Source organism: Pantoea sp. IMH (genome assembly GCF_000599885.1).
GTDB lineage: Bacteria > Pseudomonadota > Gammaproteobacteria > Enterobacterales > Enterobacteriaceae > Erwinia.
On sequence record NZ_JFGT01000005.1, the window covers coordinates 1,201,566 to 1,252,620 of the forward strand.

Below are 51,055 nucleotides of genomic sequence, written 5' to 3' on the forward strand. Positions count from 1 at the left end.
TCCTCACCCGAAGGCTTCCTTGAGGCCGCTGCCGTTATGGACAGCTTCATCGTCAAATTCATCGTCTGGGGCATCATGGCCGCGCTGGCATATCACATTGTTGGTGGCGTTCGTCATATGCTGATGGATTTCGGCTACCTCGGTGAAACGATGGAAATTGGCAAGCGCTCGGCGCACATTGCGTTTGGTATCACTGTCGTGCTTTCAATTCTGGCTGGAGTCCTCGTATGGTAAGCAACGCTTCTTCACTGGGCCGTAACGGCGTCCATGACTGGCTGCTGCTCCGCGCGTCCGCCATCGTTATCACGCTCTACGTGCTTTACATTCTCGGTTTCGTAATGATGGCAGATAGCCTGACCTACGAAATCTGGCGCGGATTCTTTGCCTCCTCCATGACTAAGGTGTTCACCCTTCTGACGCTGCTCTGCATTCTTGTGCACGGCTGGATTGGGATGTGGCAGGTACTGACGGACTACGTCAAATCGCTGGCGCTGCGGTTAACGTTGCAGCTGGTGGTGGTGACGGCGCTGTTAGTGTATGCGATTTATGGAACTGTTGTTGTGTGGGGTGCGTAATGAAGTTGCCAGTCAGAGAATTTGACGCCGTTGTGATCGGCGCAGGTGGTGCAGGCATGCGTGCCGCGCTGCAGATTTCCCAATCGGGCCAGACTTGTGCCCTGTTATCAAAAGTTTTTCCAACCCGTTCCCATACCGTGTCTGCGCAGGGCGGTATTACCGTTGCGCTGGGTAACACCCACGATGACAACTGGGAATGGCATATGTACGACACGGTTAAAGGCTCCGACTATATCGGTGACCAGGACGCGATCGAATATATGTGCAAAACCGGTCCGGAAGCGATTCTGGAACTGGAACATATGGGTCTGCCGTTTTCCCGTCTTGACGATGGCCGCATTTACCAGCGTCCTTTCGGCGGCCAGTCCAAGAACTTTGGTGGCGAGCAGGCTGCGCGTACCGCTGCTGCAGCTGACCGTACCGGTCACGCGCTGCTGCACACGCTCTACCAGCAGAACCTGAAGAACAAAACGACCATCTTCTCTGAATGGTATGCCCTGGACCTCGTGAAAAACAGCGATGGGGCTATTGTCGGCTGTACCGCAATTAATATCGAAGATGGTGAAGTGGTTTACTTTAAAGCCCGTGCAACGGTGCTGGCCACCGGCGGTGCAGGTCGCATCTATCAGTCCACCACCAATGCCCATATCAATACGGGCGACGGCGTCGGTATGGCGCTCCGCGCAGGCGTGCCGGTGCAGGATATGGAGATGTGGCAGTTTCACCCCACCGGCATTGCCGGCGCGGGCGTGCTGGTAACGGAAGGCTGCCGTGGTGAAGGTGGCTATCTGCTGAATAAGCATGGCGAGCGCTTTATGGAACGCTATGCACCTAACGCGAAAGATCTGGCCGGTCGCGATGTTGTCGCCCGCTCCATGATGATTGAAATCCGTGAAGGACGCGGCTGTGAAGGCCCATGGGGCCCGCATATCAAGCTGAAGCTTGATCATCTTGGCAGTGAAGTCCTTGAAGCGCGTCTGCCGGGGATTCTTGAGCTTTCCCGTACGTTCGCCCATATCGATCCGGTAAAAGAGCCTATCCCGGTTATTCCTACCTGCCACTATATGATGGGCGGCATTCCTACCCGTGTGACGGGCCAGGCGCTGACGGTTAATGAGCAGGGTGAAGATGCCGTTGTACCAGGGCTGTTTGCCGTGGGTGAAATCGCCTGCGTGTCGGTGCACGGTTCTAACCGTCTCGGCGGCAACTCGCTGCTCGACCTGGTGGTCTTTGGTCGTGCGGCGGGTCTGCATTTACAGGAGTCTATTCAGGAGCAGGGCGAACTGCGTGACGCGACCGATGAAGAGATCGATGCCTCGCTGGCTCGTCTGAATCGCTGGAACAACAATACGACCGGCGAAGATCCTGTCGAGCTGCGTAAAGCGCTGCAGACCTGTATGCAGAATAACTTCTCCGTGTTCCGTGAAGGGGAGGCGATGGCGAAAGGGCTGGCAGAACTGAAGCTGCTGCGTGAGCGTCTGAAAAATGCGCGCCTGGACGATCGTTCCAGCGATTTCAATACCCAGCGTATTGAATGTCTGGAGCTGGATAACCTGATGGAAACGGCTTACGCCACCGCGGTCGCTGCCAACTTCCGTACCGAAAGCCGGGGCGCGCACAGCCGCTTCGACTATCCTGAGCGTGACGATGCTAACTGGTTGTGTCACAGCGTGTACCTGCCGCAGAGCGAAAGCATGACTCGCCGTGAGGTGAACATGTCGCCAAAACTGCGCGCGGCCTTCCCGCCGAAAGCACGTACTTACTAGTTTGCGGAGATAAAACGATGAGACTCGAATTTTCAATTTATCGTTACAACCCGGACGTTGACGATGCGCCACGGATGCAGGATTACAGCCTGGAGTCGGAAGAAGGGCGCGATATGATGCTGCTGGATGCGCTTATCCGTATTAAGGAAAAGGATCCAACGCTGGGTTTCCGCCGCTCCTGCCGCGAAGGGGTTTGTGGCTCCGATGGCCTTAATATGAACGGTAAAAACGGACTGGCATGCATCACGCCAGTGTCGGCACTGGGCGGCGGCAAGAAGAAAATTGTCATCCGACCTCTGCCGGGGCTGCCGGTGATCCGGGATCTGGTAGTGGACATGGGCCAGTTCTACACTCAATATGAAAAGATTAAACCTTACTTATTGAATAATGGCGAAAATCCACCTGCGCGTGAACATCTCCAGGCACCGGAGCAGCGGGAAAAACTGGATGGTCTGTACGAATGTATCCTTTGTGCATGCTGTTCCACCTCCTGCCCTTCTTTCTGGTGGAACCCGGAGAAATTTATCGGGCCGGCAGGTTTGTTAGCCGCTTACCGTTTCCTGATCGACAGCCGCGATACGGAAACCAATGCGCGACTGGACAACCTCAACGATGCTTTCAGCGTATTCCGCTGTCATAGCATTATGAACTGTGTGAGCGTATGTCCTAAAGGGCTTAACCCTACGCGAGCCATTGGCCATATCAAGTCAATGCTGCTTCAGCGAAGCGCGTAAGCCTCGTCTGGCCGGGAACTTCAGGTTCCCGGTTGTTTTATCAGGAGGCCTTCCAGAGCAGTTACTGACGGTTCTGGAAGGTTCCCTTACGGGCCGGGCGCCAGCCGTTGCGCACAGCGCTCGTATCGATGAACTTTCTGGCCGCGTCCCGCGCTATCTGGCGGAAGGCGGCCCGGGGCAAGCCGCTTATGCGGCGGGGACTTGCAAAGGTTCCATTACATAATCACGGCGAAAAAAAGCACACAATGCTTAAGGGATCACAATGCAGAACAGCGCGATGAAACCCTGGCTAGACTCTTCCTGGCTGGCCGGCGCGAACCAGACCTACATAGAACAGCTCTATGAGGACTATTTAACCGATCCTGACTCTGTTGATATTGCCTGGAAATCGCTGTTTCAGCAGCTTCCCGGAAATGGGGTTAGACCTGAACAATTCCATTCAACCACCCGCGAGTACTTTAAGCGTCTGGCGAAAGATGCCACTCGCTATACCTCTTCCGTCAGCGATCCCGATACCAACGCTAAGCAGGTTAAGGTATTGCAGCTGATTAACGCCTTTCGTTTTCGGGGTCACCAGCTGGCGAACCTCGATCCGCTTGGGCTGTGGAAGCAGGAGGCGGTACCGGATCTCGATCCAGCCTATCACGATCTGACCGAAGCCGATTTCCAGGAAACCTTCAATGTGGGATCTTTTGCCTTTGGCAAAGACACCATGAAGCTGGGCGATCTTTTCGCGCTATTGAAGCAGACCTACTGCGGTTCGATCGGTGCAGAATATATGCACATGACCAATACCGAAGAGAAACGCTGGATTCAGCAGCGTATTGAATCGGTGGCAGGCCAGGCCTCTTTCTCGGCCGAAGAGAAAAAAGGCTTCCTGAAACAGCTGACGGCAGCGGAAGGTCTGGAACGTTATCTGGGCGCGAAATTCCCGGGTGCGAAGCGTTTCTCGCTGGAAGGCGGCGATGCGCTGGTGCCAATGCTGAATGAAATGATTCATCATGCGGGCAAAAACGGCACGCGTGAAGTGGTGCTGGGCATGGCTCACCGTGGCCGCCTCAACGTGCTGATTAACGTGCTGGGTAAAAAGCCGCAGGATCTGTTTGATGAGTTCGCCGGCAAGCACAAAGAGCATCTGGGCACGGGTGATGTGAAGTACCATATGGGCTTCTCTTCTGACGTGGAGACCAAAGGCGGCATGGTCCATCTGGCGCTGGCGTTTAACCCGTCCCACCTTGAGATTGTCAGCCCGGTTGTGATGGGATCCGTGCGAGCCCGTCTTGATCGCCTGGATGAGCCAAGCAGCAACAAAGTTCTGCCAATCACTATCCATGGTGATGCCGCCGTGACGGGCCAGGGCGTGGTTCAGGAAACGCTGAACATGTCGCAAGCGCGGGGTTATGAAGTGGGCGGTACCGTACGTATCGTCATTAATAACCAGATTGGCTTCACTACCTCCAATCCGAAAGATGCCCGCTCCACGCAATACTGTACCGATATTGGTAAGATGGTGCTGGCGCCGATTTTCCACGTCAATGCGGACGATCCGGAAGCCGTTGCTTTCGTGACCCGTCTGGCGTTGGATTTCCGTAACACCTTCAAGCGCGACGTCTTTATCGATCTGGTCTGCTATCGCCGCCACGGCCATAACGAAGCCGATGAGCCGAGTGCCACTCAGCCGGTGATGTACCAGAAAATCAAGAAACACCCCACGCCGCGTAAGATTTATGCTGACAGACTGGAAGCTGAACAGGTGACCAGCCTGGAAGATGCCACGGAAATGGTCAACCTGTATCGTGACGCGCTGGACGCGGGCGAATGCGTGGTGCCGGAATGGCGTCCGATGAGCCTGCACTCGTTCACCTGGTCGCCTTACCTTAATCATGACTGGGACGAGTCCTATCCCTCAAGCTTGGATCCTAAACGCTTACAGGATCTGGCAAAACGCATCAGCAGCGTACCTGAATCGATCGAGATGCAGTCCCGCGTAGCGAAGATCTACAATGATCGTGCGGAAATGGCTGCAGGCAATAAGCTGTTTGACTGGGGCGCGGCAGAAAACCTCGCCTATGCCACGCTGGTTGATGAAGGCATTCCCTGCCGTCTCTCCGGTGAGGATATGGGGCGCGGAACCTTCTTCCACCGTCATGCTGTCATTCACAATCAGGCGAACGGCTCGACCTATACGCCGTTGCAGCATATTCATAACGGCCAGGGAACCTTTAAGGTCTGGGATTCCGTTCTTTCCGAAGAAGCGGTACTGGCTTTTGAATATGGTTACGCCACTGCGGAACCTCGTACCCTGACTATCTGGGAAGCGCAGTTTGGTGACTTCGCCAACGGTGCCCAGGTGGTTATCGATCAGTTCATCAGCTCCGGCGAACAGAAATGGGGCCGGATGTGCGGCCTGGTGATGCTGCTGCCGCATGGTTATGAAGGGCAGGGGCCGGAGCACTCTTCCGCCCGCCTTGAACGCTATCTGCAACTCTGCGCCGAGCAGAACATGCAGGTCTGCGTGCCTTCAACGCCGGCGCAGGTTTATCACATGCTTCGTCGCCAGGCGCTGCGCGGTATGCGCCGTCCGCTGGTGGTGATGTCACCGAAATCCCTGCTGCGCCATCCGCTGGCTGTCTCTTCACTGGAAGAGCTGGCAACCGGCGGCTTTAAGCCAGCCATCGGCGAGATTGACGAACTGGATCCTCAGGGCGTTAAGCGCGTCGTGCTCTGCTCTGGCAAGGTCTATTACGATCTGCTGGATAAACGCCGCAAAAACGAACAGACCGACGTGGCGATTGTGCGTATTGAACAGCTCTATCCTTTCCCGCACAAAGCGGTGCAGGATGTGCTGCAGCAGTATTCACACGTGCATGATTTTGTCTGGTGCCAGGAAGAACCGCTCAATCAGGGCGCCTGGTATTGCAGTCAGCATCACTTCCGCGAAGTCGTGCCATTTGGGGCTTCATTACGTTATGCCGGCCGGCCTGCTTCGGCCTCTCCGGCGGTTGGCTATATGTCCGTTCACCAGCAGCAGCAGCAAGATCTGGTAAATGACGCGCTGAACGTTAATTAATTTAAAGGAAAAATAATGAGTAGCGTAGATATCATCGTCCCTGACCTGCCTGAATCCGTTGCCGATGCGACCGTGGCGACCTGGCACAAAAAACCTGGCGACACCGTTCAGCGCGACGAAGTGCTGGTAGAGATTGAAACCGATAAAGTGGTGCTGGAAGTGCCGGCCTCGGCGGATGGCGTTCTGGAAGCCATTCTGGAAGATGAAGGCGCGACCGTGACATCACGTCAGGCGCTGGGTCGTCTTAAAGAAGGTAACAGCGGCGGCAAAGAGAGTTCAGCCAAACCGGAAGCCAATGAGTCCACGCCGTCACAGCGGCAGAATGCTTCTCTGGAAGAAGAGAGCAGCGACGCCCTCAGCCCGGCGATTCGTCGTCTGATTGCTGAGCATGGTCTGGATGCAGCGGCCATCAAAGGCACCGGCGTGGGTGGCCGACTGACGCGTGAGGATGTTGAAAAGCACCTGGCGAGTAAGCCGGACGCGAAAGCGAATGAAACGAAAGCCCCGGCGGCATCTTCTTCACCGGCACCTGCGCTTGCTGGCCGCAGCGAGAAGCGCGTACCTATGACCCGACTGCGTAAGCGCGTGGCCGAGCGTCTGCTGGAAGCGAAAAACAGCACCGCTATGCTGACGACCTTCAATGAAGTCAACATGCAGCCGATCATGAACCTGCGCAAGCAGTACGGCGAAGCCTTTGAAAAACGCCACGGTGTGCGTCTGGGCTTCATGTCTTTCTATCTGAAAGCGGTCGTTGAAGCACTGAAGCGCTTCCCGGAAGTGAACGCCTCGATTGACGGGGAAGATGTGGTTTACCACAACTACTTCGACGTCAGCATCGCCGTTTCCACGCCTCGCGGTCTGGTCACGCCGGTGCTGAAAGATGTCGATGCGCTGGGTATGGCGGATATTGAGAAAAAAATCAAAGAGCTGGCGATCAAAGGACGTGACGGCAAACTGACCGTTGATGAACTGACCGGCGGTAACTTCACCATCACCAACGGCGGCGTCTTCGGATCGCTGATGTCCACACCGATCATCAACCCACCGCAGAGTGCGATCCTCGGTATGCATGCGATTAAAGATCGCCCAATGGCCGTCAACGGCCAGGTGGTGATCCAACCGATGATGTATCTCGCGCTCTCCTACGATCACCGCCTGATCGATGGTAAAGAGTCGGTGAGCTACCTGGTGGCGATCAAAGAGCTGCTGGAAGATCCTTCTCGTCTGCTGCTGGACGTGTAATCCCTGTCGGGCACGGTTATACCGTCGTGCCCAGCCCTATGTGTGGCCGACACTCAGGTAACATGCCTGGTTCGGCCAAGTCTTTTCCGACCTGAATGGATAGAACATCATGAACTTACACGAATATCAGGCAAAACAGTTGTTTGCTCGGTACGGTCTGCCGGCACCAACCGGTTATGCCTGCACCACACCACGTGAAGCTGAAGAAGCCGCCTCAAAGATTGGCGCCGGTCCGTGGGTGGTGAAATGTCAGGTTCATGCCGGTGGCCGCGGTAAAGCGGGCGGCGTGAAGGTAGTTAAAAGCAAAGAAGAGATCCGTGCTTTTGCTGAACACTGGCTGGGCAAACGTCTGGTAACGTATCAGACGGACGCGGGCGGTCAGCCTGTTAACCAGATCCTGGTTGAAGCGGCGACGGATATTGACCAGGAGCTTTATCTGGGTGCGGTTGTCGACCGTGGCACCCGTCGCGTGGTCTTTATGGCTTCGACCGAAGGCGGCGTGGAAATCGAAAAAGTGGCGGAAGAAACCCCGCACCTGATCCATAAAATGGCGCTTGATCCGTTAACGGGCCCACAGCCTTATCAGGGCCGTGAGCTGGCATTCAAGCTGGGTCTGACCGGCAAGCAGATTAGCCAGTTCACCAAAATCTTTATGGGTCTGGCCAACATGTTTCTTGAGCGCGATCTGGCGCTGGTTGAGATCAACCCACTGGTTATCACCACTCAGGGCGATTTGATCTGCCTGGATGGCAAACTTGGCGCGGACGGCAATGCGCTGTTCCGTCAGCCTGAGCTGCGTGAAATGCGCGACCCGAGCCAGGAAGATTCCCGTGAAGCCCATGCGGCGCAGTGGGAGCTGAACTACGTGGCGCTGGAAGGCAACATTGGCTGCATGGTCAACGGCGCAGGTCTGGCGATGGGGACCATGGACATCGTGAAGCTGAGCGGCGGCCAGCCAGCCAACTTCCTCGACGTGGGCGGCGGCGCGACCAAAGAGCGCGTGACCGAAGCGTTTAAAATTATCCTCTCTGATGATGCGGTGAAGGCCGTGTTCGTTAACATCTTCGGCGGCATCGTTCGCTGCGACCTGATTGCTGATGGCATCATTGGCGCGGTGGAAGAAGTGGGCGTGAACGTCCCTGTAGTTGTCCGCCTTGAGGGGAACAATGCCGAGCTGGGCGCCCAGAAACTGGCCGACAGCGGTTTGAATATTATTGCAGCAACCAGCCTGAGCGACGCTGCGCAGCGCGTTGTGGCCGCAGCGGAGGGAAAATAATGTCCATTTTGATCGATAAAAACACCAAGGTTATCTGCCAGGGCTTCACCGGCGGGCAGGGTACGTTTCACTCCGAGCAGGCGCTGGCGTATGGTACCCAGCTGGTTGGCGGCGTAACGCCAGGCAAGGGCGGTACCGAGCATCTCGGCCTGCCGGTGTTTAACACCGTTCGTGAAGCCGTAGAAGCAACGGGCGCAACGGCATCCGTTATCTACGTACCGGCACCTTTCTGCAAAGACGGTATTCTGGAAGCGATTGACGCGGGCATTAAGCTTATTATCACCATCACCGAAGGTATTCCAACGCTGGATATGCTGACGGTTAAAGTGAAGCTGGACGAAGCTGGCGTGCGCATGATTGGACCAAACTGCCCGGGCGTCATTACCCCGGGCGAATGCAAAATCGGCATCATGCCAGGTCACATTCACCAGCCGGGCCGGATTGGTATCGTTTCCCGTTCAGGGACGCTGACCTATGAAGCGGTTAAGCAGACCACCGACATCGGCTATGGCCAGTCAACCTGCGTCGGTATCGGCGGCGATCCGATCCCGGGATCAAACTTCATCGATATCCTGAAACTGTTCCAGGACGATCCGCAGACGGAAGCGATCGTGATGATTGGTGAGATCGGCGGTAGCGCAGAAGAAGAAGCGGCTGCCTTTATTAAAGAGCACGTCACCAAACCTGTTGTAGGTTACATCGCAGGCGTGACCGCGCCGAAAGGTAAGCGTATGGGCCATGCGGGCGCTATCATCGCCGGCGGTAAAGGCACTGCGGATGAGAAGTTCGCTGCGCTGGAAGCGGCGGGTGTGAAAACCGTTCGCAGCCTGGCGGATATCGGTGATGCGGTAAAAGCGGTACTGCCTCAGTAAATCCTCATTGCTGAGGCTTTACTGAAAGCATTTACTGCAATGAACCCCGAAAGTTGGACAGCCAACGAGTAGGGTTTTTTTTGTACCTGGACCTGATTGCGCCCGCTATTTACGGGCTTTTATTCGCTGCTATAACCACGAAATAGTGAATAGCTGATTATTCTCCGGATAACTTGCTCAAGCCTGAGGCTTTAATCAACCAGACACATTCATATGATCGTAAACTGCCCGTAGACAACTGCTGGACGGAATCAGCGTAGTTCGCACAGACAAGCTCCCATCCCACTTCCGGATCACTATGTTCACCGGGGATCTTTATCGGCTCCGGCCCGAGATTAGCGATAACCAACAGAGTCGTGTCGCCGTCGCAGCGCTGGTAACACCAACACTCTTCGGAGTCAGGCTCAAGATCAACGTAATTTCCCCTGGTCAGTATGGGCATGGATTTTCGTAGCGCGATAAGGTGCCGGTATGTATGTAATACTGAATCAACATTCTCTTTTTCTTGCGCGACGTTGATGTAGCGGTAATTACCGGCAATATCCATCCAGCTTTTCCCGCAGGTAAAACCCGCATTTTCGCTGTCATCCCACTGTACCGGCGTTCTGCCGTTATCGCGTGATTTAGCCGCCAGCACCGCCAGCACTGCCTCATCTTCCTGATGAGTCCGCAAAATTTTGTACATGTTCAGGCTTTCAACATCGCGATACTGCTTAATATTGCTAAAGTGAGGGTTCGTCATCCCGATTTCTTCACCCTGATAGATGTACGGCGTGCCCTGCATACCATGCAGGACCATCGCCAGCATTTTGGCCGACACCGTGCGTAAAGGACCTTCATCACCCAGACGAGATACGATGCGGGGCTGATCGTGATTGCACCAGAACAGCGCGTTCCACGCCAGGCCGTGCATACCGCGCTGCCACTCAGAGAAGATCCGCTTTAGCGCCACTCTGTCAGCGGGTGCCACGACCCATTTATTACCGGCAGGATAATCTATTTTGAGATGATGGAAATTAAAGGTCATTGACAGCTCTTTGCCATCCAGACGGGCATAGCGCTGACAGTGCTCAAGCTGAGTGGACGACATTTCACCCACCGTCATCAATCCACGCGGCTGGAACACATCCCGGCTCATCTCTTCCAGAAAATCGTGTATAGAGGGGCCGTCAGTGTAAAAACGACGACCGTCACCCTCATGGTCATCCGGCAAGTCGGGATGTTTAGAGACCAGGTTGATAACATCCAGCCGTAACCCATCAACGCCTTTGTCTGCCCAGAAATGGCAGATAGCTTTCAGAGCATCACGGACTTGTGGATTCTCCCAGTTGAGATCGGCCTGGTGAGCAGAAAAAGAGTGGAGATAAAATTGCTGACTCTCTTCATGCCAGTGCCAGGCACTCCCGCCAAATTTGGAATGCCAGTTATTGGGCAACCGGCCTTCTTTACCCTCACGCCAGATATAATAATTGCGCCATGGACTGTTGCGGTCCTGCGCTGCCGCTTTAAACCACGCATGTTCAGTTGAGGTATGATTAAAAACCATGTCCATAATCACCCTGATCTGACGCTGGTGCGCCGCTTCTGTCAGCGCCTCAAAATCTTCCATGGTGCCAAACAGAGGATCGATGGCGTAATAATCCGAGACATCATAGCCGTTATCAACTTGGGGCGAGCAATAGATTGGCGTCAGCCAGATTGCGCTAACGCCCAGCCATTGCAGATAATCCAGACGTTGTGTAATACCCCGAATATCACCCATACCGTTTCCGCTACTGTCCTGAAAACTGCGCGGGTATATCTGATAGATAACGCCGTTCTGCCACCAGTGAACGTCATTTTTCATGTGGTGATTTCCTTTTCTCAGACGATCAATAACTTACCGGAGGCACGCTTACGTTTATAAATGGCCATGGTGAGCATCAGTGGCACGGCAATCGCGACAATCATCGCAATGCCAAACACCGACCAGTATTGCGTTTTCACCGAGAGAATAGCGGGCAGGCCACCCACGCCAATACCGTTTGCCATGACGCCAGATAGCCCACAGATCAGCCCGGCGCATGCTGAGCCAACCATGCCGCACAGCATCGGAAAACGGTATTTCATATTGATGCCATACATCGCAGGTTCCGTTACCCCAAGATAAGCTGAGATCGCTGCCGGAACGGAAATTTCACGTTCATTCACTTTCTTGCTCATGAAGATGATACCCAGCACCGCCGAACCTTGCGCCATATTAGAGAGCGCGATAATCGGCCAGACGGGCGTCCCACCGAGATTCTGGATCAGCTGTAAATCAACAGCCAGCGTCGTCTGATGCACGCCGGTGATAACCAGTGGCGCATATAAAAAACCAAACAGCGCAGAGCCAACCGGGGCGAATGGTCCGGTCATTAAGTGGCTGACTCCCCAGGCGATACCGTTACCAATAACCCGGCCGAAAGGCCCGATAATGGTATGCGCCAGGAAAACGGCGAGCAGCAGCGAGACGACAGGAACAATCACTAACGTCAGGTAATCTGGTACGATGCGTTTCAGCTTGAGCTCGATCCAGGCCAGCGTAAGGCCAGCCAGAATGGAAGGAATAACCTGAGACTGATAGCCGACTTTGTCGATGGAGAACCAGCCAAAATTCCATGCCTCAGGTAATTGCTGCCCCAGCAGATAGGCGTTCATCAGTTGAGGGGAGACCAGCGTAATACCCAGCACAATCCCCAGAATTGGCGTGCCCCCCATTTTTTTGACCACTGACCAGCAGATGCCAACCGGGATATAAAAGAAGATCGCCTCACCGATTAACCATAAGAAATCATAAATGCTTTGCCAGACGGCTGAGGCTTCAGTCAATGGCGCATCGTTATAAAGCGGCAAATCACCAATCAGATTACGGAAACCTAAAATCAACCCGCCGCTTATAAGCGCGGGCAGCAACGGGAAAAAGATTTCAGCAAAATGGGAGATCAGGCTTTCATGCCATTTCATATTTTGTCTGGCTACGCGCTTCGCGCTTTCTTTATCCGTACCGCTGAGCTGGGTTTGCGCAAGAAGCACCTGATACCAGTCATCCACATCCGTGCCGATGACCACCTGAAATTGACCCGCATTGGTAAAGCAGCCCTTCACCATCGGCAGGGTTTCAATATCCTTGGGCCGGGCTTGAGCGGGATCGTTCAGAACAAACCTTAGTCTGGTAATACAGTGGGTTACGGTGGCAATGTTGCTTTTGCCTCCCACCATCTCAATTAATTTATCAATATCTTGAGCATTACTTTTTCTCGCCATTTTTGTCTTCCGGAAGTGGGGGAGGAGTCGTTACGATTGTTGTTCTTTACGGAATGAAAGTTGTCTCTCAGGACGAGTGAGAACATAGCTGCTTAAAAAAACAACCGATAGTAGGAACGTTCCAATTATTGAAAGCGATCACAATATCGTTTAAAAAAATTTAAGGAAGGTGCCTGAAATGGACCCGGACGTTGATGTTAGAATGACCGTTACAGCATTTAAAAGGCATGGCACGCGATGAATGAGAAAAAGTTGACCTTAAATGATATCGCCAGGCTGAGTGGCGTCGGCAAGTCTACTGTTTCCCTGGTTATCAACAACAGTGACAAGGTCAAAGCGTCAACGCGTCAGCATGTTGAAGCCATCATCAGCCAGTATGGTTACACACCCTCGAAGTCGGCACAGGCACTGCGCTCCCAGCGTGAAAAAATCATTGGGGTTATCGTCACACGCCTCGATTCCGCGTCAGAAAATCAGGTAGTCAGAGCGATGCTACCTGATATTTATGCACAGAAATATGACGCAATCTTGATGGAAAGCTTACTGGATGCACAGTTGTTAGAGGACCATTTGCATGTGCTCGAACAGCGGAATGTTGAAGGCGTCATCCTTTTTGGTTTTTCTGAAATGGAGAGGAAAAGGCTGAAAAACTGGCAGGATAAGATGGTCATTATCGCTTCCTCATTACCGGGTTTCGCTTCTGTTACTTATGATAATGCCGGTGCTATCAACATTCTGATGGCGAAGATGAACAGGCAGGGCCATCAGAAAGTGAATTATATCGGCGTGACGGATAACGACCGCACCACCGGCAGTTTACGTTATCAGACTTACCTGAAGTGCTGTAAAAAATATGGCTATGAACCTGTCGCTGCGCTTGGCGATCTCAGCTATCAAAGTGGTTATGAGCTGGCAAAAAAGAGCGTGACGGCTGAAACCAGCGCGTTAATTTGTGCCACTGACACCATTGCGCTGGGCGCGATTAAATATATCAGAGAGCAAGGCTGGGATATTAAAGTCGGCAGTGTTGGCTGTACGCCGCTGATGACTTTTCTTGAGCCTGATATTATGTCCGTTGAGCTGGGTTATCAGCACGCTGGCCTGAAGTCGTCACAACTGTTGTTCTCCATGCTGAGAGGCGAGAGCGGTCCGCAACGCGCCATTATCCCTTTCCGGCTTTCCTGAATAATTGACACTGTTTGTGACCTGGCCGGTATGAAGCGGCTGGCCTACCGATCCCGCCTTTTTTCAAAGGCGGGATGTCACCCAATTGTAACGTCAGGGATATCCGTTATAGCCGTCCCAGTAGGTTTTGATAGCACTTTCCAGCAGGATGCTGGCCCTTTTTTCCGGTTGTTCAGCTGCATATACTTGCGTAAGAAACAGGCTTTTTTGTGCGCTGGCATCAAAAGGCCCTGCAGGATGTCCAGAAGGAAGCATTTCTGCCTTTGACTGCGCAGCACTGCCAGTGAAGCTCAGGATACGTTGCTGTGCCTGCTCCATGCTGAGACCTGATGCGCGATCCTGTTTACCCAGCACATAAAATTGGTTGAGGAACTTTGCAGTTACACGAATGTTATCGGCAATAAGCGGGCGGGTATTTGGGTCGAAGTGAATATTTGCAAGCTGTAAGGCGGCATGGCGGGCATTTCTGTCCACACTGCTCTGGGAATGTGTACAAGCGCTTAAGAGAAATGCTGACAGCAGTAAAATGATATATAGCGGCTTCAGAGAGTAAGTCATATAAACATCCTTGTGTTAAAACGTGAATCCATTAAATGTCATCCGGCCACATTGATTGTACGGCCTTCAGGGGCATCTTCCCTGCGATGAAGTTGAGGAGCGATATTCCTTAATGCAGGGAATATGTCGGATGATAATCCATGTTATTTGCCAATAAAAGTCTTATATAGTCAGGCTAAATGCAAATATAAAGTGGTCAGGCTGATGCCCGGATTATCAGCGTTTGATGAAAGCGGCAATGAAAGTAAAATATTACGCAAAATCCTGGCGAAACTATCAAACCGGGCGCAATAATAATGATGATAAGCAGTTGCTGTAACCCATTAACGCTTTCTGATTAACAACGTGTTGCAGGCTAATATTTCCCGGGCAGGAGATGTTTTTGCGCGCCGCACAAAAACGCCTGATGATCACCTCTCTCTGAAGATGTTAAAGAGAAGCTGGAGACGCCGCACAAATCATCCCTTTAGCGTCTTAACTGACTGCATAAGGCGCAGTGGCAGCCATTAACGGGTTCTGCACTGCAGCTGCCAGGGGTTAAAGCCACCGTTATCATTTCATGAAAACCTGAGTAGGGCGTTACCGCAGACTGCCTGTCATTTACGTTTTGACTTTCCGTTGAAGAAACCTTCGCCTTAAACGCCAGAGCCTGAGACGACGCCAGGGCGCAACACAAAAAAATCAGTGAATGCCGCATGCTGAAAACTCCACGTCAGTAAGTTAGTTATTGTTACAGAGTAACATAGATTTCGCTTAGTCAACCGATCGCCAGGTGGTAACCCCTTTTTTATCGACATGCATCACCAGTGCGACAGAAAAGTAACAGCACGTCCTGGATAAAATTGTTATCGATCATCAGCATGTCTGGTGAGGCTGGTCAGTTGAGTTAGTAAGTGTTATGTTATAACATAACTAAAGTGATGCAGGCTGAATATCATGTCTGACTTACTCCAGATCGAAGGCGTGTCATTACTTTCACGTCGCAAAGAGTGGCTGCTCGACAACATCTCGTTTTCCCTCAGGGAAGGGGAGCGGATAGCGATCCTCGGTCCGAACGGCAGCGGAAAATCTACGCTGTTACGCGCAATAACAGGTGAATATGCCACGGATAAAGGCGTTATCCGGTTAAGGGGACGTTCTCTATTTGAGATGAAAACCGGACTACGGGCCAGAGAGATCGCTTTTCTGGCTCAGAATGATGAACCGGAGCCGCGCCTGACTCTTGAGGAATATGTGACGCTGGGAAGGCTCCCGCATGCCGGTAACCGCTGCCGGAGAAGGGATCGCTGCATTGTTGAAGAAGCGATAGATGAAACCGGGCTTCAGGCTCAGCGATACCGTACGCTTGGCGAGTTGTCAGGCGGTCAGCGGCAGCGTGCCGCGCTTGCCCGTGCGCTGGCTCAGACCCCATCTCTTCTCCTGCTCGACGAACCGACTAACCATCTTGATCCACCGGGCCGTTCAGCGTTGTTATCGCTGATAAAAAGTAAAGGTATCGCCGTTATTGTGGTGCTACACGATCTGACATTAGCGGAAAATTTCGCCGATCGGATTGTGCTCCTGCGGGAAGGGCGGCAGGTGATCTGCGATGTGCCAGAGAGAGCATTACAAACCCCTGTCATTTTCCCCATTTTTGGACTGGAAAGTTTCTGTGTGTCGCATCCAGCTTCCGGTAAAAACATGCGTATCTACGATCTCCCTCATTCTGTCTGAAAGGATATTTCTCATCAATGCGTCGTCACCTGATGTTTTTATTACTGCTGAGCAGTTTCTCCGCTGGCGCGGCTGCTTTTCCGGTTACCGTTAACAGCTGCGGTAAGCCTGTCACTTTCGACCGGCCACCAGAAAGAGCGATTATTAACGATCTTAATATGGCTGAAATGGCCTTTGCGCTAAATTTGCAGGATCGCATTATCGGGCTGACGGGGATCAGCGGCTGGTACAAAATGACAGAGGATTTCAACCAACGGCGGGGAGAGATCCCTGAACTGGCGCCCAAATATCCCTCGCTGGAAACGCTGCTGGCCGCCAGACCTGATTTCTTTTTCGCCGGCTGGAATTATGGCATGAAGCCAGGAGGCGATGTCACGCCAGAGACGTTACGCCCGTTTGGCATTGCCACTTTTGTGCTGAGTGAAAGCTGCATCTTTACGGATAAGCCGTCAGCGAAAGCCAGCATGGCTTTACTTTATAATGATCAGATAACGCTGGGGAAAATCTTCGGGAAAGAAAAAGAAGCCCGGAGGCTTACAGCGCAATGGAAACAGCGGCTTTCGGCGCTGCCGATGCGACCGGCTGGCGCCAGGCCGGCAAACGTCTTTATTTATGATTCTGGGGAGGAGAAACCTTTCACCAGCGGGCGTTATGCTATGCCCACCGCCATTGTGGAAGCGGCTGGAGGCCATAATGTGATGGACAACCTACAGGCCAGCTGGACCACCACCTCCTGGGAACATGTTGCCACAACGGAACCCGATTTGATTGTTTTGCTGGATTATCAGTCCGGCAGCGGAGCGGATGCGCTGCAACGCTTTCTGGAATCTCACCCTTTAATGAAAAGGACGCCAGCGGTAAAGCAGAAGCGCTACCTTAAATTACGCTATGAAGAGCTGACGCCGGGTCCGGCGAATATTGATGCGGTCGAAAAGCTGGCCCGGTCTTTATACGGTAAAAAGCCGTCGTGAGCAGAGAGGGGAAACGTTTTATGCTGGCCCTGGTTATCGGCATGGTACTGCTGGTGGGGCTGGCGATCTGGAGCCTGTTACAGGGTGCTGTTCCGCTGACCCTAAGCCAGCTGGCGGGTGTCTTTGGCATCCCCAACGCGCCCATTTCGCCCATGATAAGTACGATTGTGCTGGAGCTACGCTTACCCAGGGTGCTGCTTGCCTTATTAACTGGTGCCGGACTTGCCATGACCGGGGTGTTACTTCAGACCACCACGCGCAATGAGCTGGCTGACCCTTTTCTGTTTGGCCTTTCATCGGGCGCTTCGGCGGGCGCAGTACTGGTTATCACCCGATTCGGCGATCGTCTCGGCGGGCTTACGCTGCCGCTTTCCGCTTTTGCAGGCGGCGTATTGTCGGCAATTGCCGTACTGACGCTGTTTCATATCAATAAACATCGTCGCTCAGAGCAGCTTATCGTCAGCGGACTTGCCGTTTCATTCCTGTTCAGCGCCTTTACCAGCTATCAGGTATTTGCTGGCGATCAGCGCGCGGCCAGTTCGGTGATGTTCTGGTCGCTGGGCGGCCTGGGGCTGGCGCGCTGGGATAATCTTGCTATTGCGGTCACCAGTCTTGTTCTGCTGACCGGTTTTGTCGCCCTGCGCCAGCGTTCGCTCGATGGCTTACTGGCTGGCGAACAGACGGCTGCCTCCATGGGCATTAACATTTCTGCCCTGCGCACCGAGACGTTTATCTGCTGCGCGCTGGCCACGTCGCTGCTGGTATCGCTTACCGGCGTCATTGGTTTTGTCGGCCTGATGGTTCCGCATCTGGCAAGACGCATCACCGGCGTAAGGCATGCTTTGCTGCTGCCGCTCTCCGCCGTACTTGGCGCACTGTTACTTTGTGGGGGAGACATGCTCAGCCGGACGCTGATAAAGGATCAGGAATTACCCGTAGGCATCATCACTGCCGGGGTTGGTGGATTTTTCATCATCGTCATGCTGATGAGAAAGGCACCAGGAGCGTTACGTTAGGTCAAAGGCTTCAGGCAAGGCGGATCACTCCTGCGGCTGCCTCTATGCCTGCGTTGTCCGGCCACTATGGCCAGGGCTTAAAGGTCACATGACCCCGTTGGAGAAACCACGATTTCCTCTACCACAGAAGATGTTTTGCAGCAAATAGCCCTCCATCAGCAAACAGGCATAATCTCATCTTCTTTCCGTTTAAGCCTTACAGAAACGCGTGGTTAATTTAAATTTCGATTAATGAAGATAATGTTGATTAAAGGTGCTTTAAATTACATTAAATTAACATTGATTCTTTTTTGGCATAAATTTATTCTTCGCGCTTTGTCCTGTATCAATAAAACGCGATCTAAATCAATTCTTATATCTGGAAAAATTCTGCGTTTTTCTATTAAATTGCTCTGCATCAAATTAGTCGGTTTAGTGTTCTGCGTGCTTATTTGATGCAGTTAACGTTAATAGCCTCGCCAATGTAAATTTCAGTTGTTAGCTACCTATAAAGGCGTAGACTACGCGTGGAAATAGCCAAGCGTTTTTAAAAACGTAAGTCGTAAATTCGGCGTTTGAACTGATACATCTATTTATCATTTCTGCAACGTCATCGGGGAAGTTTATTTAAATTACTGGCACTGACCAGCGGTGGCCCTATATTTAGCGGCTGCCTGTTGTGTCATACCTCAGTGCGAGGAGCAAGGAGTCAAGATGTTTGATATTGTCGAACTGTCGCGCTTACAGTTTGCTTTGACGGCCATGTACCATTTCCTGTTTGTCCCGCTAACGCTCGGCATGGCGTTTTTGCTGGCCATTATGGAAACGGTTTACGTGCTCTCAGGTAAACCTATTTATAAAGATATGACCAAATTCTGGGGCAAGTTGTTTGGCATTAACTTTGCGCTGGGTGTGGCGACCGGTCTGACTATGGAGTTTCAGTTCGGAACCAACTGGTCTTATTATTCACATTACGTCGGTGATATTTTTGGTGCACCGCTGGCGATTGAAGGATTGATGGCCTTTTTCCTTGAATCAACCTTCGTGGGCCTCTTCTTTTTCGGCTGGGACCGGCTTGGCAAAGTCCAGCATATGGCTGTGACATGGTTGGTCGCGTTAGGATCGAATCTCTCCGCACTGTGGATTCTGGTCGCGAATGGCTGGATGCAGAATCCGATCGCCTCAGACTTTAATTTCGAAACCATGCGTATGGAAATGGTCAGTTTCTCCGAACTGATCTTTAACCCGGTGGCGCAGGTTAAATTCGTTCATACCGTCGCGGCGGGCTATACCTGCGGCGCCATGTTTATCATGGGGATCAGCGCCTACTATCTGCTGCGTAACCGTGATATCGCTTTTGCCAAACGCTCATTCGCCATTGCTGCCAGTTTTGGTATGGCGGCGATCCTGTCCGTTATCGTACTGGGTGATGAGTCGGGCTACGAAGTGGGGGATGTGCAGAAAACCAAGCTTGCTGCGATTGAAGCCGAATGGGAAACGCAGCCTGCGCCAGCGGCATTTACCCTGTTCGGTATCCCGGATCAGGAAGCGCAGCGTAATAATTATGCTGTACAGATCCCATGGGCGCTGGGACTTATCGCGACTCGCTCCGTTGACGGACAGGTAACAGGTCTGAAAGAACTGATGGGTCAGCACGAGGTGCGCATTCGTAACGGTATGACGGCTTACCATCTGCTGGAGCAATTGCGTGCGGGCAATAACGATCCGGCCGTCCGTGATGCGTTTAACGATGTGAAGAAAGATCTGGGCTATGGGTTGTTGCTGAAGCGCTACACGCCGAACGTTACCGATGCCAGCGAAGCACAGATCCAGCAGGCAACCAAAGACTCTATTCCACGCGTTGCGCCGCTCTACTTCTCATTCCGTATTATGGTTGGCTGCGGCGTATTGATGCTGCTGATTATCGGCTGCGCCTTCTGGAGTGTAATCCGCAATCGTATTGGCAAAAGCACCTTCCTGCTTAAATGCGCGCTCTACGGTATTCCTCTGCCATGGATCGCCATTGAATCTGGCTGGTTCGTTGCTGAATATGGTCGTCAACCCTGGGCGATTGGGGAAGTGCTGCCTACGGCAGTCGCTAACTCTTCGCTGACGGTGGGCGACCTGCTCTTTTCAATGCTCCTGATTTGCGGTCTCTATACGCTGTTCCTGGTGGTTGAAATGTACCTGATGTTTAAGTTTGCGCGCCTTGGTCCGAGCAGCCTGAAGACGGGACGCTATCACTATGAACACAGTACCGCACCTCAACCGGCACGCTAAGACAGGAGTAATTTAATGATCACTTATGAACTGTTGCGCCTCGTCTGGTGGGTTCTGATCGGCATCCTGCTGATTGGCTTCGCCGTCGCGGACGGGTTTGATATGGGCGTGGGCATGCTCTCACGTATTCTCGGACGCACCGATACCGATCGACGCATTATGATCAACAGCATTGCGCCCCACTGGGACGGTAACCAGGTCTGGTTAATCACTGCAGGCGGCGCGCTGTTCGCTGCCTGGCCCATGGTTTATGCTGCGGCATTTTCGGGATTCTATGTCGCAATGATCCTGGTGCTGGCATCGCTCTTTTTCCGTCCTGTCGGTTTTGATTACCGTTCAAAAATTGAAGACCCGCGCTGGCGTCGCACCTGGGACTGGGGCATTTTTATCGGTAGCTTTGTGCCGCCGCTGGTTATCGGCGTCGCCTTTGGCAACCTGCTTCAGGGGGTGCCATTTACGATGGATGAGTATCTGCGTCTGTTCTATACCGGTACATTCTTCCAGTTGCTCAATCCGTTTGCGCTGCTGGCAGGGATCGTCAGTCTGACCATGATCCTTACCCAGGGCGCCACTTATCTGCAAATGCGTACCCTAGGCGAGCTACATATTCGTTCCAGAGCCGCCGCGCAGATTTCGGCACTGGTGATGATGGTCTGTTTCGTGCTCGCTGGCGTATGGGTGATGTATGGCATTGACGGCTATGTTGTGACGTCGGTACTGGATCATAATGCAGTCTCTAACCCAATGACGAAAGAGGTCGCACGTGAAGCGGGCGCCTGGCTTGTGAACTTCAATAACCAGCCACTCTTGTGGGCGATCCCGGCGCTGGGCGTGGTAGCACCGCTGCTGACCGTGCTCTGCTCGCGCTGTGAGAAAGGGGCATGGGCCTTTTTCTTCTCATCGCTGACGCTGGCTGCGGTGATCCTGACGGCGGGCGTGGCGATGTTCCCGTTCATTATGCCTTCCAGCACAACGCCTAATCTGAGCCTGACCCTGTGGGATGCCACATCAAGCCTGTTGACGCTGAAGATTATGACGATTGCTGCCCTGATTTTCGTACCGGTTATCCTGATATACACAACCTGGTGTTATTACAAAATGTTCGGTCGCATCACCAAAGAGCAGATTGAAACTAACACCCATTCTCTTTACTGATTGAGGAGCTGAACTATGTGGTATTTTGCCTGGATCCTCGGCACGCTGCTGGCCTGCGCTTTCGGCATCATTACGGCGCTGGCGATTGAGCACATTGAAGACAGCGAAGCGAAAGATAACCCCTGATGGCAGAACTCATCATCCGCCTCTACAGCATGATGAATAAGCGCATGCTGAGGGCGCTTTCTCTGCTGATGGCTTTGCTGCTGGCGGGATGCATCTTCTGGGATCCCGCCCGCTTTGCGGCCAGCCGGGGGCATCTGGAAATCTGGCAGGGGTTACTCATGATGTGGGCTGTATGTACTGGCGTGATCCATGGAGTGGGCTTTCATCCCCGCCGGTTACGCTGGCAGGCCTTTTTCTCGCCTTTGCCTGCTTTTGTAATCCTGCTCTGCGGGCTGTTTTTCTTCTTTCATTAAGTCAAACGGAGCGGCATTGTATGCCGCTCCGCTGTAGCGGCCAGTCTGTATCGCATTTGTCTCTTTTTTTCCCTCTACTTATGTCAGCATTTGTCTGACTGTCGGGGCGAAATTTCTCAAGGTGTTTCACCGCAATAATTATTTACGCTCCCCTCTGGCAATCCATTCCAAAGCCGATAGCTCTTGCGTATAGTAGCAACGTTATAAAAGCATGACCGGGATGTAGAGTGAGTACAACACAGTTTCGATGGCCGGTTCGCGTCTATTACGAAGACACGGATGCCGGTGGTGTGGTTTACCATGCCAGCTATGTCGCTTTCTATGAACGGGCACGAACCGAAATGCTGCGCCAGCACCATTTCAATCAACAGACGTTGCTGGAACAGCAGATTGCGTTTGTCGTGCGTCGTCTCACGGTTGACTATCTTGCCGCTGCCCGCCTTGATGATTTACTTGAGGTGCAGAGTGAGGTGGTGAAAATGACCAGAACGACCATGACTTTCGCACAACGTATTGTTAACGCAGAGGGGCGGACGCTGAATGAGGCGGACGTTCTGATTGCCTGTATCAATCCACACCTAATGAAGCCAATTGCGCTTCCCAAGTCTATTGTCGCGGAGTTCAAGCAGTGACTGACATGAACGTTCTTGATTTGTTCCTTAAGGCTAGCCTTTTGGTCAAACTTATCATGTTGATTTTGATTGGCTTTTCCATAGCTTCCTGGGCAATCATTATTCAGCGTACCCGTATCCTGAACGCGGCTGGGCGAGAAGCCGATGCCTTTGAAGATAAATTCTGGTCGGGGATTGAACTCTCCCGCCTCTATCAGGAAAGCCAGGCTCGCCGCGATGAGCTGGCCGGCTCTGAACAGATTTTCTACGCGGGCTTTAAAGAGTTCGCCCGACTGCACCGTGCCAATAACCATGCGCCGGAAGCGGTGGTGGAAGGGGCAACGCGCGCGATGCGGATTTCATTTAATCGCGAACTGGAAACGCTCGAAAACCATATTCCTTTCCTGGGTACCGTGGGTTCGATCAGTCCTTATATCGGTCTGTTCGGTACGGTCTGGGGCATCATGCACGCCTTTATCGCGCTCGGCGCGGTGAAGCAGGCCACTCTCCAGATGGTCGCACCAGGTATTGCTGAAGCGCTGATCGCCACTGCGATCGGGTTGTTCGCCGCTATCCCTGCGGTCATGGCCTATAACCGTCTCAGTCAGCGCGTGAACAAGCTGGAACAGAATTACGATAACTTTATGGAAGAGTTCACGGCTATTCTGCATCGTCAGGCGTTCTCCAGCGACGTCAGCAAGTAAGAGCGGAGGTACGCATGGCCAGAACGCGTGGTCGCGGCCGTCGCCGCGAAGTGAAGTCAGAGATCAATATCGTTCCGCTGCTGGACGTGCTGCTGGTGCTGTTGCTTATTTTTATGGCGACGGCGCCGATTATCACCCAGAGCGTGGAAGTGGACCTGCCCGACGCCACGGATTCAAAAACCGTGGGGGGGGGAGATAATCCACCGGTGATCGTCGAAGTGGCTGGCGTAGGGCAATATACCCTTGTCGTCGATCGCGATCGCCTCGAGCAGCTACCGCCTGAGCAGGTTGTTGCCGAAGCACAGCGCCAGCTTGAGGCCAATCCTAAGGCCGTATTCCTGATTGGCGGGGCAAAAGAGGTCCCTTATGACGAAATCATTAAGGCGCTGAACTTGCTGCATCAGGCGGGCGTGAAGTCTGTAGGCCTGATGACGCAGCCGATTTAATTCATTCGAACCGTTTTTGGGAATCGAGAGTGTCGAAGGCAACCGAGCAAAACGATAAGTTAAAACGAGCCATTATTGTTTCAGTAATCCTGCATATTTTTCTGATTGCATTACTGATCTGGAGCTCGTTTGACGAACACATCGAGGCCAGCAGCGGCGGTGGCGGTAGCGATATAGACGCAGTCATGGTCGATCCTGGCGCGGTGGTGGAACAGTATAATCGTCAGCAGAACCAGCAGAGCGACAGCCAGCGCGCCGAGCAGCAGCGCCAGAAACAGGCAAAGCAGCAGGCAGAGGAGCTTCAGCAAAAACAGGCGGCGGAACAGCAGCGCCTCAAGCAGCTTGAAAAGGAGCGGCTGGAAGCGCAGCAGGCCATGAAGCAGCAGGCAGCGGAAGAGAAAAAGGCGCAGGAAGCGGCTATGCGCGCGCAGGATCAGCAAAAACAGGCCGAAGCGGCAGCCGCAAAGGCGAAAGCTGAAGCGAAAGCGCAGGCTGATGCTCAGGCGAAGGCCGCAGCGGAAGCTCAGGCTAAAGCGGCGGCTGACGCGCAGAAAAAAGCGGAAGCTGAAGCAAAAAAAGCCGCGGCTGATGCGAAAAAGCAGGCAGAGGCGGAAGCTAAGCAGGCCGCTGCCGAGGCAGCGAAGGTAAAAGCCGCGCAGGAAGCGAAAGCCGCCGCCGATGCAAAAGCCAAAGCCGCGAAGCAGCAGGCTGCTGAAGAGGCCAAAGCGAAAGCGGATGCTGCCGCCAAAGCGAAGGCAGACGCAGAAGCGAAAGCCGACGCCGCTGCCAAAGCGAAAGCCGATGCTGCCGCTAAAGCGAAAGCCGATGCTGCCGCCAAAGCCAAAGCAGATGCCGCCGCGAAGAAAAAAGCGGCAGCAGAAGCGGCTAAAGAATCGAGTGAAGTGGACGATCTGTTAGGTGGTCTGGCTTCCGGCAAGAATGCGCCGAAGCAGGGACAATCCGCTGGCGCGGCAGGAGAGGGCACCCAGAAAAAAGCGGGCGCCTCTGGCGCGGCAATTGACAGCTATCTGGGGCAGGTTCAGGGGGCTATCCAGAGCAAGTTCTATGATGCGGATACCTTCAAAGGCAGAACCTGTAACGTGCGCATTAAACTGGCGCCGGATGGATTATTAATCTCCGCAACGGCGGCTGGCGGCGATGCGGCACTGTGCCAGGCGGCCATTAACGCCGCCCGCATGGCGAGGATCCCGAAACCCCCAAGCGCGGATGTTTACCAGGCCGTTAAAGATGCTACGTTAGTATTCAAGCCGCATTAAGTTCGGTGTTCTCCGGCAGGTTGAACTAAGGTCAACCTGCCGGACTCTATAGATGCATTCAGGGTTCGCTGATAAAGGGCGAATTATCGTGAACGTTGCGTTCAGGTAAGGGAGATAAGATGAAGCAGGTATTTCGTGTTGCAGTGAGTTTTTTACTGCTGTTCGTCGCCGTGGCGCATGCAGAAGTTCGAATCGAGATTACGCAGGGCGTAAACACCGCGCGTCCCATCGGCGTTGTGCCGTTTAAATGGGAAGGGCCGGGCGCTGCGCCGGAAGATATCGGTGGCATCGTCTCTGCCGATTTACGTAACAGCGGTAAGTTCAATCCGCTCGATCGCAGCCGCCTGCCTCAGCAGCCTACCTCGGCCGCAGAAGTGCAGCCTGCGGCCTGGACCGCGCTGGGCATCGATGCCGTGGTCGTTGGTCAGGTACAGGGTGGCGCCGACGGCAGCTACCTGGTTTCTTACCAGCTGGTGGATACTTCTGCTAACCCGGGTGCCATCCTGGCGCAAAACCAGTTCAAGGTGACAAAGCAGTGGCTCCGCTACGCGGCGCACACCGCCAGCGATGAAACGTTCGAAAAGCTGACCGGCATTAAGGGCGCATTCCGTACCCGTATCGCTTATGTTGTGCAGACGAATGGCGGACAGTTCCCCTATGAGCTGCGCGTATCTGACTATGATGGCTACAACCAGTTTGTGGTTCACCGTTCACCGCAACCGTTGATGTCGCCTGCCTGGTCTCCAGATGGCAGCAAATTAGCCTATGTGACCTTTGAAAGTGGTAAGTCGGCGCTGGTTATTCAGACGTTATCAAATGGTGCCATCAGGCAGGTTGCTTCCTTCCCACGTCATAACGGCGCGCCGGCATTTTCTCCCGACGGCAGCAAACTGGCATTCACCCTGTCGAAAACCGGCAGTATGAACCTGTATATTATGGATGTGGGTTCCGGACAGATCCGTCAGGTCACCGATGGCCGCTATAACAGCACCGAGCCAACCTGGTTCCCCGACAACCAGACGCTGGCCTATACCTCGGATCAGGCGGGACGTCCGCAAATTTATAAAATCAATGTGAACGGCGGTGCGCCACAGCGCCTGACCTGGGAAGGTGCCCAGAATCAGAACGCCGACGTGAGCACTGACGGTAAATCTCTGGTGATGGTAAGCACCAACGGTGGTGCACAACATATCGCCAGACAGGATCTGGAAACGGGAGCCGTTCAGCAATTAACGGACACGTTCCTGGATGAAACGCCAAGGTTGGCGCCCAACGGCACTATGGTGATCTACAGCTCTACTCAGGGCATGGGGTCCGTATTGCAGCTGGTTTCTACGGATGGGCGGTTCAAAGCGCGTCTTCCGGCAACTGATGGACAGGTAAAATCACCTGCCTGGTCGCCGTATCTGTGATGCATGTGTAAATATGTATGGCAAACAATAATAGGATTGTAGAAATGCAACTGAATAAAGTGCTGAAAGGCTTAATGCTGGCACTGCCAGTGATCGCAGTGGCTGCATGTAGCTCACACAAAAACAACGACAACGACCAGACCAACGGTATGGGCGCTGACGGCAGTATGAACGGCATGAACGGCGGCATGAACAGCGGTAACATGTCTTCTGACGAGCAGGCTCGCCTGCAGATGCAGGAACTGCAGCGAAACAACATCGTTTACTTTGGCCTGGACAAATACGACATCCAGTCTGACTTCGCTCAGATGCTGGATGCGCATGCGACCTTCCTGCGTAACAACCCATCTTACAAAGTGACCATCGAAGGCCACGCGGATGAGCGCGGTACACCAGAGTACAACATCGCCCTGGGCGAACGTCGTGCTTCTTCTGTGAAAATGTACCTGCAGGGCAAAGGCGTTTCTGCCGATCAGATCTCTATCGTTTCTTACGGTAAAGAGAAGCCAGCAGTGCTGGGTCATGACGAGTCGGCCTATGCCAAAAACCGTCGTGCTGTCCTGGTATACTAAGAGAATCATATGATTAGTAACTTCAGACTTCACCTGTTGGGTCTGTCGTTACTGGTTGGCGTAGCGGCCCCCTGGGCCGCTAATGCCCAGGCGTCAATCAGTAACGTTGGCTCAGGCTCGGTCGAAGACCGTGTCACCACACTTGAGCGTATTTCCAACGCTCAGGGACAACTCCTTCAACAGCTTCAGCAGCAACTCTCCGATAACCAGCGCGATATCGACTCTCTCCGTGGACAGATTCAGGAGAATCAATATCAGCTTAATCAGGTGACCGAGCGGCAGAAAAACCTTTACCAGCAAATTGATACACTGAGCAGCGGTGCCAGCAGTGCGGGCACGGCTACTCAGGCTCCTGCTGAAGAAGGTGCAGGCGCCGCTGGCGCAGCGGCCACTGCTGACGCTGCCTCAGCGACGCCAGTACAAAGCGGTGACGCTAAGAGTGATTACAACGCGGCCGTGGCGCTGGTGCTGGAGAAAAAGCAGAACGAGCAGGCTATCGCTGCGTTTCAGGCTTTTATCAAAAAATATCCTGACTCCACCTATCAGCCTAATGCGAATTACTGGCTGGGGCAGCTGAATTACAACAAAGGGAAAAAAGACGACGCGGCCTATTATTTTGCCATCGTGGTTAAAAATTTTCCTAAGTCACCGAAGAGCGCCGATGCACTGTATAAAATTGGGGTGATCATGCAGGAGAAAGGCGACACAGCGAAAGCGAAAGCCGTCTATCAGCAGGTGGTCAAACAGTACCCAAACAGTGACGCGGCTAAAAATGCCCAAAAACGCGCTGCCGCACTGTAAGTTACGTTCTTTGACCTGATATCGGATGATTTATAATCCATCCGTGCGAAAGTCAGGCAGTTGAACGGGTTATCTTAAAATAGTGGTTGCGCTGAATCGGTAAATCAGTAATATATGCCGCCGTTGCCGGGACATATGTTAAAACGTTCAGACAGCGCAAAAGTGGGTCGTTAGCTCAGTTGGTAGAGCAGTTGACTTTTAATCAATTGGTCGCAGGTTCGAATCCTGCACGACCCACCACTAACAAAGTTTAGACAAGTGCTAAGCGTGTAGGATGAGAACCTGTTGCAGGTTCGAGTGGAGCGAAGCGACACAACGTTGCCAGAGGCAACGGGCCGAAGGCCGAAGCGTCAGCTGAGTTATCCTGCACGACCCACCACTAACAAAGTTTAGACAAGTGTTAAGCGTGTAGGATGGGAACCTGTAGCAGGTTCGGGTGAAGCGAAGCGACACAACGTTGCCAGAGGCAACGGGCCGAAGGCCGAAGCGTCAGCTGAGTTATCCTGCACGACCCACCACTAACACAGTTTTACAGCAGTACACCGCATTGCGGGTCGTTAGCTCAGTTGGTAGAGCAGTTGACTTTTAATCAATTGGTCGCAGGTTCGAATCCTGCACGACCCACCATTAATAAAGTTTAGACAAGTGCTAAGCGTGGTAGGATGAGAACCTGTAGCAGGTTCGGGTGAAGCGAAGCGACACAACGTTGCCAGAGGCAACGGGCCGAAGGCCGAAGCGTCAGCTGAGTTATCCTGCACGACCCACCACTAATAAAGTTTTACAGCAGTACACCGCATCAGCGGGTCGTTAGCTCAGTTGGTAGAGCAGTTGACTTTTAATCAATTGGTCGCAGGTTCGAATCCTGCACGACCCACCAATGTAGAAAGGCGCCCTAAAGGCGCCTTTTTGCTATGCGCAATTCGGGCAGGGTTCGAACCTGCAGCAGGTCGAGTCGAACGAAGTGAGACAGCGTTGCCGCAGGCAACGACCCGAAGGGCGAGGCGCAAGCCGAGTTATCCTGCACGACCCACCAATGTAGAAAGGCGCCCTAAAGGCGCCTTTTTGCTATGCGCAATTCGGGCAGGGTGCGAACCTGCAGCAGGTCGAGTCGAACGAAGTGAGACAGCGTTGCCAACGGCAACGACCCGAAGGGCGAGGCGCAAGCCGAGTTATCCTGCACGACCCACCAGTGTAGAAAGGCGCCCTAAAGGCGCCTTTTTGCTATGCACAATCCGGGCAGGGTTCGAACCTGCAGCAGGTCGAGTCGAACGAAGTGAGACAGCGTTGCCGCAGGCAACGACCCGAAGGGCGAGGCGCAAGCCGAGTTATCCTGCACGACCCACCAGTGTAGAAAGGCGCCCTAAAGGCGCCTTTTTGCTGTGCGCAATCCGGGCAGGGTTCGAACCTGCCGCCAGGCTTTTGCTAACCAGGCCGCGCGCTCTTCTCAAAAACGCCAACGTACCTGTTTAAACACAGCAGCCGACGGCCACACCGAAGAAAAAATAGCGCGGTCAGCTTTTGACCTTAACCGGCGTCAGATTTTTCCAGATATGCATCACCGCGTAGCTACGCCAGGGACGCCATGCCTGCGACGCCGCCTCAGCCTCTCTGGCCGTCATGCCGCCCAGGTTATGCCTTACTACCACATCTTCTTTGGGAAACGCATCGGGCCAGCGCAGCGCACGCATGGCGATATAGTGGGCGGTCCAGGGACCGATTCCCGGCTGTTGCACTAACTGCGCTATCGCTGCTTCCGGATGCACAACGGCATCCAGCGTCACCTCACCGCTTTCACAGGCCTCTGCCAGTGCGATCAGCGTACGGGAGCGGGCAGAAACAATGCCCAGCCCAGCGACCTCGTCGGGGGTCGCGATAGCCACTCTGGCGGCGACGGGTGAGAGATGGGTCAATTCAGCTATGGGCGTCTGAATCGGGTCGCCAAAAGCCTGTGCAAAGCGCCCGGCCACGGTTGTCGCCGCTTTTACCGTGATCTGCTGCCCCAGGATGGCTCTCACCACCATTTCATAGCCATCAAAGGCGCCAGGCACCCGCAAACCTGGATTTTTTTGCAGGCTGTGAGTCAGTAAAGGTTCCAGTTGAAGATGCGCGGCAATACGCTCAGGATGCGCGTCCAGATCGAACAAATTCTTCAGTCTCCTCAGCAGCAGTGGCAATACCGGTGTGAGCGAATGGCTGAACTCCACGCTGAGACTGTTTTTAGCCTTCGCCTCGCTGACTCTGATCCACCCCTGATGCATCCCCAGACGCACCGTGCGCGCATAACTCTGCGCATCGACATACTCCACCCCTTTAATGGCTCTCAGCCTGAGAAAGTCCAGCAAAGCCATCCAGTCAAAAGGCGGCCGGTAGCCCAGAAGCAGTCTTGACGTTTCGCTGTTGAACAAGGCGCCCTCATTCGCCTGCTTACGCAGGCGGCTGGGTGGCATGCGGTACTGTTTGCTGAACACTTCATTAAAGCGTCTCAGGCTGGCGAAACCACTGGCGTAAGCGATTTCGGTGATGGGCAGGGCGGTTTCGGTCAGTAGCTGTTTCGCCAGCAGCAGGCGTCGGGTTTGCCGCAGTTCAACCGGTGAAACACCTAACTCTTTCTGCACAATACGGCGAAGCTGGCGCGCGCTGAGATTAAACCGGGCGGCGATAGCGTCCAGCCCCTCAACATTATCGATAGGGTTTTCCTCAATGCGCTGGATCAGCAGATCGGCAATGCGGTGGCTGCTGTCGACGGGCGCATTGCCAGGCGCCAGTTCGGGGCGACAGCGCAGGCAGGGGCGAAACGCGGCCTTTTCGGCGGCTTCGGCACTGTCGAAAAAGAGACAGTTTTCCAGGCGTGGCACCTTGACCGGGCAGACGGGCCGGCAATAAATTCCCGTCGAGGTCACGCCGACAAAGAATACGCCATCAAAACGGACGTCGCGGGAGTTCATCGCCCGCCATGCCACCGTAGTATCAATCATCTCTGTTACCTCATGCGCTGGCTTTTTTACCAGGTTAAGGGCATTTTATGGTCTGCGCTGGCGGTTTCCGGACAGATAACGCAATCAGCCTGATGTCCGGAAACCGCGAGCAGGAAATGTGGTAACACGGATAATCACGCTTATCAATTCGACAAGGTGTGACGCAGGGAGAAATCTCATGAGCTACTTCTTTAAAATTATGCCCTCTCCGGTGGGCAATCTCACGTTGATCGCCAGCGATAACGGGCTGGCTGCCGTCCTCTGGGAAAATGAAAATCCTAAACGTGTCCGGCAGATGGCCCCCACAGAGGATCCAGACCATCCGGTCCTGCTGGAAACGGAACGGCAGCTGAAAGAATATTTCGCCGGGGAACGGACCTGCTTCACCATGATGCTCGATTTTGTCGGTACGCCGTTTCAGAAAAAGGTCTGGCAGGCGCTGGTCGCCATCCCCTTCGGCGAAACCCGCAGTTATTCAGAAATTGCCCGCGCGATCGGTCATCCTGCGGCGGTGCGGGCGGTTGGCGCGGCAAATGGGAAGAACCCCATATCGATTATTGCGCCCTGTCACCGCGTCATTGGTGCCAACGGCAAGCTGACCGGTTTTGCCGGCGGTCTTGAGGCCAAGGCGTTGCTGTTGAAGATTGAAGCGATGAAGCAAAGCCAGCAAGATTTTACGCTGGTATAGCACCCTGATTCGCTTTGGCGCAGGCAGAAAAAGAGAGCGACACCGGAGAACATTTCGGCTATCTTGTTTAGCATATAAAACAATATAAGGCAGTTATCGCGGATCAAAGGCAAGTCTCCGCAGGCTGCGTTAAGTTGAAGAAACGAGAGCCGTGATATGAGCCTGATGTTCGATCCTGAGTCTGCCGTCTATCCTTTCCCGCCAAAACCGCAGCGCCTCTCATCCAATGAGAAAGCATTCTACCGGGATAAAATTAAAACCCTGCTGAAGGCGCGCAACGCCGTGATGGTAGCGCACTACTACACCGATCCGGAAATTCAGGCCCTTGCTGAAGAAACCGGCGGCTGCGTCGCTGACTCGCTGGAAATGGCCCGCTTCGGCAGCCAGCATCCGGCCAGTACGCTGCTTGTTGCCGGGGTACGTTTTATGGGGGAGACCGCCAAAATCCTCAGCCCGGAAAAAACCATCCTGATGCCGACGCTCGCGGCGGAGTGTTCACTCGATCTCGGCTGTCCTGTCGAGGCGTTCTCGCGGTTTTGTGACGCGCATCCGGATCGTACGGTTGTGGTATATGCCAATACCTCAGCCGCGGTGAAAGCGCGGGCAGACTGGGTTGTCACCTCAAGCATCGCGGTCGATCTGATTGAACACCTTGACGGGCTGGGGGAGAAGATTATCTGGGCGCCCGATCGTCACCTCGGCCAGTACGTTACCCGTCAGACCGGCGCGGACATTCTCTGCTGGCAAAGCACTTGTATCGTTCATGATGAGTTTAAAACCCAGGCGCTGCACCGGATGAAAGCCCTCTATCCTGAGGCTGCCGTGCTGGTGCATCCGGAATCCCCTCAGGCCATCGTCGATCTGGCTGATGCTGTCGGCTCGACCAGCCAGCTGATCCAGGCGGCAAAAACCCTACCGCATCCTCAGATGATTGTGGCGACCGATCGCGGCATTTTTTACAAAATGCAGCAGGCCTGCCCGGATAAAGAACTGCTTGAAGCGCCCACGGCGGGCGAAGGCGCCACCTGCCGCACCTGCGCGCACTGTCCGTGGATGGCAATGAACGGCCTGCAGGCTATTGCAGAAGGGCTGGAGCAGGGCGGGAGCCAGCATGAAATTCATGTTGATGCCGCGCTGCGTGAAGCCGCGTTGATTCCCCTTAACCGTATGCTAACCTTTGCAGCAAGCCTGAAAGGGTAACCCCAGCCCCCTCACCGATCGGGAGAGATTGTGAATATGGATTTTTTCAGTACGCAAAACATTTTGGTTCATATCCCGCTGGGGACCGGCGGCTACGATCTCTCCTGGATTGAGGCTATCGGTACCGTGGCGGGCCTGCTCTGCATCTGGCTGGCCAGCCTTGAAAAAATCATTAACTATGCGTTTGGCCTGGTTAACGTCACGCTTTTCGCGGTAATTTTCTTTCAGATCCAGCTTTATGCCAGCCTGCTGCTGCAGGTGTTCTTTTTTGGTGCCAATATCTACGGCTGGTATGCGTGGAGCAGGCAGACCGGAGAAAATCAGCTGGCGCTCAAAATCCGCTGGCTGAGCCTGCCAAAGGCGCTGGGCTGGCTGGCGGTCTGCGTTATCGCGATAGGGCTGATGACACGCTATATTAATCCGGTATTCGCCTGGCTGACCCATATTGCGGTCACCGTCATGCAGGGCATGGGGCTGGCCGTCGCCATGCCTGAGCTTGCACCCGACGCTTTCCCTTTCTGGGACGCCTGCCTGATGGTGCTCTCGGTGGTGGCGATGATTTTAATGACGCGCAAGTATGTGGAAAACTGGCTGCTTTGGGTGATTGTCAACGTCATCAGCGTGATGATCTTTGCCCGGCAGGGCGTCTACGCGATGGCGCTGGAATACGCCATTCTGACGCTGATTGCGCTCAATGGCGCCTGGCTGTGGATCAAAAGCGCCCGGGATCGCGGCTCCAGAGCGCTGTCATAATTTAATGGTGATGATGGTGTGGGGCGTGCTCAGATGCGCCCCATGTCAGCTCGCAATCCTCAGTTTCACAACGCTGAAACTCCATCTGTACCGTAGCATGGGTAATCTGGTAGTGCTCATGCAGCCAGGCGTGGATGCGGTGCAGCAGGGCATCATGATCCCTTGGCGGAATAACCTGCACATGTAGCGTTATCACCGGCCTTTCACCGACCTGCCACAGATGAACATGATGGACATTCCGCACCTCTGGTACGCCTAGCGTCAGCGCTCTTTTCAGCTTATCCACGTCTATCGAGGCGGGCGTCCCTTCAAGCAACTCATGCAGGCTCTCTTTCAGCAATGCCCAGGCGCTGCGAACCACCAGTCCTGAAACAAGAATGGAAAGTATCGGATCGACAGGGGTCCATCCTGTATACATCACGATAAGCGCCGCGATAATGGCACCCACCGAGCCAAGCAGATCTCCCAGCACGTGCAGTGCCGCCGCGCGGACGTTCAGATTTTTCTCTTCGCTGCCGCGATGAAGCAGCCAGAAGGACAATAAATTCGCCAGCAGGCCTGCTACCGCCACGCTCAACATCAGCCCACCGGCCACGGGTTCAGGCTGCATAAAACGGCGGACAGCCTCCCAGACAATCAGCAGCGTGATAACCAGCAGCGCCAGGGCGTTGACGAAGGCCGCCAGCGTAGTCAGCCTCAGCAGGCCGAACGTGCGCCGCGTGTCCGGTTTTCGCCGGGCAAACTTCATTGCCAGCAGGGCCATCAGCAGGGCGGCTGCGTCGGTCAGCATATGTCCGGCATCCGCCAGCAGCGCCAGTGAACCGGAGATCAGCCCGCCAGCAATTTCGATAACCATAAAGCCTGCGGTAACGGCAAACGCCGCCAGCAGGCGATGGTGGTTTCCATCCTTTTCAGTGTGCGCGTGAGCCATATTTTTCCAGTTCAGTCAGTAATTTTTCTGTTAATGATATCAACAAATTCACCTCTTCAGTATGGCGTAACGCCGTACCCGGCCGGTTGATGACAAGCTGGCATAAGGCCGCTTCCTCGTTATAGCCCAGCATCTGCCAGCTGCCCTTCATACGGTGTATTGCCTTTTCAGCCTGCGGCCAGCTCTGGCTGGCAAGTGCAGCCTGAAGATTGTCGAGATCCTCGCGCAAGGTCAGGCGCAGCGTTTCACAAATTTTTACGAGAAAGCGGCTCTCGTGTCCTGCAAGGCTGTCCAGACGATGGGGAAGATCGTCAAAGCTCGTGCCTGGCTCCCGTGGCAGCAGCGCCTCGATCTCGCGCAGGCCGACGGGCTTAAGCAGAACGTTATCGGCAAGCCTTACTATTTCTGGTCGTTTCAGTATTTCTGCATCGGCTGAACAGAGCACGATTTGGGCACGCGAGACACCATGCCGTTCGCGCCGGCGAATGATTTTCGCCAGCGTGACGCCATCCGGATGCGGCATACTGTAATCGATAAACAGCAGATCCCAGACGTGAGTGCCAGCCAGCAGGGCGCGTCCATCAGGATAGCAGTCAGCCTGAATACCAAACCAGGCCAGCTGCTGCTGCATCACCAGCAGATTAGTGGGATGGTCATCGACGATTGCCACGCGAAGCGCAGTAAGCGGACGGGTTGCGGGAGAAGAAGAGGCTGTGGCCTCGCCGGATTCGCTTTCGTCTGCGGGTAACCAGGGTAGCGTCACGGTAACGGTAGTTCCCTTATCCACAACGGATTGCAGGGCGATCTCGCCGCCCATACGGGAGACAATCTCTTTGCAGATGGAAAGGCCAAGGCCGCTGCCCTGTACGGAAAGCTGTCGGCCAGAAGGGGTCTGATACCAGGGTTCGAAAAGCTGAGCCTGCTCCGTTTCCGGGATACCCCTACCGCTGTCGATAACCTGAAGCTGCAGCATCTGGCTCTCGTCTGCGGCGGCAAGCGTCACCCGGATTTCACCCTGGCGGGTAAATTTAATGGCGTTACCGATCAGATTATTGGCGATCTGCTGTAGCCGTTCGCCATCTATCGAGATGATGGCGGGCAGTGGCGTCAGCGCATCAACACGAAACAGGGGGCCATTCTGACGCATCAGCGGATGATAGACATCCGCCAGGCGCGTCAGCCATTTACCAGGATCGAGTGGGTGAGGGGAGAGCGTAAAAGTGTTGCTCTCGACGCGGGCATGATCCTGAAGATCGTTAAGCAGAGTCAGCAACGCGGCGGCGCTGCTGTGGATCACGTCCAGGTTTTGAACGGCGGGCTGGCGGGCAACTTCCAGCTCCAGCAGGCCCAGAATAGCCTGCATCGGCGTGCGCAGTTCGTGGCTGACCGTGGCGAGAAACTGACTCTTCATCCGGTTAGCGCGATCGGCTTCTTCCCGTGCCTGTTCAAGTTGCCGACGCTGAATCCGTTCCCGGCGCTGCTCCAGATAGCGGCGCAGCAGCAGAATCAGCAGAAAAACGATGGCAAACAGGGCGGCGATCAGCACGAAAAGCGAAACGGGACGCATTGTATTGCCATCGCCTTCCGCCAGGACGGAGCTGTTGCTGCTCCAGTTTTCCCGCATGCGCTGCTGAGTATCCGAAGGGATCTGCTGAAGTCCGCTATTCAGCAAGGTAAGCAGCAGAGGATGGTCAGAGGAGACGCCAAGCGTCACCGGCCATGCGGTATCACTGGCGGCGAAGGCCAGACGAATAGCGTCACGATGGCGTGCCTGAATTTGCCAGCGTGCAGAGAGCACGTTATCGGTTAAGGCGTCAATCTGTCCGTTCGCCAGCGCATCATAGAGCGATTTGCTGTCATCAAAAATGACGGCATTCACCTCGTTGGGTAACAATTTGCGGGCAATATCGCCACGGCGCAGGCCGACCCGTTTGCCCTTTAATGCAGCCCAGTGCGTGACGGGCGGTGAAGATTGAGAAACGTAAACGCCCCAGAGCGCACGCCAGATGGGCAGCGTCGTGCTGCGCATCGCATCATCGCCGGTCAGGGGCAGCGTTAGCTGGATCATCACGCGGCCCTGCGCCAGCAGCGTCTCAGCCTGCTCCGCATTGCTGACCCAGCGTGGCTGGAAGCGTAAACCGCTATTCTGACCAATGATATTCAACAGCTCGACGCTGTAGCCGCCAGGCTGTCCGTCAGCGGTACGATAGCTCCAGGGATAGTCGTCGACGATCGCCGCATAGGTGATGACCGGATGCTGCGCTATCCAGTTTCTCTCCATTGGAGAGAGGCGAGCGGTATTGGTGTCCTGATAGCGCGGGAGCGAACTGCTCCAGCGTCCCTGAATCCCGTTCACCACCTCCATCGGCAACTGCCGTATCGCTCTGTCCAGTTGAGCGGTGAGCGCTGGCGAGGCGGTGATCGCCCGCAGCTGCAGCAAACCGGGCGCCAGCGGTGAAGCAAGCTGAAATATCTGCCCCTGCTGAAGCTGACTGAGCAGAAAGCCTGCGCTGGTTTCATCCGCAATCACATAGTCGCTTTCATTATTCAGCAGGGCGTTGAGCGCCTGGAGATCGTTATCAACAACGTGCCAGTGGCGGTTTTTAGCAAAGGCGGGATCGACGAGCGCCAGCGCCGGGCGGCTGATAGCAATTCTGGCATTGCTGGAGTTGAACATCACGGGACGTAAATTATCCCGGCTGCGATAGATGCGTAACGGGCTGGTGAACCAGGGCGCGGTGGCATTCTCTTCGCTGGCATCGCGCTGCGGCACGCCAAATATAATATCCAGCTTCCCTTCTGCTAACGCCAGCTTCAGTTCCTGCCAGTCGCTGTAGCCTGTTACCCTGAAGCGCATCCCCGTACTCTGGCCCAGCGCCACCAGATAATCTGCATTAATGCCGTAAAGATCCTGACCGACCACCATATTCCAGGGCGTACCGTTATCCCGCAGGATACCGACCCGCAGCGTCTGCGCCTGGCCGCTGCCCGGTTCAAGTGGCACCATTTCCTGGGGGATCATCACGCTGCCAACGGGGCGCAGTTCAGCGCTGGCGGAATAACTCAGCAGCAGCAAAAGAAACAGCATTGCCCGCATTATCACTGCTGCGATTTCCATAATTCAGCCAGTTCCACAACTGAAACCGCGCCGGTTTTTGCCATGATATTTTTTTTATGGGTGCTGACCGTTTTGTTACTGATATTGAGCTGTGCGGCAATCTGCAGATTAGAAAGGCCGCGAGCCAGCAGCGGCAGGATCTGCTGCTCTTTGGCGGTCAGTACGTTTTGACTCTGTTCTTCTGCTGACTGGGGAGGAAAGGCACGCTGCCCGCCCAGTACCGCCAGAATTGCCGACAATAACTGTGGCATAGGCTGACGTTTAGCAACGTAGCCTGAGGCGCCAGCGGCATCGGCAAGACGCTGATAAACCCGCTCCTCCTGGGCTGAATAGATGATTACCGGGCAGTGCGGATAGCGGCGTCGCAGCGTTTTCAGCAGTTGAAGACCATCTGTCTCCGGCAGGCCAATATCCAGTACCACCACCTCAACCGGCCCGGCGGCCAACGCCGAAAGTGCGAGCGGCTCGTTTTCAGCCGAAATCAGCTTGACGGGAAAAGGGGCACGGGAGAGAGCCGCTTCAAGTGCGATATGCACCAGCGGATGATCGTCAATCAGCAGCAGCCTAATCATGGCATTGTCCGGAAAAATCAGCAGAGGGAGAGAATAACGTAATCAGGACAGGGATGTAACTTAAGGGGAAATGTAAAAGGAGAGCCGAAGCTCTCCTTATCTTACAGCGAAGCGGAATTAGTGCGTGGTGCCATCGGTAGTGGTGTTCGCATCCGGACCCACTTTTTTGTTCATATCCGGGCACTTGCCATCTTTACACTGCGTATTTTCATGCATCTGATCGGCAGACATGTTGGTTGAGCCGTCAGCCTGCGTATTTGGCGAAGTGGCGTTACCTGTGTTGTTGATATCATTGTTATCAACATTATTAGGCTGCAGATTCTGTTTCGCGCTGCCCGATACTGCGCCTGCATCAGCGGCCTGATTGGCACCGCCGTTGCTGTCCGCTGCCATTGCCGCGCCGCTGCCCAGGGTCATTGCTGCTGTTAAAAAAACGATTGCGAACTTATTCATCATCAGACTCCGTAAATTAGTGAATATTCTCGAACCAAATTCCGCAAGGGCCTTTTAATCGCAGACACCTTTGGAATGGAAATAGATTACGCAGCAGACCCGTCACGCTAAAGTTAGTGATCTGTATGCGTTTTTTTAAGTTTCAACGTTATTAAGTGTAGTAAGGATTGAAAAAACAGCAAACCTGAGCGACGCGAAAAGCTGCAAAGGTGATTTACAGCCCTGTCCCCACGCGATAAATTGAGTTTGATGCGCCTGGTGTGCAGTACGGCTTTTGACATTACTGGAATAACTATGACTTATCAGAATGATGACTTGCGAATCAAAGAGATAAAAGAGCTTTTACCTCCCGTTGCCCTGCTTGAAAAATACCCTGCCACGGAAATGGCGGGCAAAACCGTTTCAGATGCGCGCCAGGCGATACACCATATTCTGCAAAAGAAAGACGATCGTCTGCTGGTGGTGATTGGCCCCTGCTCGATCCATGATACGAAAGCGGCAAAAGAGTACGCGGAACGCCTGCTCAGCCTGCGTCATGAGCTGAGTGATTCGCTGGAAATTGTGATGCGCGTTTACTTTGAAAAACCACGCACCACGGTAGGCTGGAAAGGATTGATCAACGATCCCTATATGGACGGTAGCTTCCAGATCAACGACGGTCTGCGCATCGCCCGTAAGCTGCTGCTCGATATCAATGATATGGGTTTACCGACTGCCGGTGAATTTCTGGATATGATTACGCCGCAGTATCTGGCCGATCTGATGAGCTGGGGCGCGATTGGTGCAAGGACGACTGAATCTCAGGTTCACCGTGAGCTTTCTTCAGGCCTCTCCTGTCCGGTAGGTTTTAAAAACGGCACAGACGGCACCATTAAAGTCGCCATTGACGCCATCGGCGCCGCCAGCGCGCCACACTGCTTCCTCTCGGTCACCAAATATGGGCATTCCGCCATTGTGGAAACCAGCGGCAACGGCGACTGCCATATCATTCTTCGCGGTGGTAAAGAGCCCAACTACAGCGCGCATCACGTTGACGCCGTGAAGATCGGGCTGGAAAAAGCGGGTCTGACGCCACAGGTTATGATCGATTTCAGCCATGCCAACAGCAGTAAGCAGTTCAAAAAGCAGCTTGAGGTTTCTGAGGATGTTGCGGGCCAGATCTCGGCGGGCGAGCATGCCATTGTCGGCGTGATGATTGAAAGCCACCTGGTGGAAGGAAATCAGAATCCTGACAGTGGTGAGGCGCTGGTGTACGGCAAGAGCGTGACCGACGCCTGCATCGGCTGGGAAGATACCGAAAAAGTGCTTCGTCAGTTGTCAGCCGCAGTAAAAGCGCGTCGCGGTTAACTGCAGGGGAGGGATTACTCTTCTCTTTATGCGAGCGGCTTAGCAAAAAAATCCGCCGGAAGGCGGATTTTTATTTATGCGCAAAAATTATTTCGCTTTACCCTGGTTTGCCACGGCCGCCGCTTTCGCTGCGATTTCGTCGGCATTACCCAGATAGTAATGTTTGATTGGTTTGAAGTTTTCATCGAATTCATACACCAGCGGTACGCCGGTCGGAATGTTCAGTTCCAGAATCTCTTCTTCGCTCATATCGTCCAGGTATTTCACCAGCGCGCGCAGGGAGTTACCGTGTGCGGCGATAATGACTTTCTCGCCTTTTTTCATGCGCGGCAGAATGGACTCGTTCCAGTAAGGCAGCACGCGATCGATGGTCAGCGCCAGGCTTTCGGTGGTCGGCAGCTGCTCAGCGCTCAGGCCCGCGTAGCGCGGATCGTGGCCAGGGAAACGTTCATCGGCACGATCCAGTTCTGGTGGCGTAACCGCAAAGCCGCGACGCCACTGCTTAACCTGCTCATCGCCATATTTCTGCGCGGTTTCCGCTTTATCCAGACCCTGCAGCGCACCGTAGTGACGCTCGTTCAGGCGCCAGGATTTTTCAACCGGCAGCCAGGCCTGGTCTACTTCATCAAGGATATTCCACAGGGTGTGGATGGCGCGTTTCAGCACGGAAGTGTAAGCGTAATCGAAGGTAAAACCTTCATTTTTCAGCAGCTGACCCGCTGCTTTAGCTTCGGTACGGCCTTTATCGGACAGATCCACATCGTACCATCCGGTGAAGCGGTTTTCGTTATTCCACTGGCTTTCGCCGTGACGTACCAGAACCAGCTTAGTTACAGCCATAGCTTAACTCCTTAATAATCTGACGTTTCTATGATAATGGTAAACCGCAAATTGCCGTCGCAATTTAATAGTGCCCTACCATAGCGGAATTCTTCGCGGCACGTAAGCCTGAAGCGCTCGCGATGCATGATTTTCATGCGCTTAATCAAACTGCCGTCAGGCGGTAGCGCGTCACACACTGAAACGATTCACCTGGCGTCAGCCAACAATCAGCTTGAGGCCATTCCGGATGATTGGGCGAATCGGGCAGAAATTCACTCTCCAGCGCAATGCCCTGAAAAGCAGTATAGACGCCCTGCTCACGGGCGGGCGTGCCGTCCAGATAATTTCCCGAGTAAAATTGCAACGCTGGCGCGGTGGTAAAGACAGTAAGCTTCAGCTTGCCGTCTGCTGAACAGAGCTCAGCGGCAGGCTGCTCGCCGTCGTTCAGCAGGTAAGCATGATCGTAGCCTTTCACCGCCCGCTGATCGTCATCGCTGAGAAAATCCTGCGCGACGGTTTTTGCCTGACGAAAATCGAAGCTGGTACCCGCCACCGCTTTCAGGTCGGCATTAGGGATCCCTTCATTATCCACCGGCAGATAGCGATCGGCGTTCAGCTGCAAGCTGTGCTGCCGGGCATCGCCATGCACGGCGTCCAGATTGAAATAGGCATGATTGGTCAGATTGACCGGGCAGGCCTCATCGACCGTCGCCTGATAGGCAATAGAAAGCGTATTATCATCTTCCAGACGATAGGTCAGGCTGACCAGCAGGGTGCCGGGATAACCCTGATCGCCTGAGGGTGAAACCAGACGATATTCCACCTCCTGCGCCGCCTGGCGGACGATCTGCCAGCGCCGGCGATCGAAGCCCTCCGGACCGCCGTGCAGTTGATGAGCGCCCTGATTTGCCGCCAGTTGAAAAGTCTTGCCATCACGGCTGATGGCTGACCGTGCGATACGGTTGGCGTAGCGGCCAACAGTAGCGCCCAGATAAGCGGTCTGACTGAGATAATCAGAAGGCGTGGCGCAGCCCAGCAGCGCTTCACGCACGCTGCCGTCGTTCATCGGCACGCGCGCCGAAAGCCAGGTCGCGCCCCAGTCCATAAAAGTGACGACCATGCCGCCCGCGTTGCGCAGCGTGGTGATGCGCCATGGCTGGCCATCGGGAGCGTGAGAGTCAGGGGTCAGCATTGTCCGGCTCCTTCTGAAGCTTTACAGACGTAGAACGTCTCTTTAATGCCGGATTTGGCTTCATACTGTTCCGCCACGGCTGCCCGTACGCTCTCAACCCGATCCAGCGGCATCAGCGCCACGATGCAGCCGCCGAAGCCGCCACCGGTCATGCGCACGCCGCCGCTGTCGCCCAGGCTCTCTTTAACGATATCAACCAGCATATCGATTGGCGGCACGGTAATTTCAAAGTCATCGCGCATCGAGGCGTGGGATTCCGCCATCAGCACGCCCATGCGCGCCAGGTCACCTCTGGCCAGCGCATCCGCCGCTTCCAGCGTACGGGCATTTTCGGTCAGGACATGACGTACGCGTTTGGCTACCAGCGGATCCAGCTCATGTTCTACGGCCTGAAACTGCGACAGTTCAACATCGCGCAGCGACGGCTGGGTAAAGAAGCGCGCGCCAGTTTCGCACTGTTCACGACGGGTATTGTATTCGCTGCCCACCAGGCTGCGGCGGAAGTTGGAGTTAATGATCACCACCGCGATATCTTCAGGCATCGGCACAGGGCGCGTTCCCAGCGTGCGGCAGTCGAGCAGCATGGCATGATCTTTCTTGCCCAGCGCAGAGATCAATTGATCCATAATGCCGCAGTTGCAGCCCACAAACTGGTTCTCTGCTTCCTGTCCGTTCACGGCGATGTCAGCACCTTCCAGCGGCAGATGGTAGAGCTGCTGCAAAACGGTGCCAACGGCGACTTCCAGCGAGGCGGAGGAGCTCAGGCCCGCGCCCTGAGGCACGTTGCCGGAAATGACCATATCCACACCGTTGAAGTCTTTACTCCGCTGCTGCAGATGCTTTACCACGCCCCGAACATAGTTGGACCACATCTGGTCCTTATGCAGCAGAATAGGTTCGTCGAGAGAAAAGCTGTCTTCCTGATTGTCATAATCAGCGGCAATAACACGCACGGTACGATCGTCGCGCTTCGCGCAGGCAATAACGGTCTGATAATCGATGGCGCAGGGCAGCACAAACCCGTCGTTATAATCGGTATGTTCGCCGATCAGGTTAACGCGGCCAGGCGCCTGAATGGTATGGCTGGCGGAGTAGCCGAAGTTGTCGCTGAAAATCTGATGGGTAGAGGTCTTTAAAGTCATTGTTATGCTCCCGTCTCGCGGAAATGGATATCACTGACGGCGCGCAGGCGCTCGGCTGCCTGCTCCGCCGTTAAGTCACGCTGGGTTTCAGCCAGCATTTCATAGCCGACCATAAATTTGCGTACCGTGGCGGAACGCAGCAGCGGCGGGTAAAAATGCGCATGTAGCTGCCAGTGATCGTTCGTGTCGTCGTTATAAGGCGCGCCGTGCCAGCCCATCGAGTAGGGGAAAGAGCACTGAAACAGATTGTCGTAGCGGCTGGTCAGTTTTTTCAGCGCCAGCGCCAGATCCTGCCGCTGCGCCTCTGACAGATCGGGCAGGCGTTTGACTGCCGCCTTGGGCAGCAGCAGCGTTTCAAACGGCCAGGCCGCCCACCAGGGCACCACGGCCAGCCAGTGCTCGGTTTCGACCACGGTACGGCTGCCATCTTTCAGCTCGCGCGCCGTGTAATCTACCAGCATCGGCGAACCGTGACGGGCAAAATAGGCGCGCTGTAGATCATCTTCGCGCTTCGCTTCATTAGGCAGGAAGCTGTTGGCCCAGACCTGGCCGTGCGGGTGCGGGTTAGAGCAGCCCATCGCGGCGCCCTTATTTTCAAACACCTGCACCCAGGGATAGTGCTGTCCCAGATCGGCCGTCTGTTCCTGCCAGGTTTTCACCACATCTTCCAGCGCGGAAAGGGAAAGTTCCGGCAGCGTTTTGCTGTGGTCTGGCGAAAAGCAGATAACCCGGCTGGTGCCCCGCGCGCTTTCACAACGCATCAGGATGTCGTCGCTTTCCGGCGCGTCTGGCGTATCCGTCATCAGCGCGGCAAAGTCGTTCGTGAAGACATAGGTGCTCGCATAATCGGGATTTTTATCGCCAGTCACCCGCGTATTGCCGGGACAGAGAAAACAGTCGGGATCGTGCGCGGGCAGTTTCTCCTGAGAGGCCGTTTCCTGAGCACCCTGCCACGGACGTTTGGCCCGATGGGGTGAAACCAGAATCCACTGATCGGCCAGTGGGTTATAGCGGCGATGGGGGTGATCGACCGGATTAAATTTTTGCATGTTGAGTCCTGGTAACCTTCTTAATGCCTCGATAGCTTTCAAGAAAAATAGCACAGCGTAACGAAATAAAGCGTGATCGAGTCTGTATAAATGGAATCGCTTACACAAGCTGAATATTCTGAAGTTTCAGCGCTAAAGCCAGTTTAGTCCATAAATAGCAGGAATGATTGATGATTTAATGGTAGCGGTTACATGGGCACATTGAGCGAATAATGAATTTGCACTTTTGCTGAACGCGCCCGCATCGTAGCGGCACCGATTCGTCGGGCGCGTCCGGCTCTCATCCTTTCAGGATAAAACGTCCTGCTGGTAGCGGTAGCTATTCCCTTCCGGCACAAAAGTGAGACGATGAGTGATGCATGCTGGTGCATCTTCCGCATGATGGGAAACGAAGAGAAGCTGAGTGTCGCCTTCATCAATCAGCACATCGACAAAACGCCGTACCAGCTGGCGGTTAAGCGGGTCCAGCCCCTGCAGCGGCTCGTCAAGGATGAGCAGGGCAGGATGTTTGACCAGCGCCCGTGCGATCAGCACCAGCCGCTGCTGTCCCCAGGAGAGGCTGTGAAATGGCGTTTCGCCCAGCGCACCGCCCATACCGAGCCGTTCCAGCCACTGGTCGGCCAGAAAATGCTGGCGGTCGGACACCGCCTGATAAAGGCCAATCGAATCGAAAAAGCCGGAAATCACCACGTTACGCACGCTGCTGCTGACGCGGTAGTCCAGATGCAGGCTGCTGCTGACGTAGCCGATATGCTGTTTGATATCCCAGATGGTTTCACCGCTGCCGCGCCGCCGGCCAAACAGGACCAGATCGTTGCTATAGCCCTGAGGATGATCGCCCGTCACCAGGCTGAGCAGGGTAGATTTACCCGCGCCGTTAGGGCCGACAATCTGCCAGTGCTCGCCAGGGCTGACCTGCCAGCTGAGATGATTAAGGATTGGCTTATCGTCGTAGGAGACGACCCCATCACGCAGTACCACCAGCGGCACGCCATCCGGTAGCCTGGCTTTGTCCGCCGCGTCGTCAGCTTCGGGCAGTGACATGCCCTGAAGCCGTTCGCTGTGGGCCAGCTGCGCCACCAGGGCATCTGCCAGGATCGTTTTGCGTGGGCCGGGCGGCATCAGCGTGCATTCTGCCAGTACGCCTACCTGGTCAATGAAGGCAGGAATATCGTCAAAGCGGTTGAGTACCAGTACCAGCGTCAGCCCCTGTTGATGAAGATCGGCCAGTATCGCGGCCAGATTAGCGCGGGAAGCCACGTCAAGACCGTCAAAAGGTTCATCCAGGATCAACAGATCGGGGCTGGCCATCAGCGCCTGGCAGAGCAGGGTCTTGCGGGTTTCGCCGGTAGAAAGGTATTTAAAGCGGCGCTCAAGCAGGGCGGTGATACCGAACAGGGCTGCCAGCGTCCGGCAGCGCGCCGGATCTTTCACCTCATCCTGAATGATTTCTGCCGTAGTGCGTCCGGTATCTTCCTCGCCCGGACTGAGCATATCGGTATTATTACGCTGCCATTCTTCGGCAACCAGCCGTTGTAGCTGTTCCAGCGACAGGCGAACAGGCCGGATGAAGGCAGAGTTTACGGCGCCTCTGGCTGGCGTCAGTTCGCCTGCCAGCGCGCGGGCCAGTGACGATTTTCCGCTGCCGTTCGCGCCGACAAAGGCCCAGCTTTCGCCCGCGCGGAGAGTGAGGTCAGGCAGCGTCAGCGTGCGGGTAGCGCTAAGGTGAAACGTGCCTTGCGAAATTTGCAACGTTAACATTTTTCGTTCCATTATATGCATTGTAACCTGAGTAATAAGCTGCGCTGGCAACAATGTCAAATGGAAGGGGGCGGATTCAGATCAGCGTCGCGATAATCACTTTGTCGGCGTTAAAATGTGCCGTCACCGGCAGGCCGGTTTTCAGCGCCTGCTCTGCGACGCGCGCATTACTCAGGGTGGCGCAGAGCGTCTCGCCGCTGGTGAGCGCGATCAGCACTTCGCTGTGGGTCTCTCCCGGCTCAAGCGTTGCGATGACGCCTTTAAGCTGATTGTCGGCGTCGGAAGCGTCGGTCGTGACATCCACCCACGGCGCTTTGATCAGCACCAGCACCTCTTTACCGCTGGTCAGCGCCAGCCGGTTTGCACTCTGTTCGGTCAGCGCGACGACGATGCGAGTGGCACCGTCCGCCAGCAGCACTTCAACGCGCTGTTGCACAGGCAGTTCATCCCGCTTTACCACCGTGCCATAAAGCTGGTTACGGGCGCTGGTTTGCAGCGAAAAGCGGGCAATAGCGCCCAGCAGGCTGCCGAGCGGCACATCATCCTGCAAGACGTCAAAGGCCTTTTGCTGGATCTGTTCCAGCAGCGCAAAGAGCTGAATAAGCCGTTCCCCATAGGGCGTCACGCTGGCGCCGCCGCCGCCTTTACCGCCGGTAGCACGCTCAACCAGCATCCGATCCGCCAGCGTGTTCATCTCGTTAATGGCATCCCACGCGCTTTTATAGCTGATACCGGCGAGCTTTGCGCCCTGGCTGATAGAGCCGGTATGCTGGATCTGCTTCAGTAGTTCAATCCGTCGCGGATCGGCGAACAGCCGCTGCTGTAGTTTCAGGATCAGAGAAAGTTCGGCCTGCATGGTAGCTCCTTGAGAAAGCGTGATTGATCAGAATTGTACACGCTCAGGCGGCCCAGCGTAAAAACCGGTAAAAGGCACAAAAGGTCAGTGCACTTTTCGCTATGCTGGTTACAATGACTTCTTTGTTCAGCAATCGAGGCGTCTATGCTGGAATTATTGTTAGGCCTTGCCGAAGCGATCCTGATGGTCCCTGTGGTGATGGCGATTATCCTCGGTCTGATTTACGGACTGGGCGAAGTGTTCAACGTGATTTCTAAAATCGGTCACCGCGACCAGCCTGCAAAAAACCGCCAGTAAATTCTCTCTCTCGCCCGGCTTTTCCGCCGGGCGCGTCTTTTTCCTGTTCCCGCTCAACTTTCTTTCATTCCTGCCGATATTCGTTAAGACAGCGCTTTGGTAATCGTTATATTATTTCCTATATAACGATTAACAGGAGATCACTATGTCTGTAAAACGGCTCCATGCTTTTATCGGCGTCACACTCAGCCTCTTTCTGGCGGGGAACGCGCTAGCCGCCGAAAAAATCACCGTTTTTGCGGCGGCGTCGCTAACCAATGCGCTCGGCGAGATCGCTGCTGAGTATCAGAAGCACAATGAGGTGGAAATTGTCTCCTCTTTCGCCTCTTCATCGACGCTGGCAAGGCAGATAGAGCAGGGTGCGCCTGCCGATCTTTTCATCTCTGCCGATCAGCAGTGGATGGATTATGCGGCAGAGAAAAATACGATAGATAAAGTCAGCCGCTATACGCTGCTTGGCAACGATCTGGTGCTGATAGCGCCGGTGGAAAGTCATCCGGCACCCGTAGCGATTACGGCGCAGACCGACTGGAAAAGTTTGCTGAAGGGGCAGCGCCTCTCTGTGGGCGATCCTGATCATGTGCCGGCCGGCATTTATGCGAAAGAGGCCTTACAAAGTCTGGGTGCCTGGGATACGCTGTCGCCGGTTCTGGCTCGCGGTAACAGCGTCCGTGCCGCGCTGGCGCTGGTGGAGCGCAACGAAACACCTTACGGCATTGTTTACGGCTCCGATGCGGTTGTCAGTAAAAAGGTCGCCGTCGTCGGCGTGTTTCCGGAAGCGAGCCACAAGCCGGTTACCTATCCGATGGCGCTGGTAAAGGGAGAGCACTCCCCTGGCGTCACCGCTTTTTATCACTATCTGAAAGGGCCGGAAGCCGCGGCCGTGTTCAAACGTTATGGATTTACGCCTGAAATATGATCCTCAGTGAGCCTGAATGGCAGGCCGTCGCGCTCAGTTTAAAAGTTTCCTCGGTGGCGGTGCTGTTCAGTCTGCCGTTCGGCATTTTAATGGCATGGATTCTGGTTCGCTGCCGTTTTCCGGGCAAATCGCTGCTGGACAGCCTGATCCATCTGCCTCTGGTGCTGCCGCCGGTGGTGGTGGGGTACATTTTACTGATTAGCTTTGGGCGGCGCGGTGTTATCGGCCAGTATCTGGATGCCTGGTTTGGCTTCAGCTTTGCCTTCAGCTGGCGCGGCGCGGCGCTGGCCTCAGCGGTTATCGCTTTTCCGCTGATGGTGCGCGCGATTCGTCTGTCGCTGGAAAGCGTGGACGGCAGGCTGGAGCAGGCCGCCCGCACGTTGGGGGCAGGACGCTGGCGGGTCTTTTTCACCATCACGCTGCCGCTAACCCTGCCGGGCATTATCGTGGGAACGGTGCTGGCCTTTGCCCGTTCGCTCGGCGAGTTTGGCGCAACCATCACCTTTGTTTCCAATATTCCCGGCGAAACCAGAACCCTGCCTTCTGCAATGTATACGCTGATTGAAACGCCCGGCGCGGAAGATGCGGCGGCTCGCCTCTGCGTGATTGCCATCGTGCTGGCGCTCTGTTCGCTACTGCTCTCAGAATGGCTCACCCGCTGGGGCCGCAAAAGGTTGGGGGGATAATGTTAGATCTGAATTTCACTCAGCGCCTTGGCGATCATACCCTGACGATTAATGCCCAGCTTCCTGCAAAGGGCATTACGGCGGTATTTGGCGTTTCCGGCGCGGGCAAAACGTCGCTGATTAATGCTATCGGTGGCCTTACCCGCCCACAAGAGGGGCGCATCCTGCTTAATGATCGGGTGCTATGCGACGCCGGTGCGGGCATTTATCTGCCGCCGGAAAAACGGCGTGTCGGCTACGTCTTTCAGGATGCCCGTCTTTTTCCGCACTACCGCGTGCGCGGGAATCTGGCATATGGCATGGCCAGAAGTATGCGGCCTAAGTTTGACCTTCTTGTCGGTCTGCTTGGGCTGGAGCCGCTGCTCTCACGCTATCCTGCCTCGCTCTCAGGTGGTGAAAAACAGCGGGTGGCGATTGGTCGTGCGCTGCTGACCGCGCCGGAAATGTTACTGATGGATGAGCCGCTCGCCTCGCTGGATCTGCCACGCAAACGCGAGCTGCTGCCTTATCTGCAAAAGCTGGCGGCGCAGGTGGCGATACCGATCCTCTACGTCAGCCACAGCCTGGATGAAATCCTGCATCTGGCGGAGCACGTGCTGGTTCTGGACGAGGGGAAAGTGAAAGCGTTTGGTACGCTGGAAAGCGTCTGGTCCAGCAACGCGATGCGGCGCTGGCTGCCGCGCCCGGAGCAGAGCAGCGTGCTGAAAGTACAGGTGCTGGAGCAGCACCCCCGCTACGCCATGACAGCGCTGTCGCTGGGCGATCAGCATATCTGGGTCAGCCGCGTTAACGCGCCGCTAAAAACGGCGCTGCGCATCCGCATTCAGTCTGCCGATGTCTCCCTGGTGCTTCAGCCGCCGGTGAATACCACCATTCGTAACGTTATCCCCGCTCAGGTGGCGGAGCTGCTGGAGGTTGATGACCAGATTGAAGTGAAGCTGCTGGTGGGGCAGAGCGAGCTCTGGGCGCGGATCACGCCCTGGGCCCGCGATGAACTGATGATAAAACCAGGGATGTGGCTCTTTGCTCAGATCAAAAGCGTCTCGATTACGCCCTGATCAGAGAATTTCCCGGTAGATCGTTTCCGCAATGCCTGGCTCCAGATTGGTACCAATCACCCGTCCGGCGCGGGCTTTGATCGCCTCGTCGGCGTTGCCCATCGCCACGCCAAGGCCGACGGTTTCCAGCATGCTGAGATCGTTGTAATTATCGCCAAAGGCCAGCACGTCGCGCATCTCTAATCCTTCAGAGGCTACCCACTGTGCCAGACGCCGGCCTTTACTGTTGCCCGCTTTGGCGATATCAACCTGGTCGTGCCACGACCATTCACAGGCCAGTCCCAGCTCTCTGTCCACGCGATCGGAAAACTGCTGTAGCGCCCGGGTATCGGGATGCGAGAGAGCAAACTTCCAGATTGATTTCGCCGCTTTCGCCGCTTCTTTGAGGCTTTCAACCTGACGGAATACCGGACGCTGCGCCTCGGGCAGCGACAGTCCCCAGTTTATGGTGCGGGCCACGTGACCGGTTTCAGTCTGATAGAGCATCGCATCGTCAACATAGAGCAGGCCGTGTATCGCTTCGGCATCCAGCATATCGATCACTGCGAGCGCCTGATCCTGCGGCAGCGGATCGGCATCCAGCACTCTTTTTGCAGGATAATCATACAAATAAGCGCCGTTACAGCAGATTGCAGGTGTATCGAGCGCCAGCGCCTGATAAAAAGGATGGATGGCGACGTGATGACGACCAGTGACGATAACGATCTTCACGCCCGCCTCGCGGGCTTTTTGTAACGCTTCCAGCGACTCGGGAAGAATGGTTTTGCGCGGCGTCAGCAGGGTGCCGTCCAGGTCCAGCGCAATAATGCGATAACTCATAAACAGTTCCGGAAGTGGCTAAACAAGAGCCGGTGAGTGTACACCTTGTGGTGAGACTGACAAAATGATGCGCCACAATTCCCCCACGCAGGGTGTTAAAACGCGCTACGCTTTGCCACAGGCCGATTACCCAGAAAAAGGAGAATTCATGAAACAAGTCGTTTATACCGCAAGCCCGGAAAGCCACCAGATCCACGCCTGGCAGTTGAATGATGACGGCGCGCTGTCGCTGTTGCAGGTTATCGATGCGCCAGGACAGGTGCAGCCGATGGTGGTCAGTCCCGATAAACAGTTTCTCTACGTGGGCGTCCGTCCCGATTTCCGGGTAGTGGCTTACCGGATCGACGCGGAAGGGAAGCTGGAAGAGGCGGGCCAGGCGTCGCTGCCCGGCAGCCCGACGCATATCTCCACCGATCGCGAGGGGCGTTTTATCTTTGTTGGCTCTTACAACGACGCCTGCGTCAGCGTGACGCCCGTTGGTACGGATGGGCTGCCGGG

47 protein-coding genes, 3 tRNA genes and 6 other RNA genes (1 of these 56 running past the window's edge) are annotated in these 51,055 nt (G+C 54.8%); 41 read left to right on the plus strand and 15 right to left on the minus strand.

The genetic code is table 11. The annotated features are described in order from the left end of the window. From sdhC to sucD, 8 genes are all read left to right on the plus strand, one after another. Positions 1 to 234: the 3' portion of a succinate dehydrogenase cytochrome b556 subunit gene (gene sdhC, locus EA20_RS0114090; RefSeq protein WP_024967440.1), read on the plus strand. It extends 156 nt beyond the left edge of the window; the window shows 234 of its 390 coding nt (coding positions 157–390); its start codon lies off the left edge, out of view; the stop codon is at positions 232 to 234. Further along, positions 228 to 575 (plus strand): succinate dehydrogenase membrane anchor subunit, encoded by a 348-nt coding sequence (gene sdhD, locus EA20_RS0114095; protein ID WP_024967441.1) that lies wholly within the window; start codon positions 228 to 230, stop codon positions 573 to 575. Before sdhC ends, sdhD begins: the two co-directional genes overlap by 7 nt. Beyond that, complete coding sequence (sdhA, locus tag EA20_RS0114100) at positions 575 to 2,341, plus strand: succinate dehydrogenase flavoprotein subunit (RefSeq protein ID WP_024967442.1); 1,767 nt, start codon at positions 575 to 577, stop codon at positions 2,339 to 2,341. Before sdhD ends, sdhA begins: the two co-directional genes overlap by 1 nt. Before the next feature lie 17 nt (positions 2,342 to 2,358). Then, a complete protein-coding gene (locus EA20_RS0114105; protein ID WP_024967443.1) occupies positions 2,359 to 3,075 on the plus strand; it encodes a succinate dehydrogenase iron-sulfur subunit in 717 nt (238 codons plus the stop codon). Positions 3,076 to 3,337: 262 nt separating this feature from the next. Next, on the plus strand, positions 3,338 to 6,145 hold the full coding sequence (sucA, locus tag EA20_RS0114110) for a 2-oxoglutarate dehydrogenase E1 component (RefSeq protein WP_024967444.1): 2,808 nt from the start codon (positions 3,338 to 3,340) through the stop codon (positions 6,143 to 6,145). Positions 6,146 to 6,160: 15 nt separating this feature from the next. Next, complete coding sequence (gene odhB / locus EA20_RS0114115; protein WP_024967445.1) at positions 6,161 to 7,387, plus strand: 2-oxoglutarate dehydrogenase complex dihydrolipoyllysine-residue succinyltransferase; 1,227 nt, start codon at positions 6,161 to 6,163, stop codon at positions 7,385 to 7,387. Positions 7,388 to 7,496: 109 nt separating this feature from the next. Then, complete coding sequence (gene sucC / locus EA20_RS0114120) at positions 7,497 to 8,663, plus strand: ADP-forming succinate--CoA ligase subunit beta (RefSeq protein WP_024967446.1); 1,167 nt, start codon at positions 7,497 to 7,499, stop codon at positions 8,661 to 8,663. Beyond that, positions 8,663 to 9,535, plus strand: a complete 873-nt coding sequence (gene sucD / locus EA20_RS0114125; RefSeq protein WP_024967447.1) for a succinate--CoA ligase subunit alpha — start codon at positions 8,663 to 8,665, stop codon at positions 9,533 to 9,535. The genes sucC and sucD overlap by 1 nt, the downstream gene beginning before the upstream one ends. A 157-nt stretch (positions 9,536 to 9,692) precedes the next feature. Here the strand turns inward: sucD and treC are convergent, their stop codons facing one another. Next, the gene (treC, locus tag EA20_RS0114130) at positions 9,693 to 11,381 is read right to left on the minus strand and encodes an alpha,alpha-phosphotrehalase (protein WP_024967448.1); all 1,689 of its coding nucleotides are present in this window, start codon (positions 11,379 to 11,381) and stop codon (positions 9,693 to 9,695) included. A gap of 17 nt (positions 11,382 to 11,398) precedes the next feature. Continuing rightward, complete coding sequence (gene treB / locus EA20_RS0114135; RefSeq protein WP_024967449.1) at positions 11,399 to 12,820, minus strand: PTS trehalose transporter subunit IIBC; 1,422 nt, start codon at positions 12,818 to 12,820, stop codon at positions 11,399 to 11,401. A 237-nt stretch (positions 12,821 to 13,057) separates the two neighbouring features. On the opposite strand from treB, the gene treR reads away from it, so the two are divergent. After that, the gene (treR, locus tag EA20_RS0114140) at positions 13,058 to 14,005 is read left to right on the plus strand and encodes a trehalose operon repressor TreR (RefSeq protein WP_024967450.1); all 948 of its coding nucleotides are present in this window, start codon (positions 13,058 to 13,060) and stop codon (positions 14,003 to 14,005) included. Between the two features lie 93 nt (positions 14,006 to 14,098). Here treR and EA20_RS0114145 read toward each other — a convergent pair whose 3' ends face one another. Then, on the minus strand, positions 14,099 to 14,563 hold the full coding sequence (locus tag EA20_RS0114145) for an Exc2 family lipoprotein (RefSeq protein WP_024967451.1): 465 nt from the start codon (positions 14,561 to 14,563) through the stop codon (positions 14,099 to 14,101). A 936-nt stretch (positions 14,564 to 15,499) separates the two neighbouring features. Between EA20_RS0114145 and EA20_RS0114155 the strand changes: the two genes are divergently transcribed. The 23 genes from EA20_RS0114155 (at position 15,500) to EA20_RS20365 (ending at position 29,264) form a co-directional block, all read left to right on the plus strand. Then, on the plus strand, positions 15,500 to 16,276 hold the full coding sequence (locus EA20_RS0114155) for an ABC transporter ATP-binding protein (RefSeq protein ID WP_051516361.1): 777 nt from the start codon (positions 15,500 to 15,502) through the stop codon (positions 16,274 to 16,276). Between the two features lie 17 nt (positions 16,277 to 16,293). After that, positions 16,294 to 17,247, plus strand: coding sequence for an ABC transporter substrate-binding protein (locus EA20_RS0114160; protein ID WP_024967453.1), 954 nt, complete (start codon positions 16,294 to 16,296; stop codon positions 17,245 to 17,247). A gap of 20 nt (positions 17,248 to 17,267) precedes the next feature. Further along, a complete protein-coding gene (locus EA20_RS0114165; RefSeq protein WP_038381597.1) occupies positions 17,268 to 18,263 on the plus strand; it encodes an iron ABC transporter permease in 996 nt (331 codons plus the stop codon). Between the two features lie 693 nt (positions 18,264 to 18,956). Next, complete coding sequence (gene cydA, locus EA20_RS0114170) at positions 18,957 to 20,522, plus strand: cytochrome ubiquinol oxidase subunit I (RefSeq protein WP_024967455.1); 1,566 nt, start codon at positions 18,957 to 18,959, stop codon at positions 20,520 to 20,522. Between the two features lie 15 nt (positions 20,523 to 20,537). Continuing rightward, positions 20,538 to 21,677: a cytochrome d ubiquinol oxidase subunit II gene (gene cydB / locus EA20_RS0114175; RefSeq protein WP_024967456.1), complete on the plus strand. Its 1,140-nt coding sequence runs from the start codon at positions 20,538 to 20,540 to the stop codon at positions 21,675 to 21,677. 15 nt (positions 21,678 to 21,692) lie between these two features. Further along, on the plus strand, positions 21,693 to 21,803 hold the full coding sequence (gene cydX / locus EA20_RS20335; RefSeq protein ID WP_071995421.1) for a cytochrome bd-I oxidase subunit CydX: 111 nt from the start codon (positions 21,693 to 21,695) through the stop codon (positions 21,801 to 21,803). Continuing rightward, complete coding sequence (gene ybgE / locus EA20_RS0114185) at positions 21,803 to 22,096, plus strand: cyd operon protein YbgE (RefSeq protein ID WP_024967457.1); 294 nt, start codon at positions 21,803 to 21,805, stop codon at positions 22,094 to 22,096. The genes cydX and ybgE overlap by 1 nt, the downstream gene beginning before the upstream one ends. Before the next feature lie 227 nt (positions 22,097 to 22,323). Continuing rightward, positions 22,324 to 22,728 (plus strand): tol-pal system-associated acyl-CoA thioesterase, encoded by a 405-nt coding sequence (gene ybgC / locus EA20_RS0114190; protein WP_024967458.1) that lies wholly within the window; start codon positions 22,324 to 22,326, stop codon positions 22,726 to 22,728. A gap of 5 nt (positions 22,729 to 22,733) precedes the next feature. After that, entirely contained in the window at positions 22,734 to 23,411 is a 678-nt protein-coding gene (tolQ, locus tag EA20_RS0114195; RefSeq protein WP_024967459.1) for a Tol-Pal system protein TolQ, read from the plus strand. A 14-nt stretch (positions 23,412 to 23,425) separates the two neighbouring features. After that, complete coding sequence (gene tolR, locus EA20_RS0114200; protein WP_024967460.1) at positions 23,426 to 23,857, plus strand: colicin uptake protein TolR; 432 nt, start codon at positions 23,426 to 23,428, stop codon at positions 23,855 to 23,857. 29 nt (positions 23,858 to 23,886) lie between these two features. After that, positions 23,887 to 25,134 carry a cell envelope integrity protein TolA gene (tolA, locus tag EA20_RS0114205; RefSeq protein ID WP_024967461.1) on the plus strand — a complete coding sequence of 416 codons (1,248 nt, stop codon included), beginning with the start codon at positions 23,887 to 23,889 and terminating at the stop codon, positions 25,132 to 25,134. Between the two features lie 119 nt (positions 25,135 to 25,253). Next, the gene (gene tolB, locus EA20_RS0114210) at positions 25,254 to 26,546 is read left to right on the plus strand and encodes a Tol-Pal system beta propeller repeat protein TolB (protein ID WP_024967462.1); all 1,293 of its coding nucleotides are present in this window, start codon (positions 25,254 to 25,256) and stop codon (positions 26,544 to 26,546) included. 44 nt (positions 26,547 to 26,590) lie between these two features. Continuing rightward, the gene (pal, locus tag EA20_RS0114215; protein ID WP_024967463.1) at positions 26,591 to 27,118 is read left to right on the plus strand and encodes a peptidoglycan-associated lipoprotein Pal; all 528 of its coding nucleotides are present in this window, start codon (positions 26,591 to 26,593) and stop codon (positions 27,116 to 27,118) included. Positions 27,119 to 27,127: 9 nt separating this feature from the next. Further along, on the plus strand, positions 27,128 to 27,919 hold the full coding sequence (gene cpoB, locus EA20_RS0114220) for a cell division protein CpoB (protein WP_024967464.1): 792 nt from the start codon (positions 27,128 to 27,130) through the stop codon (positions 27,917 to 27,919). Between the two features lie 164 nt (positions 27,920 to 28,083). Then, positions 28,084 to 28,159 (plus strand) — tRNA-Lys (locus EA20_RS0114225). Between the two features lie 13 nt (positions 28,160 to 28,172). Beyond that, a non-coding RNA gene (locus EA20_RS20340) (RtT sRNA) lies at positions 28,173 to 28,298 on the plus strand. 13 nt (positions 28,299 to 28,311) lie between these two features. Next, positions 28,312 to 28,437: non-coding RNA, RtT sRNA (locus EA20_RS20345), on the plus strand. Positions 28,438 to 28,470: 33 nt separating this feature from the next. Continuing rightward, positions 28,471 to 28,546: transfer RNA gene (locus EA20_RS0114230), tRNA-Lys, on the plus strand. A gap of 13 nt (positions 28,547 to 28,559) precedes the next feature. Next, positions 28,560 to 28,686, plus strand: a non-coding RNA gene (locus EA20_RS20350) — RtT sRNA. 34 nt (positions 28,687 to 28,720) lie between these two features. Beyond that, positions 28,721 to 28,796, plus strand: a tRNA-Lys gene (locus EA20_RS0114235). Between the two features lie 31 nt (positions 28,797 to 28,827). Beyond that, a non-coding RNA gene (locus EA20_RS20355) (RtT sRNA) lies at positions 28,828 to 28,952 on the plus strand. Positions 28,953 to 28,983: 31 nt separating this feature from the next. After that, positions 28,984 to 29,108: non-coding RNA, RtT sRNA (locus tag EA20_RS20360), on the plus strand. Between the two features lie 31 nt (positions 29,109 to 29,139). Continuing rightward, positions 29,140 to 29,264: non-coding RNA, RtT sRNA (locus tag EA20_RS20365), on the plus strand. Positions 29,265 to 29,430: 166 nt separating this feature from the next. On the opposite strand, the gene EA20_RS0114240 is transcribed toward EA20_RS20365, so the two are convergent. Beyond that, positions 29,431 to 30,894 carry an AlkA N-terminal domain-containing protein gene (locus EA20_RS0114240; RefSeq protein WP_024967465.1) on the minus strand — a complete coding sequence of 488 codons (1,464 nt, stop codon included), beginning with the start codon at positions 30,892 to 30,894 and terminating at the stop codon, positions 29,431 to 29,433. 178 nt (positions 30,895 to 31,072) lie between these two features. Between EA20_RS0114240 and EA20_RS0114245 the strand changes: the two genes are divergently transcribed. The 3 genes from EA20_RS0114245 to pnuC all read left to right on the plus strand — a co-directional run bounded on the left by EA20_RS0114245 (position 31,073) and on the right by pnuC (position 33,535). Next, entirely contained in the window at positions 31,073 to 31,582 is a 510-nt protein-coding gene (locus EA20_RS0114245; RefSeq protein ID WP_024967466.1) for a methylated-DNA--[protein]-cysteine S-methyltransferase, read from the plus strand. 156 nt (positions 31,583 to 31,738) lie between these two features. Continuing rightward, positions 31,739 to 32,782: a quinolinate synthase NadA gene (nadA, locus tag EA20_RS0114250; RefSeq protein ID WP_024967467.1), complete on the plus strand. Its 1,044-nt coding sequence runs from the start codon at positions 31,739 to 31,741 to the stop codon at positions 32,780 to 32,782. 36 nt (positions 32,783 to 32,818) lie between these two features. Beyond that, positions 32,819 to 33,535 carry a nicotinamide riboside transporter PnuC gene (pnuC, locus tag EA20_RS0114255; RefSeq protein WP_024967468.1) on the plus strand — a complete coding sequence of 239 codons (717 nt, stop codon included), beginning with the start codon at positions 32,819 to 32,821 and terminating at the stop codon, positions 33,533 to 33,535. Between the two features lies 1 nt (position 33,536). Here pnuC and zitB read toward each other — a convergent pair whose 3' ends face one another. From zitB to EA20_RS0114275, 4 genes are all read right to left on the minus strand, one after another. Then, positions 33,537 to 34,466: a CDF family zinc transporter ZitB gene (zitB, locus tag EA20_RS0114260; protein ID WP_024967469.1), complete on the minus strand. Its 930-nt coding sequence runs from the start codon at positions 34,464 to 34,466 to the stop codon at positions 33,537 to 33,539. After that, complete coding sequence (locus tag EA20_RS0114265; protein ID WP_024967470.1) at positions 34,447 to 37,584, minus strand: transporter substrate-binding domain-containing protein; 3,138 nt, start codon at positions 37,582 to 37,584, stop codon at positions 34,447 to 34,449. Before EA20_RS0114265 ends, zitB begins: the two co-directional genes overlap by 20 nt. Then, on the minus strand, positions 37,566 to 38,156 hold the full coding sequence (locus EA20_RS0114270) for a response regulator transcription factor (protein ID WP_024967471.1): 591 nt from the start codon (positions 38,154 to 38,156) through the stop codon (positions 37,566 to 37,568). Before EA20_RS0114270 ends, EA20_RS0114265 begins: the two co-directional genes overlap by 19 nt. A gap of 117 nt (positions 38,157 to 38,273) precedes the next feature. Further along, positions 38,274 to 38,612 carry a protein YbgS gene (locus EA20_RS0114275; protein ID WP_024967472.1) on the minus strand — a complete coding sequence of 113 codons (339 nt, stop codon included), beginning with the start codon at positions 38,610 to 38,612 and terminating at the stop codon, positions 38,274 to 38,276. A 291-nt stretch (positions 38,613 to 38,903) separates the two neighbouring features. Between EA20_RS0114275 and aroG the strand changes: the two genes are divergently transcribed. Then, complete coding sequence (gene aroG / locus EA20_RS0114280) at positions 38,904 to 39,956, plus strand: 3-deoxy-7-phosphoheptulonate synthase AroG (protein WP_024967473.1); 1,053 nt, start codon at positions 38,904 to 38,906, stop codon at positions 39,954 to 39,956. An 87-nt stretch (positions 39,957 to 40,043) separates the two neighbouring features. Here the strand turns inward: aroG and gpmA are convergent, their stop codons facing one another. From gpmA to modE, 6 genes are all read right to left on the minus strand, one after another. Continuing rightward, the gene (gpmA, locus tag EA20_RS0114285; protein ID WP_024967474.1) at positions 40,044 to 40,796 is read right to left on the minus strand and encodes a 2,3-diphosphoglycerate-dependent phosphoglycerate mutase; all 753 of its coding nucleotides are present in this window, start codon (positions 40,794 to 40,796) and stop codon (positions 40,044 to 40,046) included. Between the two features lie 145 nt (positions 40,797 to 40,941). Further along, positions 40,942 to 41,970 (minus strand): galactose-1-epimerase, encoded by a 1,029-nt coding sequence (gene galM / locus EA20_RS0114290; RefSeq protein WP_024967475.1) that lies wholly within the window; start codon positions 41,968 to 41,970, stop codon positions 40,942 to 40,944. Beyond that, on the minus strand, positions 41,964 to 43,112 hold the full coding sequence (gene galK / locus EA20_RS0114295) for a galactokinase (protein WP_024967476.1): 1,149 nt from the start codon (positions 43,110 to 43,112) through the stop codon (positions 41,964 to 41,966). Before galK ends, galM begins: the two co-directional genes overlap by 7 nt. 2 nt (positions 43,113 to 43,114) lie before the next feature. After that, on the minus strand, positions 43,115 to 44,161 hold the full coding sequence (gene galT / locus EA20_RS0114300) for a galactose-1-phosphate uridylyltransferase (RefSeq protein ID WP_024967477.1): 1,047 nt from the start codon (positions 44,159 to 44,161) through the stop codon (positions 43,115 to 43,117). 288 nt (positions 44,162 to 44,449) lie between these two features. Next, positions 44,450 to 45,922 carry a molybdate ABC transporter ATP-binding protein ModF gene (modF, locus tag EA20_RS0114305; protein ID WP_024967478.1) on the minus strand — a complete coding sequence of 491 codons (1,473 nt, stop codon included), beginning with the start codon at positions 45,920 to 45,922 and terminating at the stop codon, positions 44,450 to 44,452. A gap of 76 nt (positions 45,923 to 45,998) precedes the next feature. Then, positions 45,999 to 46,778, minus strand: a complete 780-nt coding sequence (gene modE, locus EA20_RS0114310) for a molybdenum-dependent transcriptional regulator (RefSeq protein ID WP_024967479.1) — start codon at positions 46,776 to 46,778, stop codon at positions 45,999 to 46,001. 144 nt (positions 46,779 to 46,922) lie between these two features. On the opposite strand from modE, the gene EA20_RS20370 reads away from it, so the two are divergent. From EA20_RS20370 to modC, 4 genes are all read left to right on the plus strand, one after another. Further along, positions 46,923 to 47,075 (plus strand): AcrZ family multidrug efflux pump-associated protein, encoded by a 153-nt coding sequence (locus EA20_RS20370; protein WP_024967480.1) that lies wholly within the window; start codon positions 46,923 to 46,925, stop codon positions 47,073 to 47,075. A 145-nt stretch (positions 47,076 to 47,220) separates the two neighbouring features. Continuing rightward, a complete protein-coding gene (gene modA / locus EA20_RS0114320; protein WP_024967481.1) occupies positions 47,221 to 47,994 on the plus strand; it encodes a molybdate ABC transporter substrate-binding protein in 774 nt (257 codons plus the stop codon). Beyond that, positions 47,991 to 48,680, plus strand: a complete 690-nt coding sequence (gene modB / locus EA20_RS0114325; protein WP_024967482.1) for a molybdate ABC transporter permease subunit — start codon at positions 47,991 to 47,993, stop codon at positions 48,678 to 48,680. The genes modA and modB overlap by 4 nt, the downstream gene beginning before the upstream one ends. Further along, positions 48,680 to 49,738 carry a molybdenum ABC transporter ATP-binding protein ModC gene (modC, locus tag EA20_RS0114330; RefSeq protein WP_024967483.1) on the plus strand — a complete coding sequence of 353 codons (1,059 nt, stop codon included), beginning with the start codon at positions 48,680 to 48,682 and terminating at the stop codon, positions 49,736 to 49,738. Before modB ends, modC begins: the two co-directional genes overlap by 1 nt. Here the strand turns inward: modC and EA20_RS0114335 are convergent, their stop codons facing one another. After that, positions 49,739 to 50,557, minus strand: coding sequence for a pyridoxal phosphatase (locus EA20_RS0114335; RefSeq protein ID WP_024967484.1), 819 nt, complete (start codon positions 50,555 to 50,557; stop codon positions 49,739 to 49,741). 148 nt (positions 50,558 to 50,705) lie between these two features. On the opposite strand from EA20_RS0114335, the gene EA20_RS0114340 reads away from it, so the two are divergent. Further along, a partial coding sequence (locus tag EA20_RS0114340) for a beta-propeller fold lactonase family protein (protein ID WP_024967485.1) occupies positions 50,706 to 51,055 on the plus strand: 350 nt, incomplete at its 3' end.

Excerpts from the sequence above, each read along its gene's own strand:
- tolB (WP_024967462.1), top strand. The coding sequence starts at position 25,254 with ATGAAGCAGGTATTTCGTGTTGCAGTGAGTTTTTTACTGCTGTTCGTC.
- modF (WP_024967478.1), bottom strand. The coding sequence starts at position 45,922 with ATGTTAACGTTGCAAATTTCGCAAGGCACGTTTCACCTTAGCGCTACC.
- EA20_RS0114240 (WP_024967465.1), bottom strand. The coding sequence starts at position 30,894 with ATGATTGATACTACGGTGGCATGGCGGGCGATGAACTCCCGCGACGTC.
- EA20_RS0114145 (WP_024967451.1), bottom strand. The coding sequence starts at position 14,563 with ATGACTTACTCTCTGAAGCCGCTATATATCATTTTACTGCTGTCAGCA.
- EA20_RS0114165 (WP_038381597.1), top strand. The coding sequence starts at position 17,268 with ATGCTGGCCCTGGTTATCGGCATGGTACTGCTGGTGGGGCTGGCGATC.
- sucD (WP_024967447.1), top strand. The coding sequence starts at position 8,663 with ATGTCCATTTTGATCGATAAAAACACCAAGGTTATCTGCCAGGGCTTC.
- tolQ (WP_024967459.1), top strand. The coding sequence starts at position 22,734 with ATGAACGTTCTTGATTTGTTCCTTAAGGCTAGCCTTTTGGTCAAACTT.
- treC (WP_024967448.1), bottom strand. The coding sequence starts at position 11,381 with ATGAAAAATGACGTTCACTGGTGGCAGAACGGCGTTATCTATCAGATA.
- ybgE (WP_024967457.1), top strand. The coding sequence starts at position 21,803 with ATGGCAGAACTCATCATCCGCCTCTACAGCATGATGAATAAGCGCATG.
- sucC (WP_024967446.1), top strand. The coding sequence starts at position 7,497 with ATGAACTTACACGAATATCAGGCAAAACAGTTGTTTGCTCGGTACGGT.
- modB (WP_024967482.1), top strand. The coding sequence starts at position 47,991 with ATGATCCTCAGTGAGCCTGAATGGCAGGCCGTCGCGCTCAGTTTAAAA.
- EA20_RS20370 (WP_024967480.1), top strand. The coding sequence starts at position 46,923 with ATGCTGGAATTATTGTTAGGCCTTGCCGAAGCGATCCTGATGGTCCCT.
- EA20_RS0114265 (WP_024967470.1), bottom strand. The coding sequence starts at position 37,584 with ATGGAAATCGCAGCAGTGATAATGCGGGCAATGCTGTTTCTTTTGCTG.
- aroG (WP_024967473.1), top strand. The coding sequence starts at position 38,904 with ATGACTTATCAGAATGATGACTTGCGAATCAAAGAGATAAAAGAGCTT.
- galT (WP_024967477.1), bottom strand. The coding sequence starts at position 44,161 with ATGCAAAAATTTAATCCGGTCGATCACCCCCATCGCCGCTATAACCCA.
- EA20_RS0114335 (WP_024967484.1), bottom strand. The coding sequence starts at position 50,557 with ATGAGTTATCGCATTATTGCGCTGGACCTGGACGGCACCCTGCTGACG.
- EA20_RS0114245 (WP_024967466.1), top strand. The coding sequence starts at position 31,073 with ATGAGCTACTTCTTTAAAATTATGCCCTCTCCGGTGGGCAATCTCACG.
- cydB (WP_024967456.1), top strand. The coding sequence starts at position 20,538 with ATGATCACTTATGAACTGTTGCGCCTCGTCTGGTGGGTTCTGATCGGC.
- modE (WP_024967479.1), bottom strand. The coding sequence starts at position 46,778 with ATGCAGGCCGAACTTTCTCTGATCCTGAAACTACAGCAGCGGCTGTTC.
- EA20_RS0114275 (WP_024967472.1), bottom strand. The coding sequence starts at position 38,612 with ATGATGAATAAGTTCGCAATCGTTTTTTTAACAGCAGCAATGACCCTG.
- cydX (WP_071995421.1), top strand. The coding sequence starts at position 21,693 with ATGTGGTATTTTGCCTGGATCCTCGGCACGCTGCTGGCCTGCGCTTTC.
- odhB (WP_024967445.1), top strand. The coding sequence starts at position 6,161 with ATGAGTAGCGTAGATATCATCGTCCCTGACCTGCCTGAATCCGTTGCC.
- treR (WP_024967450.1), top strand. The coding sequence starts at position 13,058 with ATGAATGAGAAAAAGTTGACCTTAAATGATATCGCCAGGCTGAGTGGC.
- galM (WP_024967475.1), bottom strand. The coding sequence starts at position 41,970 with ATGCTGACCCCTGACTCTCACGCTCCCGATGGCCAGCCATGGCGCATC.
- EA20_RS0114105 (WP_024967443.1), top strand. The coding sequence starts at position 2,359 with ATGAGACTCGAATTTTCAATTTATCGTTACAACCCGGACGTTGACGAT.
- tolR (WP_024967460.1), top strand. The coding sequence starts at position 23,426 with ATGGCCAGAACGCGTGGTCGCGGCCGTCGCCGCGAAGTGAAGTCAGAG.
- EA20_RS0114155 (WP_051516361.1), top strand. The coding sequence starts at position 15,500 with ATGTCTGACTTACTCCAGATCGAAGGCGTGTCATTACTTTCACGTCGC.
- sdhA (WP_024967442.1), top strand. The coding sequence starts at position 575 with ATGAAGTTGCCAGTCAGAGAATTTGACGCCGTTGTGATCGGCGCAGGT.
- sucA (WP_024967444.1), top strand. The coding sequence starts at position 3,338 with ATGCAGAACAGCGCGATGAAACCCTGGCTAGACTCTTCCTGGCTGGCC.
- modA (WP_024967481.1), top strand. The coding sequence starts at position 47,221 with ATGTCTGTAAAACGGCTCCATGCTTTTATCGGCGTCACACTCAGCCTC.
- cydA (WP_024967455.1), top strand. The coding sequence starts at position 18,957 with ATGTTTGATATTGTCGAACTGTCGCGCTTACAGTTTGCTTTGACGGCC.
- cpoB (WP_024967464.1), top strand. The coding sequence starts at position 27,128 with ATGATTAGTAACTTCAGACTTCACCTGTTGGGTCTGTCGTTACTGGTT.
- pal (WP_024967463.1), top strand. The coding sequence starts at position 26,591 with ATGCAACTGAATAAAGTGCTGAAAGGCTTAATGCTGGCACTGCCAGTG.
- EA20_RS0114160 (WP_024967453.1), top strand. The coding sequence starts at position 16,294 with ATGCGTCGTCACCTGATGTTTTTATTACTGCTGAGCAGTTTCTCCGCT.
- pnuC (WP_024967468.1), top strand. The coding sequence starts at position 32,819 with ATGGATTTTTTCAGTACGCAAAACATTTTGGTTCATATCCCGCTGGGG.
- treB (WP_024967449.1), bottom strand. The coding sequence starts at position 12,820 with ATGGCGAGAAAAAGTAATGCTCAAGATATTGATAAATTAATTGAGATG.
- nadA (WP_024967467.1), top strand. The coding sequence starts at position 31,739 with ATGAGCCTGATGTTCGATCCTGAGTCTGCCGTCTATCCTTTCCCGCCA.
- galK (WP_024967476.1), bottom strand. The coding sequence starts at position 43,112 with ATGACTTTAAAGACCTCTACCCATCAGATTTTCAGCGACAACTTCGGC.
- sdhD (WP_024967441.1), top strand. The coding sequence starts at position 228 with ATGGTAAGCAACGCTTCTTCACTGGGCCGTAACGGCGTCCATGACTGG.
- EA20_RS0114270 (WP_024967471.1), bottom strand. The coding sequence starts at position 38,156 with ATGATTAGGCTGCTGCTGATTGACGATCATCCGCTGGTGCATATCGCA.
- zitB (WP_024967469.1), bottom strand. The coding sequence starts at position 34,466 with ATGGCTCACGCGCACACTGAAAAGGATGGAAACCACCATCGCCTGCTG.
- modC (WP_024967483.1), top strand. The coding sequence starts at position 48,680 with ATGTTAGATCTGAATTTCACTCAGCGCCTTGGCGATCATACCCTGACG.
- gpmA (WP_024967474.1), bottom strand. The coding sequence starts at position 40,796 with ATGGCTGTAACTAAGCTGGTTCTGGTACGTCACGGCGAAAGCCAGTGG.